The 55961-nt window shown below is 49.7% G+C and carries 56 protein-coding genes and 2 pseudogenes (1 of these 58 only partly in view); 42 read left to right on the forward strand and 16 right to left on the reverse strand.

Annotated elements, in window-relative coordinates; all coding sequences use genetic code 11:
* The first annotated feature begins 78 nt into the window (after positions 1-78).
* Positions 79-2118: an ATP-dependent DNA helicase RecG gene (recG, locus tag HMPREF2675_RS05940; RefSeq protein ID WP_070461511.1), complete on the forward strand. Its 2040-nt coding sequence runs from the start codon at positions 79-81 to the stop codon at positions 2116-2118.
* A gap of 68 nt (positions 2119-2186) precedes the next feature.
* Here the strand turns inward: recG and gdhA are convergent, their stop codons facing one another.
* A complete protein-coding gene (gene gdhA / locus HMPREF2675_RS05945; RefSeq protein WP_003745850.1) occupies positions 2187-3521 on the reverse strand; it encodes an NADP-specific glutamate dehydrogenase in 1335 nt (444 codons plus the stop codon).
* A gap of 414 nt (positions 3522-3935) precedes the next feature.
* Between gdhA and HMPREF2675_RS05950 the strand changes: the two genes are divergently transcribed.
* Positions 3936-4730 (forward strand): thymidylate synthase, encoded by a 795-nt coding sequence (locus HMPREF2675_RS05950; protein WP_070591013.1) that lies wholly within the window; start codon positions 3936-3938, stop codon positions 4728-4730.
* A gap of 59 nt (positions 4731-4789) precedes the next feature.
* Here HMPREF2675_RS05950 and HMPREF2675_RS05955 read toward each other — a convergent pair whose 3' ends face one another.
* Complete coding sequence (locus HMPREF2675_RS05955; RefSeq protein ID WP_070814386.1) at positions 4790-6229, reverse strand: transferrin-binding protein-like solute binding protein; 1440 nt, start codon at positions 6227-6229, stop codon at positions 4790-4792.
* A gap of 361 nt (positions 6230-6590) precedes the next feature.
* Here HMPREF2675_RS05955 and smc point away from each other — a divergent pair, with 361 nt between their 5' ends.
* A complete protein-coding gene (gene smc / locus HMPREF2675_RS05960; RefSeq protein ID WP_070814387.1) occupies positions 6591-10076 on the forward strand; it encodes a chromosome segregation protein SMC in 3486 nt (1161 codons plus the stop codon).
* A gap of 98 nt (positions 10077-10174) precedes the next feature.
* Here smc and HMPREF2675_RS05965 read toward each other — a convergent pair whose 3' ends face one another.
* The 3 genes from HMPREF2675_RS05965 to pmbA form a co-directional block, all read right to left on the reverse strand.
* Positions 10175-10684 (reverse strand): cold-shock protein, encoded by a 510-nt coding sequence (locus tag HMPREF2675_RS05965; RefSeq protein WP_070814388.1) that lies wholly within the window; start codon positions 10682-10684, stop codon positions 10175-10177.
* 153 nt (positions 10685-10837) lie between these two features.
* A complete protein-coding gene (locus HMPREF2675_RS05970; protein WP_070814389.1) occupies positions 10838-12007 on the reverse strand; it encodes a glycosyltransferase in 1170 nt (389 codons plus the stop codon).
* Positions 12008-12094: 87 nt separating this feature from the next.
* Positions 12095-13426 carry a metalloprotease PmbA gene (gene pmbA, locus HMPREF2675_RS05975; protein WP_070814390.1) on the reverse strand — a complete coding sequence of 444 codons (1332 nt, stop codon included), beginning with the start codon at positions 13424-13426 and terminating at the stop codon, positions 12095-12097.
* A 124-nt stretch (positions 13427-13550) separates the two neighbouring features.
* On the opposite strand from pmbA, the gene yjgA reads away from it, so the two are divergent.
* From yjgA to HMPREF2675_RS05995, 4 genes are all read left to right on the forward strand, one after another.
* Positions 13551-14084 (forward strand): ribosome biogenesis factor YjgA, encoded by a 534-nt coding sequence (gene yjgA, locus HMPREF2675_RS05980; RefSeq protein ID WP_070645101.1) that lies wholly within the window; start codon positions 13551-13553, stop codon positions 14082-14084.
* Between the two features lie 71 nt (positions 14085-14155).
* A complete protein-coding gene (locus HMPREF2675_RS05985; RefSeq protein ID WP_070814391.1) occupies positions 14156-14866 on the forward strand; it encodes a hypothetical protein in 711 nt (236 codons plus the stop codon).
* Positions 14867-14968: 102 nt separating this feature from the next.
* The gene (recJ, locus tag HMPREF2675_RS05990) at positions 14969-16669 is read left to right on the forward strand and encodes a single-stranded-DNA-specific exonuclease RecJ (protein WP_070814392.1); all 1701 of its coding nucleotides are present in this window, start codon (positions 14969-14971) and stop codon (positions 16667-16669) included.
* 17 nt (positions 16670-16686) lie between these two features.
* A complete protein-coding gene (locus tag HMPREF2675_RS05995; protein WP_070814393.1) occupies positions 16687-17622 on the forward strand; it encodes a DMT family transporter in 936 nt (311 codons plus the stop codon).
* A 94-nt stretch (positions 17623-17716) separates the two neighbouring features.
* Here HMPREF2675_RS05995 and HMPREF2675_RS06000 read toward each other — a convergent pair whose 3' ends face one another.
* Positions 17717-19198 (reverse strand): aldehyde dehydrogenase family protein, encoded by a 1482-nt coding sequence (locus HMPREF2675_RS06000; RefSeq protein WP_004519426.1) that lies wholly within the window; start codon positions 19196-19198, stop codon positions 17717-17719.
* 340 nt (positions 19199-19538) lie between these two features.
* Between HMPREF2675_RS06000 and adhP the strand changes: the two genes are divergently transcribed.
* The gene (gene adhP, locus HMPREF2675_RS06005) at positions 19539-20582 is read left to right on the forward strand and encodes an alcohol dehydrogenase AdhP (protein WP_083323887.1); all 1044 of its coding nucleotides are present in this window, start codon (positions 19539-19541) and stop codon (positions 20580-20582) included.
* 69 nt (positions 20583-20651) lie between these two features.
* On the opposite strand, the gene HMPREF2675_RS06010 is transcribed toward adhP, so the two are convergent.
* Positions 20652-21575 carry an RluA family pseudouridine synthase gene (locus tag HMPREF2675_RS06010; RefSeq protein ID WP_070814394.1) on the reverse strand — a complete coding sequence of 308 codons (924 nt, stop codon included), beginning with the start codon at positions 21573-21575 and terminating at the stop codon, positions 20652-20654.
* Positions 21576-21786: 211 nt separating this feature from the next.
* Here HMPREF2675_RS06010 and HMPREF2675_RS06015 point away from each other — a divergent pair, with 211 nt between their 5' ends.
* Complete coding sequence (locus HMPREF2675_RS06015) at positions 21787-22089, forward strand: hypothetical protein (RefSeq protein WP_070814395.1); 303 nt, start codon at positions 21787-21789, stop codon at positions 22087-22089.
* A gap of 55 nt (positions 22090-22144) precedes the next feature.
* Here the strand turns inward: HMPREF2675_RS06015 and HMPREF2675_RS06020 are convergent, their stop codons facing one another.
* Positions 22145-22588 carry a hypothetical protein gene (locus tag HMPREF2675_RS06020; RefSeq protein WP_283127804.1) on the reverse strand — a complete coding sequence of 148 codons (444 nt, stop codon included), beginning with the start codon at positions 22586-22588 and terminating at the stop codon, positions 22145-22147.
* Between the two features lie 38 nt (positions 22589-22626).
* Here HMPREF2675_RS06020 and HMPREF2675_RS06025 point away from each other — a divergent pair.
* The 25 genes and pseudogenes from HMPREF2675_RS06025 to HMPREF2675_RS06145 form a co-directional block, all read left to right on the forward strand.
* Positions 22627-22887: pseudogene (locus HMPREF2675_RS06025) on the forward strand (meta-pathway of phenol degradation family protein); the annotation flags it as partial.
* Positions 22888-22929: 42 nt separating this feature from the next.
* Entirely contained in the window at positions 22930-23421 is a 492-nt protein-coding gene (locus HMPREF2675_RS11395) for a hypothetical protein (RefSeq protein WP_168167156.1), read from the forward strand.
* A gap of 66 nt (positions 23422-23487) precedes the next feature.
* The gene (locus HMPREF2675_RS06035) at positions 23488-23946 is read left to right on the forward strand and encodes a hypothetical protein (RefSeq protein WP_070713041.1); all 459 of its coding nucleotides are present in this window, start codon (positions 23488-23490) and stop codon (positions 23944-23946) included.
* 57 nt (positions 23947-24003) lie between these two features.
* Positions 24004-24274 (forward strand): annotated as a pseudogene (locus HMPREF2675_RS06040) (hypothetical protein).
* A 138-nt stretch (positions 24275-24412) separates the two neighbouring features.
* Entirely contained in the window at positions 24413-25069 is a 657-nt protein-coding gene (locus HMPREF2675_RS06045) for a C39 family peptidase (RefSeq protein WP_070814397.1), read from the forward strand.
* A gap of 117 nt (positions 25070-25186) precedes the next feature.
* On the forward strand, positions 25187-26482 hold the full coding sequence (gene hisS / locus HMPREF2675_RS06050; RefSeq protein ID WP_070814490.1) for a histidine--tRNA ligase: 1296 nt from the start codon (positions 25187-25189) through the stop codon (positions 26480-26482).
* A complete protein-coding gene (locus tag HMPREF2675_RS06055) occupies positions 26483-27112 on the forward strand; it encodes a YfgM family protein (protein WP_070461416.1) in 630 nt (209 codons plus the stop codon).
* A 141-nt stretch (positions 27113-27253) separates the two neighbouring features.
* Entirely contained in the window at positions 27254-28711 is a 1458-nt protein-coding gene (gene der / locus HMPREF2675_RS06060) for a ribosome biogenesis GTPase Der (RefSeq protein ID WP_070814398.1), read from the forward strand.
* Between the two features lie 294 nt (positions 28712-29005).
* Positions 29006-29302 (forward strand): RNA chaperone Hfq, encoded by a 297-nt coding sequence (hfq, locus tag HMPREF2675_RS06065; protein WP_070814399.1) that lies wholly within the window; start codon positions 29006-29008, stop codon positions 29300-29302.
* Positions 29303-29380: 78 nt separating this feature from the next.
* Positions 29381-29950 (forward strand): tRNA 5-(aminomethyl)-2-thiouridylate-methyltransferase MnmM, encoded by a 570-nt coding sequence (locus HMPREF2675_RS06070; RefSeq protein ID WP_070814400.1) that lies wholly within the window; start codon positions 29381-29383, stop codon positions 29948-29950.
* Between the two features lie 52 nt (positions 29951-30002).
* On the forward strand, positions 30003-30377 hold the full coding sequence (locus HMPREF2675_RS06075; protein WP_003745905.1) for a SirB2 family protein: 375 nt from the start codon (positions 30003-30005) through the stop codon (positions 30375-30377).
* Between the two features lie 15 nt (positions 30378-30392).
* Positions 30393-30881 carry a 2-amino-4-hydroxy-6-hydroxymethyldihydropteridine diphosphokinase gene (gene folK / locus HMPREF2675_RS06080; protein WP_070814401.1) on the forward strand — a complete coding sequence of 163 codons (489 nt, stop codon included), beginning with the start codon at positions 30393-30395 and terminating at the stop codon, positions 30879-30881.
* Between the two features lie 97 nt (positions 30882-30978).
* Positions 30979-31614, forward strand: a complete 636-nt coding sequence (locus tag HMPREF2675_RS06085) for a deoxynucleoside kinase (RefSeq protein ID WP_070645075.1) — start codon at positions 30979-30981, stop codon at positions 31612-31614.
* A gap of 36 nt (positions 31615-31650) precedes the next feature.
* Entirely contained in the window at positions 31651-32094 is a 444-nt protein-coding gene (locus HMPREF2675_RS06090) for a peroxiredoxin (RefSeq protein WP_004519440.1), read from the forward strand.
* A gap of 80 nt (positions 32095-32174) precedes the next feature.
* Positions 32175-33047, forward strand: coding sequence for a site-specific tyrosine recombinase XerD (gene xerD, locus HMPREF2675_RS06095; protein WP_070814402.1), 873 nt, complete (start codon positions 32175-32177; stop codon positions 33045-33047).
* Positions 33048-33274: 227 nt separating this feature from the next.
* Positions 33275-33475 (forward strand): (2Fe-2S)-binding protein, encoded by a 201-nt coding sequence (locus tag HMPREF2675_RS06100; RefSeq protein ID WP_003681978.1) that lies wholly within the window; start codon positions 33275-33277, stop codon positions 33473-33475.
* A gap of 130 nt (positions 33476-33605) precedes the next feature.
* The gene (locus HMPREF2675_RS06105; RefSeq protein ID WP_070814403.1) at positions 33606-33839 is read left to right on the forward strand and encodes a glutaredoxin family protein; all 234 of its coding nucleotides are present in this window, start codon (positions 33606-33608) and stop codon (positions 33837-33839) included.
* Between the two features lie 69 nt (positions 33840-33908).
* Entirely contained in the window at positions 33909-34517 is a 609-nt protein-coding gene (locus HMPREF2675_RS06110; RefSeq protein ID WP_070814404.1) for an SMC-Scp complex subunit ScpB, read from the forward strand.
* 296 nt (positions 34518-34813) lie between these two features.
* Entirely contained in the window at positions 34814-36475 is a 1662-nt protein-coding gene (recN, locus tag HMPREF2675_RS06115; protein WP_070814405.1) for a DNA repair protein RecN, read from the forward strand.
* A 114-nt stretch (positions 36476-36589) separates the two neighbouring features.
* The gene (gshB, locus tag HMPREF2675_RS06120) at positions 36590-37546 is read left to right on the forward strand and encodes a glutathione synthase (protein WP_003745922.1); all 957 of its coding nucleotides are present in this window, start codon (positions 36590-36592) and stop codon (positions 37544-37546) included.
* 68 nt (positions 37547-37614) lie between these two features.
* Complete coding sequence (locus HMPREF2675_RS06125) at positions 37615-37998, forward strand: diacylglycerol kinase (RefSeq protein WP_070814406.1); 384 nt, start codon at positions 37615-37617, stop codon at positions 37996-37998.
* A 131-nt stretch (positions 37999-38129) separates the two neighbouring features.
* Positions 38130-38606: a copper chaperone PCu(A)C gene (locus HMPREF2675_RS06130; RefSeq protein WP_070814407.1), complete on the forward strand. Its 477-nt coding sequence runs from the start codon at positions 38130-38132 to the stop codon at positions 38604-38606.
* Between the two features lie 126 nt (positions 38607-38732).
* Positions 38733-39836, forward strand: coding sequence for a tRNA 2-thiouridine(34) synthase MnmA (gene mnmA, locus HMPREF2675_RS06135; RefSeq protein ID WP_070814408.1), 1104 nt, complete (start codon positions 38733-38735; stop codon positions 39834-39836).
* A gap of 92 nt (positions 39837-39928) precedes the next feature.
* Positions 39929-41584, forward strand: a complete 1656-nt coding sequence (locus tag HMPREF2675_RS06140) for an AMP-binding protein (protein WP_070814409.1) — start codon at positions 39929-39931, stop codon at positions 41582-41584.
* Positions 41585-41708: 124 nt separating this feature from the next.
* Complete coding sequence (locus HMPREF2675_RS06145) at positions 41709-43343, forward strand: CTP synthase (protein WP_070814410.1); 1635 nt, start codon at positions 41709-41711, stop codon at positions 43341-43343.
* Positions 43344-43406: 63 nt separating this feature from the next.
* On the opposite strand, the gene HMPREF2675_RS06150 is transcribed toward HMPREF2675_RS06145, so the two are convergent.
* Positions 43407-43982, reverse strand: coding sequence for a carbonic anhydrase (locus HMPREF2675_RS06150; RefSeq protein WP_283127807.1), 576 nt, complete (start codon positions 43980-43982; stop codon positions 43407-43409).
* Positions 43983-44162: 180 nt separating this feature from the next.
* Between HMPREF2675_RS06150 and HMPREF2675_RS06155 the strand changes: the two genes are divergently transcribed.
* Complete coding sequence (locus HMPREF2675_RS06155; RefSeq protein WP_070814411.1) at positions 44163-45278, forward strand: porin; 1116 nt, start codon at positions 44163-44165, stop codon at positions 45276-45278.
* A gap of 63 nt (positions 45279-45341) precedes the next feature.
* Here HMPREF2675_RS06155 and HMPREF2675_RS06160 read toward each other — a convergent pair whose 3' ends face one another.
* Positions 45342-45953, reverse strand: coding sequence for a CNP1-like family protein (locus tag HMPREF2675_RS06160; RefSeq protein ID WP_063067910.1), 612 nt, complete (start codon positions 45951-45953; stop codon positions 45342-45344).
* 109 nt (positions 45954-46062) lie between these two features.
* Here HMPREF2675_RS06160 and HMPREF2675_RS06165 point away from each other — a divergent pair, with 109 nt between their 5' ends.
* The 3 genes from HMPREF2675_RS06165 (at position 46063) to pyrC (ending at position 48027) form a co-directional block, all read left to right on the forward strand.
* The gene (locus HMPREF2675_RS06165) at positions 46063-46287 is read left to right on the forward strand and encodes a sulfurtransferase TusA family protein (RefSeq protein WP_003681929.1); all 225 of its coding nucleotides are present in this window, start codon (positions 46063-46065) and stop codon (positions 46285-46287) included.
* Between the two features lie 12 nt (positions 46288-46299).
* Entirely contained in the window at positions 46300-46893 is a 594-nt protein-coding gene (locus HMPREF2675_RS06170) for an NMCC_0638 family (lipo)protein (protein ID WP_070814412.1), read from the forward strand.
* Positions 46894-46992: 99 nt separating this feature from the next.
* The gene (pyrC, locus tag HMPREF2675_RS06175) at positions 46993-48027 is read left to right on the forward strand and encodes a dihydroorotase (RefSeq protein ID WP_070814413.1); all 1035 of its coding nucleotides are present in this window, start codon (positions 46993-46995) and stop codon (positions 48025-48027) included.
* 133 nt (positions 48028-48160) lie between these two features.
* Here the strand turns inward: pyrC and HMPREF2675_RS06180 are convergent, their stop codons facing one another.
* Entirely contained in the window at positions 48161-48724 is a 564-nt protein-coding gene (locus HMPREF2675_RS06180; protein ID WP_070814414.1) for an RBBP9/YdeN family alpha/beta hydrolase, read from the reverse strand.
* 232 nt (positions 48725-48956) lie between these two features.
* Positions 48957-49955 carry a sulfate adenylyltransferase subunit CysD gene (gene cysD / locus HMPREF2675_RS06185; RefSeq protein ID WP_283127805.1) on the reverse strand — a complete coding sequence of 333 codons (999 nt, stop codon included), beginning with the start codon at positions 49953-49955 and terminating at the stop codon, positions 48957-48959.
* A 132-nt stretch (positions 49956-50087) separates the two neighbouring features.
* Between cysD and HMPREF2675_RS06190 the strand changes: the two genes are divergently transcribed.
* The gene (locus tag HMPREF2675_RS06190; protein ID WP_070625855.1) at positions 50088-50714 is read left to right on the forward strand and encodes a PAQR family membrane homeostasis protein TrhA; all 627 of its coding nucleotides are present in this window, start codon (positions 50088-50090) and stop codon (positions 50712-50714) included.
* 58 nt (positions 50715-50772) lie between these two features.
* Here the strand turns inward: HMPREF2675_RS06190 and HMPREF2675_RS06195 are convergent, their stop codons facing one another.
* On the reverse strand, positions 50773-52203 hold the full coding sequence (locus HMPREF2675_RS06195) for an alanine/glycine:cation symporter family protein (RefSeq protein ID WP_070814416.1): 1431 nt from the start codon (positions 52201-52203) through the stop codon (positions 50773-50775).
* Between the two features lie 365 nt (positions 52204-52568).
* Here HMPREF2675_RS06195 and HMPREF2675_RS06200 point away from each other — a divergent pair, with 365 nt between their 5' ends.
* Positions 52569-53297 carry a YebC/PmpR family DNA-binding transcriptional regulator gene (locus HMPREF2675_RS06200; RefSeq protein WP_049331317.1) on the forward strand — a complete coding sequence of 243 codons (729 nt, stop codon included), beginning with the start codon at positions 52569-52571 and terminating at the stop codon, positions 53295-53297.
* 60 nt (positions 53298-53357) lie between these two features.
* Here HMPREF2675_RS06200 and HMPREF2675_RS06205 read toward each other — a convergent pair whose 3' ends face one another.
* Positions 53358-53849 (reverse strand): disulfide bond formation protein B, encoded by a 492-nt coding sequence (locus tag HMPREF2675_RS06205; protein WP_070814417.1) that lies wholly within the window; start codon positions 53847-53849, stop codon positions 53358-53360.
* A 144-nt stretch (positions 53850-53993) separates the two neighbouring features.
* Between HMPREF2675_RS06205 and HMPREF2675_RS10985 the strand changes: the two genes are divergently transcribed.
* Together HMPREF2675_RS10985 and HMPREF2675_RS06210 are read left to right on the forward strand one after the other, a co-directional pair.
* Positions 53994-54221, forward strand: a complete 228-nt coding sequence (locus tag HMPREF2675_RS10985) for a GH-E family nuclease (protein WP_083323890.1) — start codon at positions 53994-53996, stop codon at positions 54219-54221.
* Position 54222: 1 nt separating this feature from the next.
* Entirely contained in the window at positions 54223-54747 is a 525-nt protein-coding gene (locus tag HMPREF2675_RS06210) for an ankyrin repeat domain-containing protein (protein WP_070814418.1), read from the forward strand.
* Positions 54748-54801: 54 nt separating this feature from the next.
* On the opposite strand, the gene HMPREF2675_RS06215 is transcribed toward HMPREF2675_RS06210, so the two are convergent.
* Together HMPREF2675_RS06215 and hemH are read right to left on the reverse strand one after the other, a co-directional pair.
* Positions 54802-55200, reverse strand: coding sequence for a c-type cytochrome (locus HMPREF2675_RS06215; RefSeq protein ID WP_070814419.1), 399 nt, complete (start codon positions 55198-55200; stop codon positions 54802-54804).
* 120 nt (positions 55201-55320) lie between these two features.
* Positions 55321-55961, reverse strand: partial view of a ferrochelatase gene (gene hemH, locus HMPREF2675_RS06220; RefSeq protein ID WP_070814420.1) — the 3' portion only. The gene runs 370 nt beyond the window's last position; only the last 641 of its 1011 coding nucleotides appear in the window; the start codon falls outside the window, past its right edge — the gene reads right to left on this strand; it ends in the stop codon at positions 55321-55323.

The following is a 55961-nucleotide window of genomic DNA, read 5'->3' on the forward strand; positions in this document are numbered from 1 at the left end:
CGTCTGAAACATTGCGTTCAGACGGCCTTTTTGTTTTCGGATAAAATACAGCAAACTTTAAATCAGCTGCCTTTTAAGATGACGCCCGAAACCCAAAAACAGCTCAAAATTACCGATGTTTCCGCTAAGAAGCTCGAGAAACTCAACCTCCATACCGCATGGGATTTGGTGTTGCACCTGCCGTTGCGTTATGAGGATGAGACGCACATCATGCCGATTAAGGATGCACCAATCGGCGTGCCGTGTCAGGTTGAGGGCGAAGTCATTCATCAGGAAGTGACATTTAAGCCGCGCAAGCAGCTGATTGTCCAAATCGCCGACGGTTCCGGCAGCGTCCTTTTTCTGCGCTTTATCCACTTTTATGCCAGCAACCAGAAACAGATGGCGGTCGGCAAGCGCATCCGCGCCGTGGGCGAAATCAAGCACGGGTTTCACGGCGACGAGATGATTCATCCTAAAATCCGCGATGCCGAGAGCAGCGGTTTGGCAGAAAGCCTTACGCCGATTTATCCGACCGTAAACGGTTTAAATCAACCCACTTTGCGCCGTATTATTCAGACGGCCTTGGACGTTACGCCGTTGCACGACACCTTGCCTGATGCTTTATTAGGCCGTCTGAAATTGCCGCACCTTGCCGAAAGCCTGCGCCTTTTGCATTCGCCGCCGCCAAGCTTCACCATTCATCAACTTTCAGACGGCACGCTGCCTGCATGGCAACGGCTCAAATTTGACGAACTTTTGGCGCAACAGCTTTCTATGCGCTTGGCACGGCAGAAGCGCGTCAGCGGCTCGGCCACGGCATTGGGTGGCGACGGCACATTGACTCAAGCCCTGCGCCACGCTTTGCCGTTTGCCCTGACTGATGCGCAAGAAAGAGTTGTTTCCGAAATCTGCCACGATATGGCGCAAACCCACCCCATGCACCGCCTGCTGCAAGGCGATGTTGGCAGCGGCAAAACCATTGTGGCCGCCTTGTCTGCTTTGACTGCTATCGAATCCGGTGCGCAGGTGGCTGTAATGGCGCCGACCGAAATCCTTGCCGAACAGCACTTCATCAAGTTCAAACAATGGCTTGAGCCTTTAGGGCTTGAAGTCGTTTGGCTTTCCGGTAGCCAGCGCAAAAAAGCCAAAGACGAAGCCAAAGCCAAACTGGCTGACGGCACTGTCAAAATTGCCATCGGCACGCACGCCCTGTTTTCAGACGACGTCGAGTTTCAAAATCTCGGCTTGGTGATTGTGGACGAACAACACCGCTTCGGCGTCGCCCAACGCCTCGCCCTCAAAAACAAAGGGCGCGACGTCCACCAGCTGATGATGTCTGCCACCCCCATCCCGCGCACGCTTGCTATGAGTTTCTTCGCCGACTTAGACGTGTCCGTTATCGACGAATTGCCGCCCGGGCGTACCCCGATTAAAACCCGTCTCGTCAACAACGTCCGCCGCGCCGAAGTCGAAGGCTTCGTTCTCAACATCTGCCGCAAAGGGCAGCAGGCATACTGGGTCTGTCCGCTGATTGAAGAAAGCGAAACTCTGCAACTGCAAACCGCCACCGAAACCCTCGAGCAGCTTCAGGCAGCCTTGCCCGAACTCAACATCGGCTTGGTACACGGGCGCATGAAGGCCGCCGAAAAAGCTGAAGTCATGGCGGAGTTTGCCGCAGGCCGTCTGAACGTATTGGTCGCCACTACCGTCATCGAAGTCGGCGTAGATGTGCCCAACGCCGCCCTGATGGTCATCGAACACGCCGAGCGCATGGGCTTGGCGCAGCTGCACCAATTACGCGGTCGGGTAGGGCGCGGCGCGGCAGAAAGCGTGTGCGTCCTCCTGTTTGCTGAACCCTTGAGCGAACTCGCCAAAGCGCGGTTGAAAGTCATCTACGAACACACCGACGGCTTTGAAATCGCCCGCCAAGACCTCAACATCCGCGGCCCCGGCGAATTTCTCGGCGCGCGTCAAAGCGGCGTTCCCATGCTGCGTTTTGCCAATCTTGAAGAAGACTTACACCTTTTAGAACAAGCGCGCGAAATTGCCCCTTTGCTGATTGAACAAAACCCTGAAATCGTCGAAGCACATCTGGCAAGATGGCTTTCCAGCAGGGAAGGTTATTTGGGCGTATAAAATTTTCATGAAAAGAAAAAGGCCGTCTGAAATATTTCAGACGGCCTTTGATTTGGCTGGATAGGGGTTTAGAAACCTTGCGCCAACATGGCATCAGCAACTTTGACGAAACCGGCAATGTTCGCACCATTGACATAGTTCACTTTGTCGCCGACTTTGCCGTATTTCAGGCAGGATTCGTGGATGTTGTGCATGATGTCGAACAGGCGTTGGTCGACTTCTTCACGTGTCCAAGACAGGCGGATGGCGTTTTGACTCATTTCCAAACCTGAAGTTGCTACGCCGCCGGCGTTAGATGCTTTGCCCGGAGCGTAGAGGATGCCGGCTTTGATAAATTGTTCGACCGCACCCAAAGTTGACGGCATGTTCGCACCTTCGGCAACCACATAGCAACCGTTTGCCAGCAGGATTTTGGCGGCATCTGCGTCCAATTCGTTTTGGGTGGCGCAAGGCAGGGCGACTTCGGCTGCGATGTTCCACGGTTTTTGGTTTTCAAAGTATTGCAGGCCTTGTTCTTTGGCGTAAGTGGCCACACGTTCGCGGCGTACTTCTTTCAGCTCGATCAAAGCGGCAAGTTGCGCTTCGGTCATACCGCTGTCAGGGAAGAGGACAAAGCCGTTGGAGTCGGAAACGGTCAATACTTTTGCACCCAGTTGGATGGCTTTTTCGGCTGCATATTGTGCCACGTTGCCGGAGCCGGAAATCAACACGCGTTTGCCTTCGATGCTGTCGTTGCGGGTTTCCAACATGGCTTGGGCAAAATACACGCAGCCGTAGCCGGTGGCTTCAGGGCGAATCAGGCTGCCGCCCCATTCGAGGCCTTTGCCGGTCAGGACGGAAGCAAATTCGTTGCGGATTTTTTTGTATTGGCCGAACAGATAGCCGATTTCGCGGCCGCCTACGCCGATATCGCCGGCAGGAACGTCGGTGTCGGCGCCGATGTGGCGGTAGAGTTCAGTCATAAAGGCTTGGCAGAAGCGCATTACTTCGGCATCGGATTTGCCTTTAGGATCGAAGTCGGAACCGCCTTTGCCGCCGCCCATAGGCAGGGTGGTCAACGCATTTTTGAAGACTTGTTCAAAAGCGAGGAATTTCAACACGCCCAAGTCGACGGTAGGGTGGAAACGTAAACCGCCTTTGTAAGGGCCGATGGCGGAGCTCATTTGAATGCGGTAGCCGCGGTTGACTTGAACTTGGCCTTTGTCGTCCATCCAAGTGACGCGGAACATAATCACGCGCTCCGGTTCAACAATACGCTCAAGCAGGCTTTGTTGGGTGTATTTCGGGTTTTTCGCCAAAAACGGATCCAAACTCATGAACACTTCTTCAACAGCTTGATGGAAGGGTTCTTGGTTGGGGTTGCGTTGTTTGAGATTGGTAAACAGGGTGTTCAGGTCGGTCATTTTTCTACTCCTATTGAGTGAGATATTTCAATATTTATGTTTTGAAATATAGCTGTAAAAATTTTACTTGCCAAGAAAAATTTTGCCTAGATTGTTGACATTATTTTTTTACCAATTTGTAAAAATGGAATTATATTTCAAATTTAATCAAAAATATTTAAAAATATTTTATTAAATATATTTTAATAAAAATAAAATGCTGAGTAATTAAACTAGAAAATGTTGAAAATTTTTTTGTAAAAATTTAATTCAGCTCAAAAAATTGTGTAAATTAGCGCTGAATTGTCAACATTGTTAATGAGTGTACTACGCGAATATGGGGAAGGTTGCCCCATTGAAGACAGAGAGGCAGGCCGTCTGAAAATTCGGTACAATACACAAGAAATTCCCACAACACATACATTAAGGAAACCCATGAAAGCCTATCACGACCTTATGCGCCATGTCCTCGACAATGGCATCGACAAATCCGACCGTACCGGTACCGGCACGCGTTCTGTATTCGGTTACCAAATGCGTTTTGATTTGAGTGAAGGCTTTCCGCTGTTGACCACCAAAAAATTGCATCTGCGCTCGATTATTCATGAGCTGCTTTGGTTTCTCAAAGGCGATACCAACATCAAATACCTAAAAGACAACAATGTTTCCATTTGGGACGAATGGGCGGACGAAAACGGCGATTTGGGTCCGGTTTACGGCTACCAATGGCGCAGCTGGCCCGCACCCGACGGCCGCCATATCGACCAAATTGCCAATGTGGTGGAACAAATCAAAAAAAATCCCGACTCGCGCCGCCTGATTGTATCGGCATGGAATCCGGCATTGGTCGACGAAATGGCCTTGCCGCCTTGCCACGCGCTGTTTCAGTTTTACGTTGCCAACGGCAAACTGTCCTGCCAGCTTTACCAACGCAGCGCCGATATTTTCCTTGGCGTGCCGTTCAATATCGCCAGCTACGCATTGTTGACCATGATGATGGCGCAAGTATGCGGCTTGGAAGCAGGTGAATTTATCCATACGTTTGGCGACGCGCATTTGTACAGCAACCATATCGAGCAGGCCCAACTGCAATTAAGCCGCGATTTCCGAAACCTGCCGACCATGAAAATCAACCCTGAAGTCAAAGACTTGTTTGCCTTCAAATTTGAAGACTTCGAATTGGAAGGTTATGATCCGCATCCGCACATCAAAGCCGCCGTATCGGTGTAATCCAAGCTAAAAAACAAAAGGCCGTCTGAAAGTTCAGACGGCCTTTTGTTTAGGCAGGTTTATTGACGTTTCGCGCCATAGCCACCGATTAAGTGTTCGGTCGCATCTTTGTTTTTCAAGCCGTAAGTGCCGCCAATTTCTGCAGCATTGGGCCCGTAGAATTTGCCGTTCAGATTGCCGCTTAACTTGTCATCAGCCGTGCTGACTTTACCGGAGAAGAGGTTGCCGTCTTTCCAGCTTGCCGTACCTTTGAAATCGTAGTTTTTATCTGCTTTGGATACGCGTTTACCATTTTCCAAAGTATGGAAGTGTGAGTTTGATGTTTCAAAACGGACACCTTTGAGGCCGAAATCAACGATAGCTATGACATTGGAAGTCAACTGACGATTGTTCTTGTCGGTAACCACATAGGCAGTGGAAATACCTTTGTAGGTGGCTGTACCTTTAGCAGGCAGGGTAGTGAAGACAGTTTCATCGCCCAGGCTTTGGTAGCCTTGGTATACATGTCCTTTAGGGTCGGTGTAATGCGCGAAGGTTTGATATGTCCAGCCGGCCGCAGAAGGATCATGCAACACAATTTTGGTGCCGTCATCAAAATTGATGACATAGACACCGTCGAATTGTTTGTCGAAAACTAAGCCATCTTGGTCTGGACGGAAATAGGCTAGATTCTTGCTGGCTTTTTCATTAATTTCTGCTAGTTTAGCCCGAACTTCAAGATTTGTAGCGTATAAAGTATTTAATTCTTCAATCTTTGCTTTGATCTCAGTTACTTTTTTATTGTTAACTGGACCGGCTTCTGGATTTTCTTCTTTTTCAAGTTTTTCTTGTTCAGCTTTTAACTTTTTAGAAATTTCAACAATACTGTCATCCAAAGTTGATTTGCCGTATGCGAATTCAGTATTTTTCTCTTTACCTTGTTGTTCGCTGACATCAGTTTGAGTATTGCCTTTCGAATATACTTTGGCAATAACAGAAGCGGAACTTGTCCATGTAGGTTGGGTTGCGTTGCCATCAGTGGTCTTGTTAAATAACACAACGCCGTCCATTTTGACTTCATCATTGTTGTTAAAGTCAATAGAACTGATCAGGCCATTTTGGTTGCGGTCTTGATTGTCTGTTTGGAACATTTTGCCTGCGGCATCTTTGCGGATTTGTACGTTGGGGTTGGATTGCTGTGCACCTTTGGAGGAGATGAAATGTGTGTGCAAAGGCTGGCTAACGTTGGCCGGCTCGATTGGAGCTTCATCGGTCAGTTTGGCGAGGTTGTCGGCATTGTTGGTGAGCGTAGTAGAGGGCGCTTTCGGAGTGTTGGCATTGCTGTTATTGTTGGCAGGATTGCCATTATTGCCAGCAGTGTTGCCGGTATTATTGGTAGGAGTCGCGCCGGTGCTTAAAGCAGATGAACCGCCGCCTCCGCCACCACCGCATGCGGACAAGATGGCTGCGCTGATGGCTGTAAAAACGATGGTTTTAAGTTTGGTTTGGATGTTTGACATGAGATTCCCTGTATCGTTATTCGCTTGATGAAAAGGTCGGAGATATCGTTTATCTGATTTTTAAACCTTTAAAGCCCGATAATAACCATAAATCATAAAAAAATAAACAGATTGTTTGCATTTCTGTACAAAAATTAATCAAAGGGCAGGTGGTTGGGCAGGTGTTTTTTTAGTTAATTGTTTTATATGAATTTCTTTTAAATAGTTTAGTGAGTTCAATACTAGTCTGTTTCTTTTTAACAAACTTTTCAGACGGCCTTTTGAAGATAAAAAAGCAGTCGGACTTTATGGATGCTTTTCTCTCAACGGATCAGCGTATTTCCGTTAAAATACGCCTTCTTTTCAGATTCGAAACATTGCCATGCGCCTTACCCACATTAAACTCTCCGGCTTCAAATCTTTTACCGACCCGACCACGATTCATGTTCCGGGGCAGCTTGTTGCGGTTATCGGGCCGAACGGCTGCGGCAAGTCAAATGTAATTGATGCGGTGCGCTGGGTGTTGGGCGAGGCTTCGGCGAAGCAGCTTCGCGGCGAAAGTATGCAGGACGTGATTTTTAACGGTGCGGCAACGCGCCGTCCTGCGCCGAGGGCTTCGGTGGAGCTGGTGTTTGACAACAGCGACCACAGTTTGCAGGGTGCGTGGGGGCAGTATGCCGAGGTGAGCATCAAGCGGCAGCTGACGCGGCAGGGCGAATCGACTTATTTCATCAACAATCAGACCGTGCGCCGCCGCGACATTACCGATTTGTTTCTGGGTACGGGCGTGGGCGCGCGCGGTTATGCCGTTATCGAGCAGGGGATGATTTCGCGCATCATCGAAGCGCGGCCGGAGGAGTTGCGCGCCTATATCGAGGAGGCGGCGGGCGTGTCCAAATATAAGGAACGCCGCAAGGAGACGGAAGGCCGTCTGAAAGACACGCGCGAACATTTGCAGCGTTTGGGCGATTTGCAGAACGAATTGGCGCGTCAGGTGGAAAAGCTGGAGAAACAGGCGGAAACTGCCGAACGCTACAAATCCCTGACCGCGCAGTTGAATCAACAACAGGATTTGCTCGATTACGCCCAATGGCAGCAATCGCTTGCCGCCGCCGACAAGGCGACCGCGCAGCATCAGTCTTTGCAGGCGCAGCAGGACGAAACCGCCGCGCAGGTTCAGGCGTTAAATGACGAAGTACACGCCTTGCAGACTGCAGAGCAGTCGCAGCAGCAGGCAGTACACGAATTGAGCAACAAACGCGGCGTGTTGCGCGAGCAGATTGCCCGTTTGGAAGAACAAATCCGCCATCAGCAAAACCTACACCAACGCATCGAACGCGACAAGCAGGCGGCGCAGGCGCAGTTGCAACGCATCCATCAGGAGCAGCAGCAAATCCGCGTGCAGCTTGAAGAAAACGAGTTGCAGGCCGAAGAAAAGCAAACCGAATTGGCGGAATGGGCGATGCAGGTTGCCGAACACGAAGAGCGTCTGCCTGAATTGGAAGAAGCCCAAGCCACGCTCAACGCCGCCTTCCAAACCCAGCAGGACGAGGCAAACCGCATCCGCCGCGAACTGGCGTTGAAGCAGCAGCAGCTTGCCCATGCCGAACAAATCGTTGCCAAGCACGAAGAGCGCAAAGGTCGTCTGAAACAGGAAAACCAAGCCCTGAACCTGCCCGACGAAGCGGAAACCGCCGCCGCGCAGGAAGCCGCCGCCTTGTTGCAAAGCCAGCAAGAGCATTACGAAGAACAAATCATTGCCGCCGAAGAAGCCTTACACGCCGCCCGCGAAGTGTTTCAGACGGCCTCAAGCCGCTTCCAAAGCCTGAAGCAGCAACACATCACCTTGCAGGCGCAGCAGCAGGCGTTGTCGCAAATCCTGTCGCAACAGCAGGAAGCCGCCGACTTCTGGCAGGCAACCGACCACGCCGCCGCGCCGCAGCTGTGGCAACACATCACCGCCCCTGCCGAGTGGCAGCACGCCTTGTCCGTCATCCTTGCCGAACGTCTGCACGCCCGCGCCGTGCCTTCTGGCTTCGTTCCGCCCGAACCTTTGCCCCAAGGGCAGGCGGCATGGCTTTCAGACGGCCTCTCAGGCGGCATCAAAAAATCCCTGCCCGTACAGGCATTGTTGAACCAAATCCAAGCGCAGCCGCCGTTTCAGACGGCATTGCACCACTGGCTCGACGGCGTATTGTGCGCGCCCGATTTGAGCTACGCCCTCGCACATCAAAGCGATTTGGGCGCGCATCAAATCTGGCTCACGCCCGAAGGCCATCAGGTCGATAAAGTCAGCGTCCTGCTCTATGCCAAACCCGCGCAGGAAAGTCTGATTGCCCAAAAAGCCCGTCTCGACGGCATCGCGTCCGAACTGGAAAACCTCGCCCCCGAACTCTCCACCGCCGAAGCCGCGTTCAAACAGGCGGAAGCCGCCGTGCGCTCGTCCGAAGTGCAGCATAAAAACCTGATGCAGCAGCAACAGCAGCACACGCGCCAATACAGCCAGGCGCAGCAACGCGCCGCCGAACTCTTGGCGCGCACCAACCAAGGGCAAATCCGCCGCGAACACATCGAGCGCGAACTGGCGCAGTTGGTAGAAGAGCAGACTGTGTTGCAACACACGTCCGACGGGCTTTCAGACGACATCGTTACTTTGCAGGAAGCCGCCGCCGAACTCGAACACCAACAGCAAACCACCGCGCACAGCCGCCAAGAGCAGCAAGGCCGTCTGAAACAGGCGCAGCTTGCCCTGCTGGAAGCCAACCGCCAATACGGGCTGGCGGAAGTCGCCGTCCACAAGCTCAACCAGCAAAAACAAAACTACCAACAGCAAATCGCCCGGCTCGAACAGCAAACCCTGGACTGGCAGGAACGCCAGCAAGAGCTTGCCCTCGCCTATGAAACCGAGTTCCAAAACGACGAGCAGCACATAAAACTCGACGAGCTGACCGAAGCCGTACAAAATTTGGATGAAGAGTACATCGCCGTGCAGGAAAAACTCGCGCAGATTCAGGAGCAGGGCAGGGAACAATACGCCCGCGTACAAGCCCTGCAAACCAAGCTGCCGCAGCTTCAGGCAGCCACCCAAACCGCCCTGTTGCAGCAGCAGGAAGCCCTGATTAACGCCAAACGCTACCATCAAAACCTGACCGAACGCGCCGCCGATTTGGACGCGCTCGAAGCGTTGGCGAAAGAATCGCCGAAAGTATTGAACAGCAGCATCGGCAGCCTCACCCAGCAAATCGAAGCCCTCGGCGCCGTCAACCTCGCCGCCCTGCAAGAACTCGAAGAAGCGCGCGAACGCGACGGCTACTACCGCAGCCAGAGCGAAGACGTGCAGGCCGCCATCACCCTTTTGGAAGAAGCCATCGCCCAAATCGACGACAAAACCAAAGAGCGTTTCAAAGAAACCTTCGATGCCGTCAACGGCAAAGTCCAAACCTTCTTCCCGACCCTCTTCGGCGGCGGCGAAGCCACCCTCAAAATGATAGGCGACGACCTCCTGACCGCCGGCGTGTCCATCATGGCGCGCCCGCCCGGCAAGAAAAACAGCACCATCCACCTCCTCTCCGGCGGCGAAAAAGCCCTCACCGCGATGAGCCTCGTGTTCGCCCTGTTCAGCCTCAACCCCGCCCCTTTCTGCCTTCTGGACGAAGTCGACGCCCCGCTGGACGACGCCAATACCTCGCGTTTCTGCAACCTAGTCAAAGAAATGTCGGCGCAAACCCAGTTCCTCTACATCTCCCACAACCGCCTGACCATGGAAATGGCGGAGCAGCTGGTCGGCGTAACCATGCAGGAAAAAGGCGTATCGCGCGTCGTTGCCGTAGACATTAAACAGGCGTTGGAAATGGCTGAACCGAATTGAGGTAAGAATGAAGGCAAAGGCCGTCTGAAAGAATGAGGAAGAAATCTATGATTTCATCTTCCCATTTTTTCAGACGGCTTTTTTTATTGGATAAAGCGTTATTGTTTTGACGTATTATCTTGGGCGCGTTGAGGTTGCTTTGTGCGTTGGTTGCTGCGGTTGACGGCATCGCGCCATGCTTTGCGTTCGGCTTCGATTTTGGCGGCTACTTCGTGAACCATGGTTTCTTGTTTTTTGACGGCAGGTTCTTTTGGTGTGTTGTCGGAAAAGTGGAGGCCGTACCACAAGGCGGCGAAAATGCTGCAGACGAAGATAACGGCAATCAGGCCGACGATGGCTTGTTTGCCGGCGAGGGGTTTTTCGGGGGGAGGGACGAGGACATCAAAGCAGTCGGCGCAATCGAGTGCGAAGCAGACGTTTTCGGCTTCTTTGCGGCCGCGTCGGCCTTCTGTGATGTTGAAGGAGATGTGTTGCCCTTCGGCCGGAAGGCGGTTAAGGGTAGTGAATGCGGCAAGGGCAAGAAAGATTTCTTGGCCTGTGTCTTCTATGGTAGCGGCGCCGAAGCCGCGCTTGCTGTTCCAGCGAGTAATCGTTCCGTAATAGCGCATAATATATGTGGGATATTATTGTAGGTAACAATTTTTCCTTTGACTGATTTTAAATCAAAAAGTTTAGTTATTGTCTTAATTTTACACTAGATTTGTCTTGTTGGAAGCAGGCAGGCCGTCTGAAGGATTTCAGACGGCCTGTATGGTTTATGCCTACTTATTAAGCACTTTTTGGAAGGTGTCGATCAGGTGTTGTGCAATGGCACGGCTGCTGAATTGTTGCAGGCAATTTTGGCGCAAACGGACGGGATCGTAGTGTGCATGGTTTTCGTATAGGGTGAGCAATGCTTTGGTCAGTTCCGGTATGTTTTCGATTGGCACCAGCAGGCCGTTGTCGGAAGTAACGATGGATTGGGGGCCGCCGCAACGTGTGGCGATAACGGGCAAACCTTGCGACAGTGCTTCGATATAGACGACACCGAAGGTCTCGGTACGGCTGGCGAGGACGAATGCGTTGCTGTGGCGCATGAGGTCTAGGGTTTGGTCGGTGGTCAATGCGCCGGTAAAGGTAACGGCGTGGTTGATGCCCAAGTCGCTTGCCAGTTGTTTTAGACGGCCTTCTTCTGCGCCGCCGCCGCCGATTTTGAGTTTGAGCTGCGGATAGGTTTTGAGTGCTTCGGCAAAAGCAGGCAGGAGCAGGTCGTGGCCTTTGAGGTGGCGCAGGTGGGAGACGCTGCAGAAGGTGAAGTCTTGATGGTTTTTTTCGGGGAACTCGAAATCCTGTTCAAAATTGCCGCCCAGCATATTGGGCAGGTATTGCCAGTCTGTACCGGCGTAGGTTTTTTCGAGAATGCGGCAGAAATCACGGCTGACGGCGAACCGGGCCGCGCTGTGGCGCACGGCTTCGTGCATGGACGGCCATTGGTTTTTGCGGACAAGGCCGCGTGAAATGGCGCTGCTGTGTTCGGTAATCACATAGGGAATGCCGTATTTTTTGAAGATGGCGCAGGCCAAAATGGCGGCATAGTTGACGCAATGGGCGTGAATTACGTCGGGTTTGCCGTTGTCGGCGATATAGGCTTCAAAGGCTTTCATGCCTGCATTAACCCAGCGGATGCGGTCGATGTCGACAACAGGGCAGCGCGGGAAGAAATACATGCTGTCGTAGGCGTAAGTGTTGAGTCCGCCTTGCTGATGGCGGCGCAGGCCGTAGAAGCGTGAGAATATGGTTTTCGGCTGGCTTCTCAAGTAGCGGAACATGGGCACGACCATGCCGATTTTCATGCCTTCGCGTTGCAGGGCTTGGGCTTGGAGGCGGAAAAAGATTCCGTCCACGTCGGTTTCGGAAGAGGGGTACCAAGAGGGGATGACGACAATATGCATGATGTGTTTTTTATAGAAGTAGATAACGGCGAGGCCGTCTGAAAAGAAAAGATATCTTTCAGACGGCCTTTTGTATATTTAGTTCAATCAGTTGCCGGCAACCGTCATTTTGGAAACCAAGACGGAGCCGATTTGGTTGGACGAACGGCGTAATGCGTCGTCTGCCACGCCAATGATGTCGCGGTACATATCCTGCAAACGTCCGGCAATGGTGATTTCCTGAACCGGATAGGCAATGACGCCGTTTTCCACCCAAAATCCGGCCGCGCCGCGCGAGTAGTCGCCAGTAATGGTGTTGACGCCTTGTCCCATCAATTCGGTAACCAGCAAACCTGTCCCCATTTCTTTCAACAGGTCGGCCTGCGTGGCGTGGGTGTGGTTCAGATACAGATTGTGCGCGCCGCCGGCGTTGCCCGTTGTCTTCATGCCGAGTTTTTTCGCGCTGTAACTGCTGAGGAAATAGCCTTCGACTATGCCGTCTTTCACCACAAAACGCGGCTGCGTGGCCACGCCTTCGGCATCGAAATAAGTGCTGCGGAACGAGCGCAGGATATGCGGTTCTTCACGAAGGCTGAGAAACTCGGGCAGCACCTGTTTGCCGATGCTGTCAATCAGGAAGCTGCTTTGACGGTAGAGCGCGCCACCGCTGAGTGCGCCGATAAGGTGGCCGATTAAGCCGACTGCGACGGTGGTGTCAAACAGTACGGGATAGCTGCCGGTCGGTACGCTGCGGCTGTTCAGACGGCGTAAAGTCCGTTCGGCTGCGGTTTTACCGATGAGTTCGGGTGCGTCCATGTCTTCGTGACGACAGGAAGAATCATACCAATAGTCGCGCTGCATGCCGTGTTCGTCGCTGGCGACCACGCTGCAAGAAATGCTGTGGTGCGTGCTTTGCTGGTGTGCGGCAAAGCCGTGGGTGTTGCCGTAGACGTATTGGTAATGACCGGTATGAACCGATGCGCCTTCGGAATTTTCAATGCGGTTGTCCGTTGACAGCGCGGCCTGTTCGCATTGCTTGGCTAAATCGATGGCGGATTCGGTGCTCAAATCCCATTCATGGTAGCGGTCGAGGTCGCCGATATGGGTTGCCATCAAGGCAGCATCGGCAAGGCCGGCGCAATCGTCTTCGGCGGTATAGCGCGCAATATCGATGGCGGCCTTGACTGTATCTTGCAGGGCGCGTTCGGAGAAGTCGGCAGTGCTGGCGCGGCCTTTGCGTTGGCCGACATAGACCGTAATGTCTAAAGATTTGTCTTGTTGGAACTCGATTTGTTCGATTTCGCCCAAGCGCACGCTGACGCTTTGGCCGAGCGACTCGCTGAAATCGGCTTCGGCCGAGGTGGCGCCGGATTGTTTGGCCAAATCCAGCGTGTGTCCGCACAAGCGCAACAGCTCGTCCGGTGTGTGGTTAAACAGCATAAAAAGGTTTCCTGACAGGGTTTTGCGGCATTTTAACCGTTTCAGACGGCCTCTGCAAAAATCGCACGGAAAGGCCGTCTGAAAACTGATAAAATAGGCAGATTCAGAAAATCAGGGAAACACAATGTTTGAACAAGAAGACGAATGGGTCAGCAAAACCCAAATGAAAAAGCAGATGAACGATTTGCAGGCTTTGGGTATGGAATTGACCAAGCTCTCCAGCGATACGCTGAAAAAAATCGGCTTGGACGAAGAGCTGTTCGAGGCCATTGCCACCTATAAAAAAATCACGTCCAACAGCGCACTCAAACGCCAAGCCCAATTTATCGGCCGCCTGATGCGCGATACCGACCCTGCACCCATCGAAGCCTATTTGGCCAAACTGCGCGGCGACAATACGGCGCACAATGCCTTTTTGCAACGCGTCGAGCAGGCGCGTACCCGATTGTTGGCAGACGATGGCGCGATTACCCAATTTATGGCCGATTTTCCGCAAGCTGACGCCGGCAAATTGCGCACCTTGATCCGCAACACTAAAAAAGAGCAAGAACAAAACAAGCCGCCTAAAAACTTCCGCGCGCTGTTCCAAGAAATTAAAGCAGTGATGGAAGCCGGTCAATCCGATGCTTCAGAAGAAGGGCAGGATTGGGAGGAATAAACCTTAAGGCCGTCTGAAAACGGATTGCGGTTTTCAGACGGCCTGTATCGTAATACCGAAGGAGGATGACCATGAAATTTTGCCGCTTTGTACCCGCTTTGTTAATCAGTGCACTAACCATGAATGGTTGTACTGCTTTTCTTTGGGGAGGGAACAACCCGTTCCATAAAACCACAACCGAAAAAACCGTTGCCAAAGACAAGATTCACGCATTTGGCGTGGTTGCCAAAGACAATACGCAATTGGAAACAGGCAGCTTGGTCATGATGGGCAAAAAATATTGGTTTGTCGTTAATCCTAAAGATTCGGCCAAGTTGAAGGCAGTCTTGGATGTTAAATTGGACAAACAGTTTCAAATGGTTCAGCAAAACCCAAGATATGCGTATAAGGCTTTGCCGGTCGAATTGAAATCCCCTGAAGCGCAAACTTTCCGCTCAAAATTCTGCCTGCGTTACGATACTCAAAAAGCCACCGAGATTGCCAAGTTGAAACAGCTGGCATTCAAGCCGGTCGAACTCGATGACAAAACTGTCTACACGCGGTGTATTTCTACCGAAGGTCATTATTATGCAACGCCCAAAAATGTTGCCGAAGACCGCCGTTTTGATACTGCCGTCCCGGTCAGAATATATTATACGGAAACCAAAAAAAGCACTGACGTTCAGAAGTTGACGGAGAATATCCTGCAAACGCCATTTACATTGGCTTTGGACGCAGTCGGCGCAGTGATAGCAATCCCCTATGTCGTAGTCAGTGAAATTATCGATGCTTCACGCAAATAATATCCAAGGCCGTCTGAAAACGGATTGCAGGTTTCAGACGGCCTCCACCTTAAAATAAACGCTTCAAAAAGATTAATCTTCTTTCTTTAAACCCCACACACCATGTCCGTCAAAATCCAAACACGTTCCATTAATCCAACTGTTTTCAATGACTTGCTCACTGCCGGTACCGATCCTTTGATTGCAAGGCTGTGTGCTGCGCGTGATGTGCAAAGTCCGGCCGAGTTGGACGACAAGCTTGCTGCGCTTTTGCCGTATCAAACGCTGACAAACTGCGAAGCCGCCGCCGGCCGTTTGGCAGATGCGGTCGAGCGTCAGGAAAAAATCCTGATTGTCGCCGACTACGATGCCGACGGTGCGACGGCGTGTTCCGTCGGTATGAGCGGTTTGGCGGCGATGGGGGCGAAAGTGGATTTTCTTGTGCCCAACCGCTTTGAACACGGCTACGGCTTAACGCCCGAGCTGGCTGAAATCGCGGCAGAACAAGGCGTGGATTTATTGGTGACGGTGGATAACGGTATCGCCAGCATTGCAGGCGTGGCGCGGGCGCAGGAGTTGGGTTTGGATGTGATTGTGACCGACCACCATCTGCCTGCTGAGACCGTGCCCGACTGCATCATCGTCAATCCGAACCAAAAAGGCTGCGGCTTTCCCAGCAAAAGTCTGGCGGGCGTGGGCGTGATTTTTTATGTGTTGATGGCGTTGCGTGCCGAACTGCGCCGCCGCAATTATTTTTCAGACGGCCTAAAAGAGCCGAATCTGGGCGACCTTTTGGATTTGGTCGCACTCGGTACCGTCGCCGATGTCGTCTCCCTCGACCACAACAACCGTATCCTCGTGTCGCAAGGTTTGAAACGGATGCGTTCGGGCAAAATGCGCCCGGGCATCCGCGCCTTGTTTGAAGTGGCGCGACGGGATTGGCGCAAGGCTCAGCCGTTTGATATGGGCTTTGCGTTGGGACCGCGCATCAATGCGGCCGGACGGCTGGATGATATGTCGGTCGGCATTGCCTGTTTGTTGGCGCGAGATGATGCCGAAGCGCAGGAACTGGCGGCCCAGTTAAACAACCTCAATATCGAACGCCGCGAAATCGAGCAGTCTATGCTGCAAGACGCGCTGAATGATTTTCCCGAAACCCTGCCTCCAGGGCAGACGACTTTGGTGGCGTATCGCGACGACTTCCATCAAGGCGTGGTCGGCATTGTTGCCAGCCGCCTCAAAGACCGTTTTTATCGTCCGACCATCGTGTTTGCGCCTGCCGACAACGGCGAAGTGCGCGGTTCGGGACGCTCCATTCCCAACCTGCACCTGCGCGACGCTTTGGATTTGGTATCCAAACGCCACCCCGATTTGATTTTGAAATTCGGCGGACACGCAATGGCGGCGGGTTTGAGCATACTTGAACACAATATTCCCGCATTTCAGACGGCCTTTGAAGAAGCCGTGTGCGAGATGGTGTGCGAAGACGATTTGTCGCAAACCTATATTACCGACGGCAGCCTGCCTGCCCGCGATATTACGCTGGAACAGGCGCAGAACCTTGCCCGGCACGTTTGGGGGCAGGGCTTCGCGCCGCCGAGTTTTACCGACGAATTTCACGTTGTCCGCCAGCAGCCTCTAGGCGCGGAAGGCAAACATAAAAAAGTCTGGCTGCAAAAAGACGGCTACGAATTTGAAGCCATGTTTTGGCGTTGCAGCGAAGACATTCCCGAATACATCCGCACGGTGTACCGCCCCGTTGCCAACGAATGGCGGAATAATCTCGAATTGCAGCTTTATATCGACTACTGGGAAGCCGCGTAAATAAAGGCCGTCTGAAGATGAAGAAACAAAAAACTTGGCTCGGCTTTTCTTTGGCGCTGCTTGCCACCATGACTTGGGGTTCGCTGCCGGTAGCGGCGCAACAAGCTCTAAAAGCCATCGATGCGCCCACGCTGGTGTGGATACGCTTTTTAGTGGCTTCGCTGGTGTTGTTTGCGTTGTTGGGGCTGACCGGCAAGCTGCCGAGGCCGTCTGAATTTTCCAAGCAAACCTTATTTTTATTGGTACTGGGTATTATCGGCATTTCCGCCAACTTTGTGCTCGTTGCCATGGGTTTGCACTATATTTCGCCGACAACCACGCAGGTGTTATGGCAGCTCTCGCCCTTTACCATGATTTTGGTCGGCGTAGGCGTGTTTAAAGAAGCCTTTATGCGCTGGCAAAAAATCGGCTTGATGCTTTTGCTGACGGGTTTGGTCATGTTTTTCAACGACAAATTCGGCGAACTTCTCAGCTTGGGCAGCTACGCGGTCGGGGTAATCATGGCGGCTTCGGGCAGCATGATTTGGGTGTGCTACGGCGTGGCGCAAAAACTTCTGTCCAAACATTTCAATTCGCAACAAATCCTGCTCATGATTTATTTTTGCAGCAGCTTTGTTTTCCTGCCGTTTGCCGAACCGTCGCAAATCGCCCATATCGGCAATCCGTTTTTATGGGGCTGCTTTATCTATTGCTGCTTAAACACGCTGATCGGCTACGGTTCATTCGGCGAAGCGCTCAACCATTGGGACGCTTCAAAAGTCAGTATTGTTACCACGCTGATACCCGTATTTACCATGATATTTTCCACCATCGGTCATTACCTTGCCCCTGCTTATTTTGCCGCTTCGGATATGAATATCGTCAGCTATGTGGGTGCCATGGTGGTTGTGACAGGAGCCTTGCTGGCTGTGGCCGGAGAGAAAGTGATGGGGCTTTTTTTGAGAAAGATATGAAGCATTTATTGCGAAACAGAATAAAACAAGGCCGTCTGAAACAGGTTTCAGACGGCCTTTTATGTTCTAAATCAGATTAATGTGAATTGCCGAATCAATAGAAGCCTTCGCGTTCTTCACGGGTGCTGATGTAGATATTTTTCACTTGGGTGTAGGCGGCGAGCATCATTTTGTGGGTTTCGCGGCCGATACCTGAAGTTTTGTAGCCGCCAAACGGCGCGCCGGCGGGCAGGCGGTTGTAGCAGTTTACCCAAACACGGCCGGTTTCCAATGCGTTGGAAACGCGCAGGCAGCGGTTGATGTCGGTACTCCACACTGCGCCGCCCAAGCCGTATTCGCTGTCGTTGGCCATTTTGATGACTTCTTCTTCGGTTTTGAATTTAATCACGGTGGCAACCGGGCCGAAGATTTCTTCTTGGGCAACGCGGGCTTCGTTGCTGCTGGCTTCAATCAAAGTAGGCTCGACAAATTCGCCTTTGCCCAATTCGCCTTCGATTTTTTTACCGCCGGTAATGATGCGGCAACCTTCTTGTTCGCCGATTTTGACGTATTTCAAAATGGTCTCGAGTTGGCCGGCATTGACTTGCGAACCCATTTGGGTGTCGTCTTCCCAAGGCAGGCCGACTTTGATTTTTTTGAATTCTTCAGCCAAAGCATTGACGAATTTGTCGTAAATGCCTTCCTGAACGAAGATACGAGAACCGGCGCAGCACACTTGGCCTTGGTTGAACAAAATACCTTTTTGCGCGCCTTCGAGGGCTTTGTCGAAAGGCATATCGTCGAAGAAGATGTTGGCGGATTTGCCGCCCAATTCCAAAGTGGACGGAATCAGCAATTCGGCGGCGGCGATGCCGACACGGCGGCCGACTTCGGTTGAGCCGGTAAAGGCCAGTTTGTTGAAGCCTTTGTGGTGGAGCATGTATTCACCGGATTTGGAACCGCGGCCGGTAATCACGTTCAACACGCCTTTAGGCAGCAAGTGGTTGATTTTTTGAGCGAAGGACAACAGGCTCAATGAAGTGCTGGAAGAAGGGTGGATGACGATGGTACAACCCGCGGCCAATGCCGGAGCGATTTTCCATGCGGCCATCAAGAATGGGAAGTTCCAAGGAATAATTTGGCCGACAACGCCGATCGGTTCGCGCAAAACGATGGACAGGTCTTCGGCATCAAGCTGGGTTGCCGTGCCTTCTTCGCCGCGGATGACGCTGGCGAAATAGCGGAAATGGTCGGAAGCCAATGGCACGTCGGCGGCGCGGGTTTCGCGGATGGGTTTGCCGTTGTCCAAAGTTTCTTGCAGGGCGAACAATTCGGCGTTTTCGTCAATCACATCGGCGATTTTGTTCAAAATGGCCGCGCGTTCGGCAGTCGTGGTTTTACGCCATGTTTTGAATGCTTCTTGGGCAGCGGCCACGGCAGCATCGACATCGGCATCGGTTGCGTCTGTGAACTTGGCCAACTCATCGCCATTGGCAGGGTTGTAAGAGGATAAAAGTTTGCCTTCGCTACCTTTCGTCCATTCGCCGTTGATTAAAAGGCCGTATTCTTTATCAAACACATTTAAATCTTTTGCCATAATGCTGTCTCCTTAATGAATGGGAAGGCGTGTTTCTGCGCCATAAAAACAGCTTATGCTTTTTTCTTTTTAGGTTCAAGTACTAAAAATGAGAATGTTCTCAAAATTTACGTTTGCAATGTTGTTTCATGTAGCAGGCCGTCTGAAAAATAAAGGATTTGATTGAAATGAAAGTGTATTTGTTAATATATTTAAAGATTCAGACGGCCTGAATAGGATTTGTTATGGTATAACATCATAACTTATTGTTTTGAAAAAGATTATGGGTTGACGGTTTCGGACATGGGGAGTATTCTTATTTATAGCTAAACAGTTTTTTCGACACTCTAGGAGACGCTCCATGAAAATGCATGCTGTGGTAGTAAACAAAGATGTAGCAGGTGATGTAGAAGTTGTTGAACGCGAACTGCGTCCGCTGGAATACGGCGAGGCGTTGGTGGAAGTCGAGTATTGCGGCGTGTGCCACACCGACTTGCACGTTGCGGCAGGAGATTACGGCGACAAACCGGGTCGCGTGTTGGGACACGAAGGCATCGGTTTGGTTAAAGAAGTTGCCGACGGTGTGAAAAATCTGAAAGTCGGCGACCGTGTCAGCATCGCATGGCTGTTCCAAAGCTGCGGTTCTTGCGAATACTGCAATACCGGCCGCGAAACCTTGTGCCGCTCTGTATTGAACGCAGGCTATACTGCCGACGGCGGCATGGCGACCCACTGTATCGTGAGTGCCGATTACGCGGTCAAAGTCCCAGAAGGCTTGGATCCTGCGCAAGCTTCGAGCATTACTTGTGCCGGTGTGACCACTTATAAAGCGATTAAAGTTTCCGGCGTCCGTCCGGGCCAATGGATTGCGATTTACGGCGCAGGCGGTTTGGGCAACTTGGCGGTTCAATACGCGAAAAAAGTATTTGGCGCACACGTCGTCGCCATCGACATCAACGATGAAAAACTGGCATTCGCTAAAGAAAGTGGCGCAGATTTAGTCATCAACGCTGCCAAAGAAGATGCCGCCAAAGTGATTCAGGAAAAAACCGGCGGTGCACACGTAGCCGTTGTTACCGCCGTATCCGCCGCCGCATTCAACTCCGCTGTGGACTGCGTCCGCGCGGGCGGTCGCGTCGTCGCCATTGGCCTGCCGCCCGAATCTATGGACCTGTCCATCCCTCGTCTGGTCTTGGACGGCATCGAAGTGGTCGGCTCTCTGGTCGGTACCCGTAAAGATTTGGAAGAAGCATTCCAATTCGGCGCAGAAGGTTTGGTTGTGCCTAAAGTCGAATTGCGTGCTTTGGATGAAGCACCTGCCATCTTCCAAGAAATGCGCGAAGGTAAAATTACCGGTCGTATGGTGATTGATATGAACAAAGAGTGCAGCTGCATTCATCACTAATCAAATGATTCCGTGACAAAAAGGCCGTCTGAAACTTTTCAGACGGCCTTTTTTATTGGATTGGATAACTTAAAGCGTAAAGCCGCTTTCAAATGCGCGGATTTCTCCGCTGACAGGATCGGTAAACTCTATTCTTTTGGCCAGAAGTTTTAAAGGTTTATCATAGTCTTCATCACCGGCCGCCAATGGGGTAGGGTAAAGCGCATCGTTCATCAGCGGCATGTTCAAACTCATCATATGCACGCGGAGCTGGTGTTTCTTTCCGGTATGCGGCGTGAGGCGGTAGAGGCTGAACGCGCCGCGGTTTTCGATAAGTTCGATGGTTGTGTGGGCGTTGGGTTCGCCTTCCGTTTCACGCGTGAGAAAGAATTTTTCGCCGCGTTCCATTCGTGACGAAATATCCAGTGGATAGTCCAAGTCCGTCCGAGTCGGCGCAACCGCTTCATAGGTTTTTCGGACGGTTTTTTCTTGGAACATGGTCTGATAATCGCGACGCGTGGCAGGGTTGAGCGAAAGCAGCATAACGCCTGCCGTATCTTTATCCAAGCGATGAATCGGCGTAATGTCTTCAACATTCAAATGCTGCAATTCAGGCCGCAAACGCAGGCGCGTGAGCAAAGTTTCCCGCAAAAACCTGCCGCTGGGGATGACGGGCAGAAAATGCGGTTTGTCCACTACAATCAAATGCTCGTCAATATGCAAAATCTTTTCTTCAAACGGAATACGCGGCTCGCTCTCACGGCTGGTTTCACGGTAATAAAACATCGTCTTGCCGGGTTCGAACAAGGTATTTTCATCAAACGGCACGCCATCCGCGCCCACCACAAAACCGCTGTTCAGCCGCCGCCGCCAGTTTTCTTCGCCGACAAAGGGAAAATGAGCGCATAGAAAATGCAGCAGCGGCAAGCCGTAAAACTGCTTTTCGTGCGGCAAAACCAAATAACTGGGTTTGACACCGTCTAAAAGGGGTAGGGGATTGGTACGTTTTTTCATGCGGCGGATTGTACTCGGTTTTTAGGATTTTTTCAGACGGCCTTGTTTATATGGAAAATAAACTTCTAATAATAGATATGTATTGATGCAGGTTTTGTGTTTAAATAGCCTCTATAAATGGAACCAGATAAACTGGTTTTGTTTGAGCTTGCTTTTATGGCATAAATTACAGAAATGATAAAGAAGCAATTTTTGAGAAAAGGAGAATATTGTGCAGAAAAAAATCGGCATAATCATCATGTTATCTGTATTTTCCGTATCCGCTATGGCGGGAGGGGAAGTTCGGCTTGGCAAGAGTAAGGCATACGATAATGAGTATGAACTTGTGGTAGAGCATGAAGTCAATGAAGAAGGTTCACAATTAAATCAAGACGAGTATGCCGCACATCCAATACGCAACGATAGCGGCGTCATGCAGTCAGGGAAAGCGGCTTCAGGCAGACAAGCTGTTTCCCAATACGGAAAACCTAATTTGCCGCCTGTTCGCTTAAATCCGCATCCTTCACGACCTTGATTACAAAATCAAAGGGCTGCTCCATTTGTTTGGACAGCCCTTTTGTTTTGTTGGCTCACTCACATTTTCGTTTGCGCAAAACAAGTTTGTAATCAGTTTTGATACTGGTTTGATTGCCAATCATCTTAAAATCATCTATTAAACAACGGTTTTCCGTACATTTCAACGTGAAATCTGCACCGACCCTATGGCCGTCAAATTGTTTAAATGTTGCCCGGACGGTATGAGGAGAAGTGACCTTGACTTGCAAGGTTTTATGGAAGTTGTCAGGATGATCCTGACCAAAGCCCAAGTAGTAATGTATCGGCATATCACACACCATCTCCACATCGGGTTGCTTACGGATATTTGTGTCGGATTTATTGAATTTTCGGATGATTTTTTGTAGTTCAGACGTAGTAACACGATTGTGTTCAGAGCCTAAATCCACTTTGGTCAGATAAACCTTTTTGACTAAATCTATTTTCGTTTGATTATTTGTGGCCTTATTTGTAGCCATTGCTTGGGAGAAAAAGGGAGGGTAGTTTTTTCATATTGGGCAACTACTGGATGCTGAATCCCAATATCTCCTTCGCCGCCAACGACAGGATCAGCCTCACAGGCGGCATCCAATGGTTGGGTAGGCAGCCCGACCAGACGGACGGCAAACGGGAATCCTCCGGAAACACATCCACCTACGCCCATTTCGGCGCAGGCTTCGGCTTCTCCAAAGCCACGTCTTTAAACGCATCCGCACGCTTCAATATTTCAGGGCAGAGCAGCTCCGAACTGAAATTGGGCGTACAGCATACGTTTTAAGCAGGGCTTTGATTTTCCAACCTTATAAGCAAAGGGACTTTTATGAAAAAACAAATCACCGCAGCCATGATGATTCTGACGATGATTGCCGCTCCCACACTGGCAAACAGCTTCGACAATCAGACATTTGAAAACCAAGTGTTCCACACGCAGGCAGATACGCCTATGGAGTTGGCGGAGCTTTCTCAGGAGGAGATGAAAGAGACTGAGGGGGCGATGGCGCCGTTGGTGGCACTTGGGTATTTAACTAGGATAGGTACTTTTGTTGCTGCAAGATATGCAACCCCACGCGTTGCAGCCAGCCTGTTGCGTAATGGGTCATATCAAGCTGCTCATGTAGCACGTGCTAATCAAGCAAAAAATTTGGCAGCGCAAGTTCACGGAAGAAATAATATTCTTAGACATGGACCTAGTGGTCATGTAAATGGCACAGTAAATTACTCACATTATCAGGCTACGAAACCTAATCTTAACCTTAGTAGTTCGAGAGCTCATATTTTTTACGGACGCCAATTGGCTAAGACTCCAAAATAATTAGAATTTGTTGCGGGCTTGGGCAATAATTGCCCAAGCATATTGTGTATTTTAAGAGGGGTAGCGATGATAATTGAATTTGAAATTGATAGTACTAATAACGAGCAGGTTTCTTTTTTAAAAAATAGCCGTTGGTCAAGTTCTGAAATTATAAGAAAATTTCCAAATAATAAATTATTTTTTTCAAAAAATACGCTGCATTATAATAATGCGGACAAATTACTGTGCAGAACAGTCATTTTTCCGGAAGGGACGATTCTTTCCTACGAAGAGAATTCTAAAAAATTTAATTTACAGGTAAAAAATGCACAAAAAAATAATATTAAGTTGCAAGGTGGATATACACCTTCCACCGAACTGGTTCATGTAGTTCATAATCTTTGCTTGTTAGGAAATGTAGTTCTCCGTATCATAGGAGATAATACTGATCTGAATAATATGGAAAAAATAGAACTTAATTTTGAGAAGTTTGATAAGTATTTTTTTATATCGGAAGATATGGAAATAGTGTTTATAAATAAATAAACCAATTTCCAACCAAACCTGCTATCGGTTTGGTTGGAGGCAAGAGGAGGTAAGGTAGTGTTTCCTGTTATTTTCTTTTCGACATTGGGCTGTATTTTAGTATGGATAAAATATATGCCTAAAATAAAATCAAAAAAAATTTTGGGAAGATCCTTATATATTATAGGAATAATAAATGTAATAATCGGCTATGTATTAATTAAAAATATATTAGTTTCTGTTTCGGATGAAGTTGGAATAAAATATCTTGCAATATATTTATCAAATATTTTTTTTTTGGACAATCCTGATGATGGTATTCGTAAAAAGACTGTCTAAGAAGCGGTAAGGGCAGTAGGTCATGGTGCAACATGGTTTGCCCCTAATACCTGTTATATTCCTTACTATTTATACTATTAAGAATAATTATGTAAGAGGTCGTCTGAAAGCTTTTTCAGACGACCTCTTACATATATCTTTAGAAGGTATGATGATGTTAAAACGTATTTGTCTGTCAGTGCCGATTGCCGTTTCTTTATCCGGTCTTCTGAATGCTGCACCTATGTTTAACGATAATCCTGTTGTTTACGGAAAAATCAAAGTGCAAAGTTGGAAAGAGAGGCGCGATTTCAATATTGTAAAACAGGATTTGGATTTTTCCTGCGGGGCGGCTTCGGTGGCGACGCTTTTGAACAATTTTTACGGGCAAAAGCTGACGGAGGAAGAAGTGTTGAAAAAACTGGATAAGGAGCAGATGCGCGCGTCGTTTGAGGATATGCAGCGCATTATGCCTGATTTGGGTTTTGAAGCGAAAGGCTATGCCCTGTCTTTCGAGCAGCTCGCGCAGTTGAAAATCCCCGTCATCGTGTATTTGAAATACCGCAAGGATGATCATTTCTCGGTATTGCGCGGCATAGACGGCAATACGGTTTTGCTTGCCGACCCGTCGCTGGGTCATGTTTCCATGAGCAGGGCGCAGTTTTTGGATGCTTGGAAAACCCGTGAGGGAAATTTGGCAGGTAAAATTTTGGCTGTCGTACCGAAAAAAGCGGAGACGATTTCAAATAAATTGTTTTTTACACATCATCCCAAGCGGCAGACGGAATTTGCAGTCAAACAAATCAGGCTACGGCGTGTAGACTGAGTCAAAGGCCGTCTGAAAACTGTTTCAGACGGCCTTTTGATTTGTTCCCAACCTCACAAACCCTTAAAAATCAGCTATAATGCCCAACTATTTGATTTTCGCTTATCCCATATTGAAATGGCACAAAAAATTCAATCTGTAAAAGGTATGAATGACCTTTTACCTGTCGAACAAAAAGATTTCAAACTGACGGCTGCGTTTTGGCAGGCGTTTGAAGATACGGTCGGCCGTTGGACACGTGCTTACGGCTATCAGCAAATCCGTACGCCGATTGTTGAGCAAACCGGTTTGTTTGTCCGCTCCATCGGTGAGGAAACCGATGTGGTTGGCAAGGAAATGTACACCTTCTCCGATTCAAACGATTCTTTGAGTTTGAGCCTGCGCCCTGAAGGTACGGCTTCTTGTCTGCGTGCGGTGGTCGAACACAACCTTCTGTACAACAGCCCGCAAAAGCTGTGGTATATGGGGCCGATGTTCCGCCGTGAGCGTCCGCAAAAAGGCCGTTATCGTCAGTTCCATCAGGTCGGTATCGAGGCTTTAGGTTTTGAAGGGCCGGATATTGATGCGGAAATCATCGCGATGTCTGCCGACTTGTGGGAAAAATTAGGTATTCGCGAATACCTGACTTTGGAAATCAACAGCTTGGGCAACCGTGAGGAACGCGCGGCACACCGTGCGGCATTGGTTGAATATTTGACCCGCTATGAGGCGCAACTGGATGAAGACAGCAAACGCCGTCTGAAAACCAATCCTTTGCGCGTTTTGGATACGAAAAACCCTGATTTGCAGGAAATCTGCAACGCGGCGCCGCGTTTGGTGGATTACTTGGGCGAGGCTTCGCAAAACCACTATGTACGCTTCAAGGCGATGTTGGACGGTTTGGGTATTCAATATATTGAAAATCCGCGCTTGGTACGCGGTTTGGATTACTACAATCAGACGGTTTTTGAGTGGACGACCGACAAACTCGGCGCGCAGGCGACTGTGTGCGGTGGCGGCCGTTACGATGGTTTGATTGAAGAACTTGGCGGCAAACCTGCGCCGTCTATCGGCTTTGCAATGGGTATTGAGCGCCTGCTGCTTTTGGTGAGCGCGTACGGCTCGCTGGAAGTGAACGCCGCGCCTGATGTCTATGCAATGCACCAAGGCGAAGGCGCGGACTTGCAGGTGATGAAATACGCGCAAGCCTTGCGCGCTCAAGGCTTCAATGTGATGCAGCATTCCGGCTATCAGAGTCTGAAAGCGCAAATGAAAAAAGCAGACAACAGTGGCGCACGCTTTGCCCTGATTGTGGCTCAGGATGAGCTGGCAAACGGTACGGTTACCCTGAAAGATATGCAGGGCAAACACGAACAACAAACCGTTGCCGCCGCTGATTTGACAGACACTTTACAACAATGGAAGAACGCATAAATGGCAGCCCATTTGGAAGAACAACAAGAGTTAGACAACTTTAAATATTTTTGGAAAAAAACCGGCCGTTGGATCTTTGCCTTGCTGATCGTGGCGGCTTTGGGGTATTTGGGTTACACCATTTACCAAGGCCAAAAAGCGTCAAAAGATCAGGAAGCCGCCGCCGTATTGGCGCAAATGGTGGAAAAGGCGCAGCAAAAAACCGACCAAAAAGCCATCAATGCCGATTTGGCCGAATTGCAAAAAAACTATCCTGATTCTATTTCGACAGCCCAAGCCACTTTGATGGTAGCGGCAACCGAGTTTGATGCCGGCCGTTATGATGTGGCGGAAGGTCATTTGAATTGGGTGCTGAAAAACCAAAACGCACCGCTGGTTCAAGCTTTGGCGGCGCAACGTTTGGGCGTTGTCCTGTTGCAGCAGAAAAAATACGATGCCGCCATCAATGCCCTGAATACTCAGGTTGAGGCTGACTTCGAGCCTTTGATGCTGGAAACTAAAGGCGATGTTTACGTTGCCCAAAATAAAACCAAAGAAGCCGTACAAAGTTACGAAGCTGCTTTGAGCAAAATGCCGCAAACCGCAGTAGGCCGCGAATTGCTGCAAATGAAAATCGACAGCTTGAAATAAGTTTGTTTGAAATCAAGGCCGTCTGAAGTTGCAATGACTTTTCAGACGGCCTACACTTATCCTTATCAACTGTGTTTTTAAAACACCTGCTTGTGTTCCGCTCCCGTTTTTAGGCGGCACTTGACACAGAAAGACTCAATCATGAAACCAACCATCGCGCTTGTCGGCCGTCCCAATGTCGGCAAATCTACTTTATTCAACCGTTTGACGCGCACCAAAGACGCGCTCGTGCATGACTTGCCAGGCTTAACGCGTGACCGCCATTACGGTCATGGCAAAGTCGGCAGCAAACCTTATTTGGTCATCGATACCGGCGGTTTTGAGCCGGTTGTGGACAGCGGCATTTTGCACGAAATGGCAAAACAAACCTTGCAGGCTGTCGATGAAGCCGATGCGGTTGTGTTTTTGGTGGATGGTCGCACCGGTTTGACACCGCAAGATAAAATCATTGCCGACCGTTTGCGCCAAAGCCCGCGTCCCGTTTATTTGGCCGTGAATAAAGGCGAGGGCGGCAATAGGGCCGTGCTTGCCGCCGAGTTCTACGAACTTGCTTTGGGCGACCCTTATGTGATTTCAGGTGCGCACGGCGATGGTGTGTATTATTTGATTGAAGATATTTTGGAAACCTTCCCTGAGCCTGAAAAGGAAGAGGAAGAAGCGAAACATCCTGTTTTTGCTGTAATCGGCCGTCCAAATGTCGGTAAATCAACCTTGGTAAACGCCATTCTCGGCGAAGAGCGCGTGATTGCCTTCGATATGGCAGGCACGACGCGCGACAGTATCCATATTGATTTTGAACGTGAAGGCAAACCGTTTACCATCATCGATACCGCAGGTGTGCGCCGTCGCGGCAAAGTGGATGAAACAGTGGAAAAGTTCTCCGTTATCAAAGCCATGCAGGCGGTTGAGGCGGCAAACGTTGCTGTTTTGGTGTTGGACGCTCAACAAGATATCGCCGACCAAGATGCGACGATTGCAGGTTTTGCTTTGGAAGCAGGCCGTGCCTTGGTGGTGGCGGTCAACAAATGGGACGGTATCAGCGAAGAGCGCCGCGAGCAAGTGAAACGTGATATTAACCGCAAACTGTATTTCCTTGATTTTGCTAAGTTCCACTTTATTTCTGCATTGAAAGAGCGCGGTATAGACGGTTTGTTTGAAAGCATTCAGGCTGCCTACAATGCGGCGATGATTAAGATGCCGACGCCGAAAATCACGCGCGTATTGCAAAGTGCTATCGAGCGTCAACAGCCGCCGCGCGCAGGCTTGGTGCGTCCGAAAATGCGTTATGCCCACCAAGGCGGCATGAATCCGCCGGTGATTGTGGTACACGGCAATTCGCTGCACGCGATTTCAGACAGCTACACACGCTATCTGACCCAAACATTCCGCAAAGCCTTTAATCTTCAAGGCACGCCGCTCAGAATTCAATACAATGTTTCGGAAAACCCGTATGAAAATGCGGAAGACAAACCGAAGAAAAAACCGCTGCGCCGCGTCAGCCTGAGCAACCGTATCGAGAAGCGCGAAGGCCGCAAGGAAGAGAAAAACCGCTTCAAGAAGAAAAACAAAGTCAGCGTGAAAAAACAATTCAGCAAATAAGCATAAAGGCCGTCTGAACGATTTCAGACGGCCTTTTATGATGGAATGTAAGTTATTTATTTTTCATGATATTTATCTATTGGATTTTCCGGAATCAAAATACATAAAATCGGGATTGGGAAGGGGCGTGAAGATGAAAATGAAACAGTCGGTTTGTCGGGAATTTCCCTTATTGCTGGATTCCTAAACGGTGTGATAGAAAAAAATAGTTGGTAATTTATTCTATTCGGGGCTACAATCCCATCAAACGTCGATTTTGGCGTCTTTACAATCATAATAATGGAGCTCAAGAATATGACAGCTAAAGGACAAATGTTACAAGATCCTTTTTTGAATGCGTTGCGTAAAGAGCACGTTCCGGTTTCAATCTACTTGGTAAACGGCATCAAGCTGCAAGGCCAAGTGGAATCATTCGACCAGTACGTTGTTCTGCTGCGTAATACTTCCGTCACTCAAATGGTTTACAAACACGCTATCTCAACAATCGTTCCTGCACGCGCAGTCAGCCTGCAACACGAAAACAAACAACCTCAAGCCGCTGCCGCAGCTACTCCGGTTCAAGTTGAGACTGTGCAACAACCTGCCGAATAAATGATGTAACGCATTCCTGTTTTTCAATACCTTACCGCTTTTGCGGTAGGGTATTTTTATTTTCAGACGACCTTTATCATGCTGCTTGAAAACATTCTTCCCTTTGCACATTCCCTGTTACGACAAGCCTTAAAAGCAGGCGGCCGTGCTTTGGATGCGACGGCCGGAAACGGACATGATACTTTGCTGTTGGCGCAATTGGTTGGCGAAACGGGTAAGGTGTGGGCTTTTGATGTGCAATCTAAAGCACTGGCGCAGACTCAAGGCCGTCTGAAAGAAAACGGCGTAGATGGCCGAGTAGCCCTGATACATGACGGCCATGAAAACGTTTTATCTTATATCGACGAGCCTTTAGATGCCGCAGTATTTAATTTCGGTTGGCTGCCGGGCGGCGATAAAAGCTGTACGACTGAAGCGGCAAGCAGCATCCGTGCGCTGACGGATACTTTGGGTTTGCTGAAAGAGGGCAGGCTTGCCGTGGCGGTATTGTATCCGGGGCATGAAGCCGGCCGAATAGAGGCTGAGGCGATTATGCAATGGGCGGAGGCTTTGCCGCAGGAAGCCTTTGCCGTGTTGCGCTATGGCTTTGTCAACCGCCGCAATGCGCCGCCCTATCTGCTGGCGGTTGAAAAGTTGCGTCAGAAATAGATGTTTGCGGTAAAATAGCCGCTTTAATTCCTTCTATCGACAAGAAACTGTTATGCAATACCTGTTCGTCAAATACAGCCACCAGATTTTTGTAACCATTACCATTTTGCTGTTTAACATCCGCTTTTTCATGCTTTGGCGTCATCCTGAAAAACCGTTGGCAGGCATTTGGAAAGCCATGCCGCATTTGAACGACACCATGTTGCTGTTTACCGGCTTGTGGCTAATGAAGATTACCCATTTTTCGCCGTTCAATGCACCGTGGCTCGGCATGAAAATCCTGCTGTTGCTGGTTTATATTGTGTTGGGCATGATTATGATGCGTTCGCGTCCGCGTTCGCCGAAATTTTATATCGTCTATGTTTTGGCCATGTCGTGTGTTGCCACGATTGTTTTTCTTGCCAAAACCAAAACACTGCCGTTTTAAAAGAGGCCGTCTGAAATGTATCCGCATTTTGCCGTTGTCGCTTTGGGCAGTAATCTTGCCAATCCTGCCGAACAGGTTCGCGCCGCTTTGGCCGAATTGGACGCGCATCCGCATATCCGGCTCGAAAAGGCTTCTTCCCTGTATCTGACTGCGCCGGTCGGCTATGACAATCAGCCCGATTTTGTGAACGCCGTGTGTGCCGTGAAAACTTCATTGGACGGCGTGGCGCTGTTGGCAGAGTTAAACCGCATCGAGGCGGAATTTGGGCGAGAGCGTAGCTTCCGTAATGCGCCGCGCACCTTGGATTTGGACATCATCGATTTTGACGGTATCCGCAGCGATGATCCGCATCTGACCTTGCCGCATCCGCGCGCGCATGAGCGCAGTTTTGTGATGTTGCCGCTGGCAGAAATCCTTCCGGATTTCGAGTTGGGCGAGCATGGCCGTGCGGCTGATTTGGCTCAGGCTTTGGGCGGGCAGGGTATTCGCCTGTTGAAAGAATAAAGGCCGTCTGAAAAACAGGCTGAAACAAGAAAGGGCGTGTTGGACACGCCTTTTTTGCTATAAAATATTGTTGGGAAACACATTACAAAGAGTTACTATGAATCCTCGTTATATTGTTGTCGAAGGCGCCATCGGTAGCGGCAAGACTGCTTTGAGCCGCCGCTTGGCAGAGCATTTCAGTGCGTTGCTGTTGTCGGAAAATCCGGATCATAATCCGTTTCTTATGAAGTTTTACAGTAATGTTTCCAATAATGGTTTGGCTGCCGAGCTTTTCTTCCTGACGCGCCGCGCTGAAAGCGTGAATATTATTGAAGACCAATGTGCGCAAGGCGGAATGGTTGTGGCTGACTTTTTATTGGAAAAAGACCGTATTTTTACGCCTATCGTTTTGAATAATGACGAGCAGCAGCTTTTTGCCGATATGAAGCAACGTATTTTGCCGCAATACGCGGAACCCGATGTGGTAATTTATCTGCAAACCGCCGTCGAAAACAACCGCAAACGCCTGCAAAAACGTCACGAAGGCATTATCAGCTTGTTTCCTGAAGGCTATTTGGGACGGGTGCATGACGAATACAGTCATTTCTTCCATTTGTATCAAAGCGCGCCTTTGCTGACCGTCAATGCTGATGAGTTGGATTTGGCCGGCAATGACGACCACTTCCAGCTTTTGTTGCGCGCATTGGAAGATTTTCAAGGTACGCGCAGTTATTTGAATTTAAGCGAAAAATAAACGAAGGCTAGGTTTAGGCCGTCTGAAAGGAATAATATGTCAAAATATCAATTCACACTCCCATCTTCTTCCGGCAGCGATTTTAACTCCGCCGAACATTTGCCGTTGGTTGTCTATTTTTATCCTAAAGACAGTACTCCCGGCTGTACCACCGAAGGCTTGGATTTCAATGCCCGATTGGAGCAATTCAAAGCATTGGGCTATACCGTTGTCGGCATTTCGCGCGACGGTGTCAAATCGCATCAGAATTTCTGCACTAAACAAGGCTTCCAGTTTGAATTGTTGAGCGACAAAGAAGAAACCGTCTGCAAGCTGTTTGACGTGATCAAGCTGAAAAAGCTTTACGGCAAAGAATCCCTCGGCATCGAGCGCAGCACCTTTGTGCTGGACGAAAACGGCGAAATCGCTCATGAATGGCGCAAAGTCAAAGTGGCCGGACACGCGCAGGAAGTTTTGGATACAATCTCTCAAGCCTCTTAATAGGGCTTTGAAAACCTAAGGCCGTCTGAACGGATGTAAAGTCATGCCGTTCAGACGGCCTTTCAATCAGTTTGATGAATATGGACGATTTAATAGACAAGTTGCTTGAATCCCTTTGGCTGCAAGACCGGCTCAGCCACAATACGCTGCAAAGTTACCGCCGTGATTTGGTCAAAATCGCTGCGCGTTTGGCTGAGGTTGGACAGGATTGGTTGAGTGCCGATGAGTTTGCCCTGTCTGATGCCGTGTATGCGGAGGGGGAAAAAAACACGTCCCAAGCGCGGGCATTGTCGGCTTGCAAGCGCATGTACGGCTGGTTGGAAGAAACGGGACAAAGGGCAGACAATCCCACCCGTTTTCTCAAAGCACCGAAATCGGAACGCAAACTGCCCACGCTGATTACCGAAGCCCAAATCGACGCGCTGCTGGCTGCGCCGGATGTGGAAACGCCGCATGGACTGCGCGACAAAGCCTTGCTTGAAGTCATGTATGCAACAGGTTTGCGTGTAACCGAAGCCGTCAAATTGACGCTCAGCGATATCGATTTGCATCGCGGCAGTATCCGCACCATAGGCAAGGGCGACAAATTGCGTCTGGTTCCACTGGGGCAGGAAGCGGTATATTGGGTGGAACGCTATTGCAACGAATCGCGCCCGGTGTTGCTGAAAAACAAAATTTGCGACGAAGTGTTTGTCAGCCAGAAACGCAGCGGCATCAGCCGTCAGCTTGCATGGATGATAGTCAAAGAATATGCCGAAGCGGCCGGTATTGCTTCGCTCAGCCCGCACGGTTTGCGCCATGCTTTTGCCACACATTTGGTCAATCACGGCGTTGATTTGCGCTCGGTCCAGATGATGTTGGGACATTCCGACATCAATACCACGCAGATTTATACCCATGTGGCCAATATCCGTTTGAAAAACATGGTTGATGAACATCATTCCCGTTCATAAATAAAGGCGGCATTTCGAAGATGCCACTTTTTGTTCTTGAGGCCATCTGAACGGTTATAAAGTTTACTATTTATAAAATAACAATCAAAATACAAATTTACATAGAAAAATTTCAAAACAAAAGGACAGCGCCAATATTGCAATGCAAACCGTTTTTATTTATATTTACGTTCAAGAATAAATCCTACTCTCAATTACAGAGGGTAACAAAATTATTGGAGCACATCATGTTTGTCTGCATCTGCAACGCCATTACTGACCACGACATCAAAGAGACCATCGCCGCCGGTGCAACCACCATGAGCGATTTGCAGGCTCAATTGGGCGTGGCGACTTGTTGCGGTTGCTGCGGTGAATTGGCTGCATCGTTTCTGACTGCGAGCAGTGCCCAAAATACCGTGACTGCCGGTATCAACGTTCAGTCTTAATTCAGAATACACATAAAGGCCGTCTGAAGGCGTTATCTCGCGCCTATTCAGACGGCCTTTGTCATGCCTGTATGGTTTGGCGGCATTTTGCTATACAATGGTCGCTTTTGTCCCTCCGAGAGTAACCGCTATGAAACTGACCTTGATGTTTCGGGAGTATTGCAGCCTGTGCCACAAAATGCGCGAACAATTAAAGCCTTATCAGGATCAGTTTGGATTTGAGCTGGATATTGTCGATGTTGATGAAGATCCGGTTTTAGAAGAAAAGTACAATGAGCTGGTGCCTGTTTTGTTGGATGGCGATACCGAAATCTGCCATTGGTTTTTGGACGAAGAAAAACTGAAAGCGCATTTGAGCGCGTAACAAACCGTTGACCATATTATCTTTCAGACGGCCTTTGGCTGTTTATGCCGTCTGAACATTGATTTTATTATGACTGAAAAACTTTCTCCCGATGCGCTGATTGAAGCGGCGCTGTTGACGCAAATCGAACCCTTAAACGAAAAAGCCATGCGCGAATTGTGCGTGCCGCCGTTGTCGCAAGACAAGCTGATTGATGTGTTGGCGCAACTGAAGGCCCGCTGGCAGGGCAGGGCTTTGCAATTGGTGCATACCCATGAGGGCTGGCGCTTCCAAATCGCCCAAGCTGCGTTTGAACGACTGGGCAGCCTGCAAGAGCAGCGTGCGCCGCGTTATTCCCGCGCCGTAATGGAAACGCTGGCGATTATTGCCTATCAGCAACCAGTAACGCGTGGCGATATCGAAGGCATACGCGGCGTGGCGGTGTCGCAAAATGTCATGCAAACCTTGCAGGATAGAGGCTGGATTGAAGTCATCGGCCACCGTGATTCTGTCGGCCGTCCGGCTTTGTGGGCGACAACGGCAACATTCTTAAGCGATTTGCGTTTGGAAAGTTTGGAAGAATTGCCGCCGCTGACTGAATTGGGCGAGCTGGTGTTGCCTGATTTGATGGAAACGCCGCCGACAGGCGATGAGGAGGCTGAAGAAGCAGTAGAGCCTGGAAGCAGGCTGATTAATTGATTTAAATGTAAAGGCCGTCTGAAGCAATTGTGTTTCAGACGGCCTTTGTGTTGGTTATTCTAGCGTTTTATGGCATTAAATGAACGCTCTATATCTCTATATCATTGAATACGTCAGCCGGGGTAACAATATAGCGTGGTGTATTGGGCAGTTTCTTAAAAAATAATTTGTTTAAAATAAATATCTTAGATAAAACATAAGAAAAATCTGATTCAAACTATAAAAAATCTTAGTTATAATCAGCATATCTAAAGCTATTCCGCATAAGCGCGGGTGATTTACTAAGGAATACTGCAATGCTGTTGGCACTTTCTTTGCGTGATTTTGTCATTGTTGAAAACCTGAATCTTGATTTTCAAAACGGCTTTACCGTTTTAACGGGCGAAACCGGCGCAGGCAAATCGATTACCCTGGATGCAATCGGCCTGTTGTTGGGCGACAAAGCCGATTACAGCCAAGTGCGCAACGGCGCCAAAGAGGCGCAGTTGTCGGCTTTGTTCGACATCAGCAGTTTGCCCGAATTGAAAGCGCAGCTGCAGGAGCAAGGTCTTTTGGAAGAAGATGCGGAAGAGCTCAGCATCCGCCGTATTATCGATGTCAAGGGCAAAAGCCGCAGTTATATCAATAACCAAGCGGCAACGCTGGCGCAGTTGAAAGCCATCGGCGAGCAGTTAATCGATATTCACGGCCAAAACGCCCATCATTCGTTGAATCAAGAGTCTGCGCAACGCGAGTTGTTGGACGCATTTGCCGGCAGCAAAGAGCAGGCGGAAACAGTCAAGCAGCTTTATCAAAATTGGGTCAATGCGAAAAAAGCCCTGCAAGAAGCACAAGAGCAGGCAGAAACCATGGCCATCGAACGCGAGCGTTTGGAATGGCAGTTTAATGAATTAAACCAATTGGAGCTCAAACCCAACGAATGGGAAACCTTAAGCCAAAGCCACGACAGCCTGGCGCATTCGGCCGAGTTGCTGCAAACCGCCGAGCAGGTGGGCGAAAGCATAGACGGCGACAACGGCATCCAACGTCAAATCTACCAATGCCAAAAACTGCTGGGCAATCTGCAAAACATTGAGCCGCGCTTTGCCGAAAGCCTGAATATGTTGGCGAGTATTGAAGCCGAGTTGGGGGAAATCAGTGCCAATATGCGCGATGTGGCCGGCCGCAGCGATATCGATCCGAATGAATTGGCCGCACAAGAAAGCCGTATGGGCGAATTGATGAGCATGGCGCGCAAATACCGCATTGAGCCGGAAGAGTTGCCGCAAAAGTTGGCAGAAATTGACGAGCGCCTGCAAAACCTGCAAGCGGCTGCCGATTTGGAAGCCTTGGAAAATACAGTCGCACGCAATCTTGCCGAATACCACGAAGCCGCTCACGTTCTCTCCGCCATGCGCCATCAGGCGGCCGGCCGTTTGGGCGAAGAGACCACCGAGCATATGCAACATTTGGCCATGAAGGGCGCACGTTTTGACATCGTCTTGTTGCCGTCTTCGCCGACCGCGCATGGTCTGGAGCAGGTGCAATTCCAAGTGGCGGCAAATAAAGGCAATCCGTCCCGTCCTTTGAACAAAGTGGCTTCCGGCGGCGAATTGGCGCGTATCAGCTTGGCTTTGCAAGTGGTTGCCAGCCAATACACGCAAGTGCCGACATTGATTTTTGATGAAGTAGATACCGGTATCGGTGGCGGCGTCGCCGAAATGGTCGGTAAAGCTTTGCGTGCCTTGGGTAAAAAACATCAAGTTTTGGCGGTAACCCATCTTCCCCAAGTCGCCTCTTGCGGTGAAAACCATTGGCAGGTGCGCAAACATAGCGAAGGCGAACAAACCGTCAGCGAAATCAGCGTATTGGATCATCATCAGCGCATTGAGGAAATCGCGCGTATGTTGGGCGGCGAAATCATTACCGACACTACACGCAGCCATGCTGCCGAACTCTTGCATCTGGCCGCCGCCTAAAAGCCTTAAGGCCGTCTGAAAATGAAATTCAGACGGCCTTTTCCGTATTTTGCGCCCTTTCAGACAAGCAGAATACAAGGTATGATTATAGCGTCTGTTTACAAGGAAATTTTGATGAAAGTCCTGTTTATCGCCGATCCGATGGCAAGTTTTAAAACCTATAAAGACACTACTTACGCCATGATGCGTGAAATGGCAAAACGCGGTTGGCAGCTTTTTCATACCTTGAGCGGAGAATTATCCGTCCGTGAAGGCTGGGTAGTGGCTCAGGCAGCGGCATTTGAGTTTGTCGGTGCGAAGAACGATGACGATCACGAATGGTTTAAAGCAGAGGCAAAAGTTCAGACGGCCTTAAAAGATTTTGATGCGGTCATTATGCGCACTGATCCGCCGTTTGATATGCAATATCTGTATGCGACCCAGTTTTTGACGTTGGCACAGCAGCAGGGCGCAAAAGTATTTAACAGCGGACAAGCAATGCGCGATTTCAATGAGAAATTGGCGATTTTGAACTTCAGCCAGTTTACCGCGCCCACTTTGGTTACAACACGTTCCGCCGATGTCCGTGCCTTTTTGAAAGAACACGGCGACATCATCATCAAACCTTTGGACGGCATGGGCGGTATGGGCATTTTCCGCCTGACCGAATCCGACCCCAATATCGGCAGTATTTTGGAAACCCTGATGCAGCTTGATTCACGTACCATCATGGCGCAACGTTATATTCCTGAAATCGTACATGGTGACAAGCGCATTCTGATTATTGGTGGGGAAGTTGTTCCGTATGCTTTGGCGCGTATTCCGCAAAACGGAGAAACGCGCGGCAACTTGGCTGCCGGCGGTCGCGGCGTGGCACAGGAATTGAGCGAGCGCGACCGTGAAATTGCAGAAACCCTGGCGCCTGAATTGAAACGCCGCGGTATTTTGCTTGCCGGTTTGGATGTCATCGGCAGCAACCTGACTGAAGTCAACGTAACCAGCCCGACCGGCTTCCAAGAAATCATGAAGCAAAAAGATTTCGACGTTGCCGCCATGTTCGCAGATGCCGTGGCATCTTGGGCAAAACAATAAACCCAAAGGCCGTCTGAAAATTGACCTGACTGTTTCTTTTCAGACGGCATTCTAATATTGAGTATATGATGGAACCATCTTCCTACGCATCTGAAAAAAAAGGAAAAAACGGTATCAAGCGCATCATTAATGCATTTGGTTATTCCAAAGACGGACTGGCTGCCGCGTATCGTTATGAAAGCGCATTTCGCCAAGTTTTTTGGTTGAACTTGATTTTAATTGTCTTGGCGTTGTTTCTTGATTTCGGCTCGGTTACCAAAATGGTGCTTGTTGTCGCATCGTTTATTTCACTGATTACCGAATTGTTTAATACAGCCATCGAAGCAGCCGTTGACCATACCTCTACTGAAAAACACGAGCTGGCCAAGCGTGCCAAAGATGCCGGTTCGGCCGCGCAACTGATGGCTTTGTTAATGTTATTTATTGTTTGGATTGTTGCATTAACTGCTTAGAAATGTGGTAATATGGTAATTCATTAGGATTAGATAGTATTAGTTAATCTATATCAAAGTTTTCAGACGGCCTTCGGTTGTAAGATGAAGGCCGTATATTCCAGCCATGTGGCAAACATAAGGAGCAAAACATGAAAAAATTAATGGCAACCCTGATTCTGGCAGGCTTGGCAACTTCCGTATCTGCAGCCGGTATCCATATTGAAGACGGTTGGGCACGTGCTACCGTTGAAGGTATGAAAATGGGTGGCGCATTCATGAAAATCCAAAACGATGAAGCCAAACAAGACTTCTTGGTAGGCGGCAGCAGTCCTGTTGCCGAACGTGTTGAAGTACACACTCACGTGAACGACAACGGCGTTATGCGTATGCGCGAAGTTAAAGGCGGCGTGCCTTTGGCTGCAAAAGGCGTAACCGAGCTGAAACCAGGCAGCTACCACGTTATGTTCATGGGTCTGAAAAAACAATTGAAAGAAGGCGAAAAAGTGCCTGTAACCCTGAAATTCAAAAATGCGAAACCTCAAACTGTCGAGCTGGAAGTGAAAACCGCACCTAAAGCCGACATGCACCAAGACCACGGTGCACACGGTGGTGCACATCAGCACTAATTGCTTGAATTTGCATATAAAGGCCGTCTGAAAGTCATTGGGCTTTCAGACGGCCTTTTCTGTCGTTAAATCAAAATGTGCTAAAATCACGCTTTAAAAAATGTATTTGAAACCCACATTCCACTCATGAATACTACCAACACACCAACAAACATCATCGTCGGCCTCTCCGGCGGCGTCGATTCATCCGTTACCGCAGCCCTGCTCAAACAGCAAGGCCATCAAATCAGCGGCGTGTTCATGCAGAACTGGGAAGATGACGACAACGACGAATATTGCAGCATCAAACAAGACTCCTTTGATGCCATTGCCGTTGCCGATATCATCGGAATCGATATCGACATCGTCAATTTTGCCGCGCAATATAAAGACAACGTATTTGCCTATTTCCTCAAAGAATACAGCGCAGGCCGCACGCCAAATCCGGATGTCTTGTGCAATGCCGAAATCAAATTCAAATGCTTTTTGGACTATGCCATAGAGCAGGGCGCCGATACCATTGCCACCGGACACTATGCCCGCAAAGAAGTTCGCAACGGCGTGCATTACCTGCTCAAAGGCTTGGATCAAAATAAAGACCAAAGCTATTTCCTGTACCGCCTCAAGCCTTTCCAACTTGAGCGCGCGATTTTCCCATTGGGCGAGTTGGAAAAGCCTGAAGTCCGCCGTCTTGCCGAAGAATTCAAATTACCGACTGCAACCAAAAAAGACAGTACCGGTATTTGCTTTATCGGCGAACGCCCGTTCCGCGAATTTCTGCAAAAATACCTTCCGACCAATAATGGCAAAATGGTTACCCCTGAGGGCAAAGTAGTTGGCGAACACGTCGGCTTGATGTTTTACACGCTGGGCCAACGCAAAGGCTTGGGTATCGGCGGCGCAGGCGAACCATGGTTTGTCGCGGCCAAGGATTTGACCAAAAACGAACTGATTGTCGTCCAAGGCCATGACCATCCTTTGCTTTATACGCAAAGCCTGGTGATGAACGATTTGAGTTTCACATTGCCCGAACGCCCGAAAGAAGGACGCTATACCTGCAAAACGCGCTACCGCATGGCCGACGCACCTTGTACGTTGCGCTACTTGGATGATGAAACCATCGAGCTTGTCTTTGACGAGCCGCAATGGGCGGTAACGCCCGGACAATCTGCGGTACTGTATGACGGCGATGTGTGCTTGGGCGGCGGTATCATCATGTCCACCGACAAGCCTGTCATTATTACTGCTTAATAAAAGGGCCGTCTGAAAACGAAGCGGCGGATTGAATAAAGCCTTCAGACGGCCTCGATTCCAAAAAACGACTCAATAAAAGACTGATTAATATGGAAAAACTCTGGCTCAAAAGCTATGAACAAGGCGTAAGCCCTGAAATCGATATCTCTCAATACAGCTCCATCAGCGACGTATTCCGTCAAAGTGTCGAAAAATTTGCGGATAAACCTGCTTTTCAAAACATGGGTAAAACGCTGACTTATGCCGAAGTAGGCAAGTTGGCGACCAATTTTGCGTCTTACCTGCAAAACGTATTGAAACTGCCGCGCGGTGAGCGCGTGGCGATTATGATGCCGAACGTTTTGCAATATCCGATTGCGCTTTTCGGTATTCTGCAGGCCGGTTTGGTGGCAGTGAATACCAATCCGCTTTATACGCCGCGCGAGTTGGAACATCAGTTGAAAGACAGCGGCGCGACAACGATTGTCGTGTTGGAGAACTTTGCCAATACGCTGGAGTTGGTGTTGCCGCGTACGCAAATCAAACATGTGATTGTCGCGTCGGTCGGCGAGATGTTCGGCATGATTAAAGGCGCGTTGATGAACTTTGTCATCCGCAAAGTGAAAAAAATGGTGCCGGAATACCGCATTCCCAATACCGTGACTTTTCAGACGGCCTTGAAACAAGGTGCAGCAAATACGTTCAAGCCTGTCGAATTGACGCGCGACGATACTGCCTTGCTGCAATATACAGGCGGTACAACCGGTTTGGCGAAAGGCGCCGTCCTCAGTCACGGCAATATCTGCGCCAATATGTTGCAGGCAAAAGAATGGATTAAAAACAGCCTGCACGAAGGCAAAGAAACGGTTATTGCCGCGTTGCCGCTTTATCATATCTTTGCCTTGACGGTAAACCTGATGATCTTTGCGAATACCGGTTCTAAAATCATCCTGATTACCAATCCGCGCGATATGAAGGGGTTTATCGGTGAATTGAAAAAAGAGCCGATTAGCGTGTTTATTGGTGTGAATACTCTGTTTAATGCGATGGTCAACCGTCCGGATTTTGCCGAAGTTGATTTTTCCCGTTTGAAGCTGACTTTGGGCGGCGGTATGGCAACGCAAAAAGCCGTGGCGGAAAAATGGAAACAAATTACCGGTACGCCGATTGTGGAAGCTTACGGTTTGACCGAGGCCAGTCCGGGTGTGTGCTGTAATCCTTTGAATATCGAAGCATATAGCGGCGGTATTGGTCTGCCTGTTTCTTCAACCGAGGTCGAATTGCGTGATGCGGACGGTAAGGAAGTACCGATCGGACAACCGGGTGAATTGTGGGTGCGCGGCCCGCAAGTGATGAAAGGCTATTGGAACCGTCCGGAAGAAACCGCCAAAGCAATCGATGCGCGCGGCTTTTTGGAGACCGGCGACATTGCTGTAATGGATGAAAAAGGCTGGTTGAAGCTGGTTGACCGCAAAAAAGATTTGATTGTGGTATCTGGTTTCAATGTGTATCCGAACGAAATCGAAGAAGTGGTGGCCGGCAATGACAAAGTCTTGGAAGTCGCCTGTATCGGCGTGAAAAGTGAGAAAACAGGCGAAGCGATTAAAGTCTTCGTTGTACGCAAAGACCCATCTTTAACTAAGGAAGAGCTAATCGATTTCTGCCGCAAAGAACTGACGGCTTATAAAGTGCCGAAAGACATCGAATTCCGTGACGAGTTGCCAAAATCCAACGTTGGCAAAATCCTGCGCCGCGAGCTGCGCTGATATATAGAATCAGTATGATAAGGCCGTCTGAAAACGCTATTTTCAGACGGCCTGAAGCTTTTGCCGTTTGCCAGAATATGTTGCTTCAAGTTAAAATCACACATTCCAACATGGGTATCACATCATGACTAAATTTATTTTCGTAACCGGCGGCGTTGTATCTTCTTTGGGTAAAGGTATCGCCGCCGCTTCTATTGCTACTATTCTCGAGTCGCGTGGCTTGAACGTGACCATGCTTAAGCTCGACCCGTATATCAACGTTGACCCAGGTACCATGAGCCCGTTTCAACACGGCGAAGTATTCGTGACCGATGACGGCGCAGAAACCGACCTCGACTTGGGGCACTATGAGCGTTTCATCAACGCCATCATGACCCGCCGCAACAGCTTCAGTACCGGCCAAGTCTATGAAAACGTGATTGCCAAAGAGCGCCGCGGCGACTATCTGGGCGGTACCGTACAAGTGATTCCGCACATTACCGATGAAATCAAACGCCGTATCCATGAGGGTGCGGCAGGTTATGATGTGGCGATTGTCGAAATCGGCGGTACAGTCGGCGATATCGAATCGTTGCCATTCTTGGAAGCCATCCGCCAAATGCGCAGCCAGCTCGGCCGCAACAATACATTGTTTGCCCATCTGAGCTATGTTCCTTACATTGCCGCTGCAGGCGAAATCAAAACCAAACCGACCCAGCATACCGTTAAAGAAATGTTGAGCATCGGTTTGCAACCGGACATCCTGATCTGCCGTATGGACAGAGAAATGCCTGCGGACGAGCGCCGTAAGATTGCATTGTTCTGTAACGTTGAAGAACGTGCCATCGTGGGCAGCTACGACGTGGACAGTATTTACGAATGCCCTGAAATGCTGCATAACCAAGGCATCGACAGCATTATCACCGAGCAGCTCCAACTGAATGTCAAACAAGCTGATTTGACCGAATGGAAGAAAATCGTTCATGCGATTCAAAATCCGAAACATACCGTCAAAATCGCGATGGTCGGCAAATACGTTGATTTGACCGAGTCCTACAAATCATTGATCGAAGCCCTGAAACATGCGGGTATTCACACTGAAACCGACGTACAAATTACCTTCGTCGACAGCGAAAGCATCGAGAAGGGCAATGGCGACGTTTCCATGCTCAAAGACATGGATGCGATTTTGGTGCCGGGCGGCTTCGGTTCACGCGGCGTAGAAGGCAAAATTGCCGCCGTACGTTATGCACGTGAAAACAACGTACCATACTTGGGCATCTGCTTGGGTATGCAAATTGCCCTGATTGAGTACGCCCGCGACGTCGCAGGCTTGAAGGGTGCGAACTCTACCGAGTTTGACTTGAAATGCGCCGCGCCTGTCGTTGCACTGATTGACGAATGGCAAACTGCCGACGGCAGCGTAGAAACCCGTGACGAATCTGCCGATTTGGGCGGTACCATGCGTTTGGGTGCGCAAGAAGTTGACCTCAAACCGGGCAGCCTTGCCGCAAAAATCTACGGCAGCGAACACATCCGCGAACGCCATCGCCACCGCTACGAGGTCAACAACAATTATGTTCCTCAGTTGGAAAAAGCCGGTTTGGTCATCGGCGGCGTATCCTCAGGCCGCGAGCGTTTGGTTGAAACCATCGAATTGCCGAATCATCCTTGGTTCTTCGCGTGTCAGTTCCATCCGGAATTTACTTCCAATCCGCGCAAAGGCCATCCTTTGTTCAGTGCGTTTGTGAAAGCCGCGTTGGGTAACAAAAAAGCCTGATTGATGTGATTGAAAAAGCACCCGTTATCCGGGTGCTTTTTTGTTTTCAGACGGCCTTAGAAGTTATTTGTCTTCATTGACTTCGCGGTCGTTTAAAGGTTGTACGGGACGGTTGTTTTCGCCGCCGATAATGTCGCGCATGGCTTTAAACTGCGCCGCATCTGCCTGAACCGGAGTTTTTAAGACAACCCAAGTCACGTTTTCGCTGCAAGGCGGCGTTGTCAGCGAGCCTTTCAGCTGGAAGGACTTGCTATCTTTAGGCAGCAGAGCTTGGATATTCAAGTTTTTCAACGTTACGGATTCGCCTGCTTTCAGTTTTTTTGCAGTGAGTGCGGACAAGGCAGGGTTGTTTTTGCCCGGTTTAAATACAGAGCCGATGACTGCCAAAGTACCGTCTTCGGCTTGATGGACGAAATGCGCTTCCATCGGGAAATGTTTGCCTTTGAAAGCATGTTCGCTCGGCGTATGGAAGTGGAATTGTTTGAAGGTATAGGTTTTACCGTTAATCACGATGGTTTGAGCCTTGCCTTGCGGCGTGGCTTGAAGGGTATGGCCGTTATTTTCTACTTTTATCAAGCAATCATTTTTGATTAAATGATTGCAATAAGAGGGTTGATTGTCTTTGTTGTCACTTTGAATATGAGAGGCCGTCTGAAATTTCTTTCAGACGGCCTGTTTTATTTGATTATGTTGTAAAAAGTCTAAACTCTAATGAATAAAAGTGTTTCTCAAGATGAAAGTAGTTGTTTGTAGCGTTGGAAAACATTAATATTGCTAAACGTGTTTTCACGAGATTTTAACTTTGTTTTGGAGAGAATAATGAAAAAATCGATTATCGCTTTGGTTATTGCCGGTTTGCCGCTGGCTGCATCTGCAGAAGTGATTCTGTATGGTCAAATCAAAAGCAGCGTGACCGTCGGTCAGGTCAAAATCAAAGGTGATGCAGGTTCTGAAACCAGCTCCACCGCAACCAGCATCAATGACAATACCTCCCGCATCGGTTTCAAAGGCAGCGAGAACTTGGGCGGCGATTTGAAAGCCATCTGGCAAGTTGAACAAAAAACAGCCATTACCGGCGGTTCTCAAGGTTTTGCCACTCGTGATTCCTTCATCGGCCTGCAAGGTAACTTCGGTAAGATTCGCGCCGGTAAACTCAGCAATATGCTGAATGAAATGGACACCATCGATCCATGGATGTACAAAACCAATGCCGCAGGCTTGGGCATCTTTACCCGTACCGGTAACCGTAACGCCGCTGTACGCTACGACAGTCCGGATTTCGGCGGGTTCAAATTCAACGTGTCTTACGCACCGCGCGACAACCGTAATCCTTCAGACAAATACACGCACACCAAACCGGCCAAAGACCAATACACCGGCGGCGTGAGCTTCTCTAAAAACGGCTTTACCGCCAATGCAGCTTACGGCCACTACAACGGCGCGTACACCGACAAGTCAGGCAAAGTCAAAGCGGCACAAATCGCCAAAGTCGAAACTTATTACGATAAAGACAATCTCTTTGTCGGCGGCGGCGTACACTATGCCAAGGGCCATGAGACAGGCAACGAATATTTAGGCTATTTCACCGATGGTTTTAATGAGTACAAGGGTAGTGACATTACTGTCGATACAGGCAAATCTGAAGCCGTAAAAGTAGTTGATGCAGCGGTAACTGTCGGCTACAAATTCGGCAACGTGACCCCACGCATTACTTACGCACACGGCTGGCCTGCCAAGGGCGTGAACAGCGGCGAGAAATTGGTGGATAAATTCGACCAAGTCGTTGTCGGCGGTCAATACACCTTCAGCAAACGCACCGGCATCAATGCCCAACTGGCGTATCTGAAAGTCGGCAACAAAACCCGTCTGACTGCGGCCAACAAAGGCGGCGTTGAACAAAAAGCCGCTTCTGTGGGCCTGTATCACAAATTCTAAGCTGTCTCTAAAGACAAGGCCGTCTGAAAAATTTCAGACGGCCTTTTAGTTGATTAAAGTGGTTTATTTGTCGTGGTTGGTCAGCGTTGTACCGTGACGGCCGCCGCGTTCTTTCAAACGTTGTACCAAGCCTTCGACCGTTGTCGGCATGCCGTCGATACAGAATGCCTGATACAGGGCGGTGTGCAGGGCATCGTTGCGGCTGAACGCATTGCCGATCAGCTTCCAATCGCCTTTACGCGGCTCAATCCAGCGGTGGTTTACTGTGTCGCCGTAAGCGAATACTTTGTAAGACGAACGCTTGTCGTTGCTGTAAGTAAAGGACGTGCGGGCGCAATAGAGGCCTTCGACGGAGAGGTTGTCGTAGCCTTTGTCGGAGCGCACATTCAAGACGTAGCGGATGCTGTTGTCAGGCGCAGGCATGATTTGCAGGCTGCTGAGCAGGATTTTGGGCTGCTTGCCGTAGGTTTCGTTGACATAGAGGTCGAACCAATCACCCGATTGGGTATCGGGCAGGGGCGGCAACTCGGCTTTGTGTTCTTTAAATTCGCGTGCGGCAACTTCTTCAGGGCTTTCCTGATAACGCGTGTTGGTCAGCGTATCCTTTTGGCTGAAACCCAAAGCAAATGCTTGAGTCGCGGCAAGGCTGAGAGCGAGAAGGGCAAAACGGCGCATAGACAGCTCCAAAGTGAAAAATGGCTTTATTTTATGGGCTTGCAGGGTGGGGTGCAAGTAAGTGCGGTATAATTGACGTTAATTCTGATTAATATGACGAGTTTTCATCATGAATACACAAACTCTGGATGTCATCGGTTTAAAATGCCCGCTGCCGATTTTGCGTGCTAAAAAAGCTTTGGCGCAAATGCAGGAGGGCGAAGTGCTGACCGTATTGGCTACCGATGGCGGCGCGCCCGGCGATTTTGAAGCGTTTTGCCGTCAGACCGGACATGTTTTGTTGGAATCGAGCGAGGCCGACGGCGTGTTCAAGCTGGTGTTGAAACACAAATAAAGGCCGTCTGAAATGTCTAAAGCCGTCGCGTTGTCTGCCGCCGTATTGGCCGTCTGCCTGAGTGCATGCGGTAATGAAGGCGTTTTGCCACAGAACGCTGCCGATTATGCCCAAAATGTAACCGACTTGTTCCGCCAAAGCTGCGTGGCCGCAGACGGCTATGCCGCCCTTGTCGGCGAGTTTGCCAATGCCAACAAACTGGTTTTATTGTCGAAAAAAGATATTGCCGATTTGCCTGCTGGAATGATGGATTTGGAGGCATTAAGCATTTGGAAGAAAACGGAAAACGGCGCAGATTATTATTTGAGCCTGACTGAAGACAGTTGTAGCGTGCGCACGGCTAAAGCCGACGACCATCTGATTTTCAAACAATTTTTGGCTTTGGCAGAAAATCCGCCGCAAGGTTTGAACGCTGAGTTGCGTGCCGATAATTTGGCGGAAACCCCATTGCCTATGCGTCAGATTTCCTACGCATGGCGCGCGTCCGGCAGTTCGAAAGAAACCTTGCTGACCGTTAAAACAACGTCGTCCGAGCATTTTCCGGTACAGGCTGTTTTTTATTTGACCCATCATTCTTACGACAATAAGGCCGCTGTTTTGCCTTAGGCCGGTTGACGGTTGAAAAACATCAAATTGCTAGAAACCGTTACCGCCGAATAAAGGCCGTCTGAAACATTATCAAACCAAACCACTCGAAAGTAAGCTATGCAAACCCTGACCATCATCCGCCCCGACGATATGCACTTACACCTGCGCGACGGCGACGCGCTTAAAGCCGTTGCCCCGTACACCGCCCGACAAATGGGCCGCGCGGTTATCATGCCCAACCTGAAGCCGCCCGTCGTCAGCGTTGTCGATGCCCAAGCATACAAAGCGCGCATTATGGACGCCCTGCCAGAAGGCAGCACCTTCCAGCCGTTGATGACGCTTTATTTGACCGACAACGCCACTCCCGAACTCGTGCGTGAAGCCAAGGCTGCCGGTATTGTGGCTTTCAAACTCTATCCAGCAGGCGCAACCACCAATTCCGATTCCGGCGTAACCGACTTGTTCAAACTGATTCCCGTGTTGGAAGAAATGGCGAAACAGGGCATTTTGTTCTTGGTTCACGGCGAAGTGACCGATCCTGAAATCGATATTTTCGACCGTGAGGCCGCCTTTATCGAACGCGTGATGAAGCCGGTTTTGGCGCAAGTGCCAAACCTTAAGGTCGTGTTTGAACACATCACTACTGCCGAAGCAGCACGACTGGTATTGGAAGCTGGCGATAATGTGGCCGCGTCCGTGACGCCGCAACACTTGCTGCTCAACCGCAACGACCTTTTGGTTGGCGGCGTGCGCCCTCATCATTTCTGCCTACCTGTACTCAAACGTGAAACCCACCGTCAGGCTTTGGTTGCCGCCGTTACCGGCGATAAGGCGCACAAATTTTTCCTCGGCACGGACTCTGCGCCACATGCCAAAACTGCCAAAGAAAATGCTTGCGGTTGCGCCGGTATGTTCAGCGCGATGACCGCCATCGAGCTTTATGCCGAAGTGTTTGAGAAAGCAGGCGCATTGGACAAACTGGAAGCCTTTGCTTCTAAAAACGGCCCGCGTTTCTACGGTCTGCCTGAAAATTCTGATACCATCACACTGGTCAAACAAACGCAAACCGTACCTGCTAGTGTACCTTACGGCGATGGCGAGCTTGTACCGATGAGGGCTGGCGGCGAGATTGAATGGACGGTGCAATATTAAATTTGCCGTCAATGAGACATAAAAAGAAACAACCTGCTTGAAAGGGCAGGTTGTTTTTTATTGTCGTTCAGACGACCTGTCATGGGGAGAGGAGGCAGACAAGGCCGTCTGAAAACCGGATTAGAGTGTGTGTTTATTCGGTCAACATGGGTTTCAGCGCTTCCCAAGCCTGCGGCAGTTGGGTAAAGCCGTCCGAAGCCATCAAATGGCCGCCTTCGGGAATATGGGTAACAGGGCTTTTGAGCTTGGCCGCCATGTCCAAAGTCAGTTCGGGCGGAACATGGGTGTCGTTGTCGGAAACCAGACAGTGTTTGGGCATGTCGATTTTGCGCAGGATGTCGAAATCGGGCGACGCTGCTTTAATGTAGGCATCGAGTACAGGCAGGGGCGGCAGTGTATCGGCAAAACCGGCGGCAAGCAACAGACCGCCGATTTTTTGCGGCTGTTGGCGGCTGAGGAAGTGAAGGAGGGTAATGCAGCCTAGGCTGTGGCCGACTAGGAAGGTATGGGCATCGGGCTTGCCGATGTGTTGGTCAAGGGTAAACTGCCACGCTGTCGTGCTTGGTTTGTCGGGATTGGGCATGGCGAGGGAGATTGCTTGTGCGCCGGTGCTTTTGACTTGGGCGCAAAGCCAGTCAAACCAGTTGCCGTGCGGGTTGCCTTCAAAGCCATGTACGATATAAACGCGTCGATTCATGTTTTTCCTCCTTCAGACGGCCTGAGACTTTTGTCTAAATCTCTGCCTGTAAGCGTTCATTATACCATGTTTGTTTATGTTTTATTGTTTGTCGCTTGGTAAGGATTTTTGATTAAGCTTTTGTTGTTAAATGATATTTGCAAGAATAATAAAGCAAACAACACGGCAGGGGCGGATGGCTTTGCCGTGTTGTTCGGGTTTGAAATATATAGGGGCCGTCTGAAAAAACGGTTTAGAAATAGCCTTGTTTTTTGCGTTCTTCCATTGCCGCTTCCGATACGCGGTCGTCCATGCGTGTGGCACTTCGTTCGGAAATGGTCGCGGCGGCGGTTTCGGCAATGATGTCTTCGGGCGTGGCGGCGGTGCTGGCAACCGGGCAGGTGCAGGAAATATCGCCGACAGTACGGAAACGGACGTCGCGGATTTGGGCAACTTCGCCTTCGCGCTTCGGCGTCAATGGTGTAACGGGAACGAGCAGGCCGTTTCGTTCGACAACTTCGCGTTTGTGGGTGTAATAAATCGGCGGCAGAGCGAGTTTTTCGCGTGTGATGTATTGCCAGATGTCTAATTCCGTCCAGTTAGAAATCGGGAACACGCGCATGTTTTCGCCTTGGAACAGGCGTGTATTGTAGAGCGACCATAATTCAGGACGTTGGTTTTTAGGATCCCATTGGCCGAACTCATCGCGGAAAGAGAAGAGGCGTTCTTTGGCGCGCGCTTTTTCTTCATCGCGGCGTGCGCCACCCATCAGCGCATCAAAGCCTTGTTCTTCGATGGTTTCAACCAGTGTAATGGCTTGCGCGGCGTTGCGTGAATCGGTTTCGCGGCGTAAGACGACGCTGCCTTTGCGGATGGATTCTTCTACGCTGCCGACCACAAGTTGTACGCCGGTGCGTGCGACCGTGTCGTCGCGGAACTGGATGACTTCGGGGTAATTGTGGCCGGTATCGACGTGCAGGAGTTTGAACGGCAGCTTCAGCGGACGGCCTTCGATTTGGAAGGCTTTGACGGCAAGCGCCAGCAAGACGACGGAGTCTTTGCCGCCGGAAAACAGCAGAGCCGGGTTTTGGGCATTGGCAATCACTTCGCGGATAATGTAGATGGATTCGGCCTCGAGCCAGTCGAGGTGGTGGTTTTGGATGGACATTTTTTCTCTCTTTGCAACCTTGGCAACAGTCGATACTTTAGTGAGGCTGTCTGAAAAAGGGAAAGAATGGTTTGTTTGTTGCAAAGATGTTTTTGTTATATTGCAAGGCCGTGTTTTTCAGACGGCCTTTGCGCTTTAACTTATTTTTAAACCGATTTTTCTGACGAAGCCTCTGTCTTCGCGTACACTTTGGTTTTTTAGAAATGAGAATGGTTTATGTATCACGGCGAGAGATTTAATGCGTACAGCCATTTGGCCGGTTTCTTGTTGGCAGTGGCGGCCTTGGTGCTGATGCTGGTGAAAGCGGTGGAATCGGCGGACGGCTATCGGATTGCCGGTGCACTGACTTACGGAGTCTGCCTGCTGCTTCTGTATTTGGGCTCAACCTTATACCACAGTATTCCGCAGCCGAAGGCCAAGGCGATTTTGCAAAAGGTCGATCATTGCATGATTTATCTTTTGATTGCAGGCAGCTATACGCCGTTTACGCTGATTACCCTTCACGGCGGTTGGGGCTGGTCGCTTTTCGGTGTGTCATGGGGGCTGGCTTTGCTGGGCATTGTTCAGGAGCTGACGATTGGGCGCAAGAGCGAGAAGCGGCTGTTGTCGATGGTGATTTATGTGTTGATGGGCTGGCTGATTGTGGTGGCGGTATGGCCGCTGATACAGTCGCTTTCGGCCGGCGGATTATTTTGGCTGGTGTTGGGCGGTGTGTTGTATAGCGCGGGGATTTATTGGTTTATCAACGATACGAAAATCCGCCACGGCCACGGTATCTGGCACTTGTTTGTCTTGGCAGGCAGTTTGACGCAATTTATCAGCATTTATTTTTATGTGTTGTAGTTTCAGACGGCCTGAAATAAAAAACCTCTCAGTTTGGCTGAGAGGTTTTTGTTTGTCGTTAATCTGGGTTTTTGTCGTGGAATTCGTGGAATTCGTAGTTGTAGGTCAACTCTTTGCCGGCTTTGGTTTGCGCCAGATAATCGTCGTAAACCGCACGGATTTCCTTACGCAGCAGGAAGAGGGCGATTAAGTTCGGCAAGACCATAAAGCCGTTGAACATATCGGACATGCTCCAAACCAAATCCACTTTGCCCAAGGTACCCAATACGATGGCCACCAAAACCAGTGCGCGGTAGATGCCCAAGTGTTTGCCGCGGAACAGGAAGCGGATATTGGATTCGCCGAAGTAGTACCAGCCGATGATGGTGGTAAAGGCGAAGAAGGTCAGACAGACGGCGAGCAGTTGCGAACCGAAACCCGGAAAGGCCTTGTTAAAAGCCAGTTGGGTAACCGCAGCGCCGGTTTCGCCGGACAAGTTGGCGTCGGTCAGCAGGATAATCAGCGCGGTTGCCGTGCAGACCATCAGCGTATCGATAAAGATACCGATAAACGCGGCCATACCTTGTTGCACAGGGTGTTTGACGTTGGCAGTCGCATGAGCGTGCGGGGTCGAACCCATACCGGCTTCATTGGAAAACAGGCCGCGTGCCACGCCGAAGCGGACTGCCTCACGCATACCGATACCGGCCGCACCGCCCAATACTGCTTCAGGATTGAAGGCGGCGACAAAGATACTGTGGAACATCGGAATGATGTGGTCGGAGAATTTGAACAAAATAATCACCGCACACAAGATGTAAATCACCGCCATAAACGGCACGACAAATTGCGCGATACCGGCAATGCGGTTGATGCCGCCGATGATGATCAGGCCGGCGAATACCGCCAAAGCAATGCCGACAGCCATAGGGGGAATATCGAAAGCCAAATTCATGGCAGAGGCGATAGAGTTGGATTGGGTCGCGTTACCGATGAAACCCAGAGCGATAATCAAGGCGATGGAGAAAAAGCCGGACAGGAAACGCGCCGCGCCCCGGCCGATTTTCGGGGTCAGGCCGTGCGTGATGTAAAACGCAGGGCCGCCGATGTATTTGCCGTGGCTGACCACGCGGTATTTTTGCGCCAAAACGGCTTCTGCAAAAATGGTAGACATGCCCAAAATGGCAGACAACCACATCCAAAAAATGGCACCCGGGCCACCGGCAGTAATCGCAGTGGCGACACCGGCAACGTTACCGGTACCGATTTGCGCGGAAATCGCCACAGCAAGAGCTTGAAATTGAGACAGGGATTTGCCTTCGTGGTCTTTGTCTTTTTTGCTGAACAAGCCGCCGAAAACGGCTTTAAAACCCGTCCCCAATTTGGTCACTTGCGGCGCGCCCAAGTACAGGGTAAAAAACAGGCCGATGCCGATTAAGGCATAAATCAGCAGGTAGTCCCAAAGAACCTGATTGACTGCACCCACCAGAGCAGACAATATTTCTTCCATAATAAAACCTTTAATAAAAACAATAAAAATAAAATGATACGGGTAACTACTCCCACTCATTTTTCGCAGTTGGCAATATCGGCGAGCAGGCCGTTTTGCTATTCGATACCGGTTAAGTTGTTAACAATTTTGACCGATTTTGTCATCATACCGTAAACCTTCGTGAATTAAAACGAAAAACTGACAAAGGTTTGCCGCAAATGTGCTTCTTTATTTAAAAAAGGTTTTTTTGTTTTCAGACGGCCTGTTTTTGCAAATGTTTGGGCCGTCTGAATATTTTGGCTAAAGGCAACTTATGATAAAATGCACGCCTTACAAATGAAGCAAATTCCGCCTCAACGCGTGAAAAAACGAAAGGAATCAATATGGCAGGCCATAGTAAGTGGGCAAATATCCAACACAAAAAAGCCCGACAAGATGCCAAACGTGGCAAAATCTTCACCCGTCTGATTAAAGAAATTACCGTTGCTGCCCGCATGGGCGGCGGCGACCCCGGCGCAAACCCGCGCCTGCGCCTGGCTTTGGAAAAAGCCGCTGAAAACAATATGCCTAAAGACAACGTGCAACGTGCCATCGATAAAGGTACGGGCAATCTGGAAGGCGTGGAATACATCGAGTTGCGTTATGAAGGCTACGGCATCGGCGGCGCGGCTTTGATGGTGGACTGTCTGACCGACAACAAAACCCGTACCGTTGCCGATGTGCGCCATGCGTTCACTAAAAACGGCGGTAACTTGGGTACCGACGGCTGCGTAGCGTTCAACTTCGTTCATCAAGGCTATTTGGTGTTTGAACCGGGCGTTGACGAAGATGCGCTGATGGAAGCGGCTTTGGAAGCCGGAGCGGAAGATGTCATCACCAACGACGACGGTTCCATCGAAGTGGTTACCGCGCCGAATGACTGGGCGGGCGTGAAAGCAGCATTGGAAGCCGCAGGCTACAAATCTGTTGACGGCGACGTTACCATGCGCGCCCAAAACGAAACCGAGTTGAGCGGCGAAGATGCGGTTAAGATGCAAAAACTGATTGATGCATTGGAAGATTTGGACGACGTACAAGACGTTTACACTTCTGCCGTGTTGAATCTGGACTAAACAGTTTAAATAACAAAAGGCCGTCTGAAATTTCAGACGGCCTTTTTATATCGAAACCAATCAGATTTTTCTGGTTTTCAACCAAGCCCAAAGTAGCAGCAATACCACGAAGCTGAAATACAAAATACTCCACACCGGCAGGGCAACGCCGAATAGATAATCCGGATCGGCGCAGTTGCCAAAGCCGCGGACGATGGGTTCAAACCAATCGAACAAAGGCCAGTCACGCAGGCGGAAAGTCCAAGGTGCGCCACAAGAAGGGGCGGTGCCGGGTGGCAGGCTTTGCAACCAAATTTGATAGGCGGCGACACCTGCGCCGTAAACGGCCGGAGCGGCAATCAACAATGCCGAGAGCGAGCGGGCAAATTTGGAAGATTGAGAACTAAATGCCGTAACAATGGACAACAATCCGACAGCCAATACGCACAAGCGTTGCAGGATGCACAATACGCACGGGTTCATGCCCAAAACGTATTGGGAAATAAAGGAGCCGCAGGCGGCAAATATGGAGAGGACGACTAGAAATAAAACAGTCTTGCGGAAAAAGTTCATGACATAAAACCTTTCAGACGGCCTGGACGCAAAACAGCAGCTAAATAATGTTTACTTTAACACAAAACGCATATGCTTTTTTTGGTTTGACGGTTTTTTGCGTATGTTTGTTGATGTTGCGTAACCATAAATATGGAAACAAAAATGTGTTCCGTATCGAAAAGGCCGTCTGAACATTTCAGACGGCCTTTAGCTGCCGATGAATTGGGTATGACGCAACAACAATTGAACGATTATGTTAATGCGCGGCCGAGTATCTTTAAGCTGGAAAATGCTAAGGATAATTTGAGTCATCGCTATGAGAAACCAGGCATTGATGACTTAGAAGATATTAGAGATGATATGGAAAAATTTTTAACGACAGGAAAATAAAATGAGACTAGATCCTTATAAAAATGATATCGGCATGCAGGTTGTTCGAGCGAACAGACTAGGCGATATCAAATTTCTGCAAAAAACGGCAGACAGCGGCCAGTTTGATCCTTTGAAAATCACGCCGTCTGAAAAATGGAGCTATCTGCACCGCATTAATATGAATCCTCACAGTCCTTCACCGCTAGAAACCGTCCGGTTCTATCTGGACAAAGGCGTAGCAGTCAATGCCCAAGATATATACGGCATGACTCCACTACATTACGCCATGCGTGCCAGAAACGGCGATGCAGCATTAGCGTTGCTGGAGGCAGGAGCAAATCCGAATATAGCCGATGAAGACAATATGATTCCTCTAGCAATGATAGGCTATATGCCCGAACGATTAGATGTTTTGAAAGCTATGCTTGATAGTGGTGCTAATGTTCATTTTTTTAATGGAAACGAAACAGTTATAGACAGCTATCGCTCAGATTCAGAACCGGAGCTAATGCCTATCGTGGCATTAATGGAGCAATATGCGTAAGAGACAAAAAGAAGCAAGGCGAAGGCGGCTACCACATCACAGAGGAGAGACGTTTTATTTTTTCCCGTGAGATTTTTTGACATCTGCTTCAGTAATCGTACCGCCGCCATTGTTGAAGGCGTTCATGATGTAAGTGGCAACGGCGGCAACATCGGCATCATTGATGGCGGTAGCAGGCATAAAGCCGTTGTAGGATTTGCCGTTTACTTTAATTGGGCCGTTGATGCCTTTGGTCATGCTTTGCAACAGCACTTGCGGTTTTTTATTGATATAGTCGGACTGGAATAAAGGCGGGAACATGGCACCCCGGCCTTCGCCTTTTTTACCGTGGCAGGCGGCGCAGTTGGTTTCGTAAATTTTTTGTCCTTTGTTCATCAGCGCGGCATCAGCGGCAAAAGCGGTTGGGATGCTGAGTGCGGTCAGAAGGAGCAGGATAGGGCGGAGTGCAGTCATGATGTGTTCCTTTTTGAGTAGTGTTTTTGATGGCCACACGCTTGGTTTGCGTTTTAATAGCTTGATGATAACGCTAAAGGCCGTCTGAAAGTGAATTTTTCAGACGGCCTTTGGTTTAGGTCAAATCCAGCCTTGCAGATTGGCCCGACTTAATTGTGCAAGTGCGGCAATCCAGTCAGCGGAATCGTTGAGGCATGGGATGTAACGGTATTCTTTGCCTCCTGCGGCGTAGAATTGTTCGCGTCCCATAATGGCGATTTCTTCCATGGTTTCGAGGCAGTCGGCCAAGAAGCCGGGGCAGAATACGTCGAGTTTGGTCGTGCCTTGTTTTGGCAGCTGATCAAACAGGGCTTGCGTGCTGGGCTTGACCCATTGGGATTTGCCAAACTGGCTTTGGAAAGAAACGATGTATTCTTGTTCGGACAAGCCCAATGCCTGCGCCAACAGCTTGGCAGTATGGTGGCACTCGTCAGGATAGGGGTCGCCGTCATCGTGATGCTTTTGCGGAATGCCGTGGAAACTCAACATCAGTTTTTCGCCGCGTCCGTTTTGGGCCCAATAGGCTTCAATATGCTGCTTCATGGCTTGAATATAGGCGGCATCGTCGTAATAACGGGAGACGGTGCGGACGCTCATTTGGTTGCGTTGCAGCAATAACTCTTGGAACACTTTGTCCAAAGCCGCGCCGGTAGAAGAGCCGGCATATTGCGGATAGAGCGGTATGACCAGCAATTTGCCCACGCCTTGGGCTTTGAGTTCCG

The sequence above is a fragment of the Neisseria sp. HMSC061H08 genome (genome assembly GCF_001836795.1).
Classification (GTDB): Bacteria; Pseudomonadota; Gammaproteobacteria; order Burkholderiales; family Neisseriaceae; genus Neisseria; species Neisseria subflava_A.

Excerpts from the sequence above, each read along its gene's own strand:
- folK (WP_070814401.1), top strand. The coding sequence starts at position 30,393 with ATGTATCCGCATTTTGCCGTTGTCGCTTTGGGCAGTAATCTTGCCAAT.
- HMPREF2675_RS05965 (WP_070814388.1), bottom strand. The coding sequence starts at position 10,684 with ATGCGCTATTACGGAACGATTACTCGCTGGAACAGCAAGCGCGGCTTC.
- HMPREF2675_RS06000 (WP_004519426.1), bottom strand. The coding sequence starts at position 19,198 with ATGGCAAAAGATTTAAATGTGTTTGATAAAGAATACGGCCTTTTAATC.
- HMPREF2675_RS06020 (WP_283127804.1), bottom strand. The coding sequence starts at position 22,588 with ATGGCTACAAATAAGGCCACAAATAATCAAACGAAAATAGATTTAGTC.
- HMPREF2675_RS11395 (WP_168167156.1), top strand. The coding sequence starts at position 22,930 with ATGAAAAAACAAATCACCGCAGCCATGATGATTCTGACGATGATTGCC.
- recJ (WP_070814392.1), top strand. The coding sequence starts at position 14,969 with ATGTCCGTCAAAATCCAAACACGTTCCATTAATCCAACTGTTTTCAAT.
- HMPREF2675_RS06110 (WP_070814404.1), top strand. The coding sequence starts at position 33,909 with ATGACTGAAAAACTTTCTCCCGATGCGCTGATTGAAGCGGCGCTGTTG.
- HMPREF2675_RS06210 (WP_070814418.1), top strand. The coding sequence starts at position 54,223 with ATGAGACTAGATCCTTATAAAAATGATATCGGCATGCAGGTTGTTCGA.
- HMPREF2675_RS06090 (WP_004519440.1), top strand. The coding sequence starts at position 31,651 with ATGTCAAAATATCAATTCACACTCCCATCTTCTTCCGGCAGCGATTTT.
- HMPREF2675_RS06010 (WP_070814394.1), bottom strand. The coding sequence starts at position 21,575 with ATGAAAAAACGTACCAATCCCCTACCCCTTTTAGACGGTGTCAAACCC.
- HMPREF2675_RS05950 (WP_070591013.1), top strand. The coding sequence starts at position 3,936 with ATGAAAGCCTATCACGACCTTATGCGCCATGTCCTCGACAATGGCATC.
- HMPREF2675_RS05955 (WP_070814386.1), bottom strand. The coding sequence starts at position 6,229 with ATGTCAAACATCCAAACCAAACTTAAAACCATCGTTTTTACAGCCATC.
- HMPREF2675_RS06155 (WP_070814411.1), top strand. The coding sequence starts at position 44,163 with ATGAAAAAATCGATTATCGCTTTGGTTATTGCCGGTTTGCCGCTGGCT.
- HMPREF2675_RS05985 (WP_070814391.1), top strand. The coding sequence starts at position 14,156 with ATGAAATTTTGCCGCTTTGTACCCGCTTTGTTAATCAGTGCACTAACC.
- recG (WP_070461511.1), top strand. The coding sequence starts at position 79 with ATGACGCCCGAAACCCAAAAACAGCTCAAAATTACCGATGTTTCCGCT.
- HMPREF2675_RS05995 (WP_070814393.1), top strand. The coding sequence starts at position 16,687 with ATGAAGAAACAAAAAACTTGGCTCGGCTTTTCTTTGGCGCTGCTTGCC.
- HMPREF2675_RS06160 (WP_063067910.1), bottom strand. The coding sequence starts at position 45,953 with ATGCGCCGTTTTGCCCTTCTCGCTCTCAGCCTTGCCGCGACTCAAGCA.
- HMPREF2675_RS05970 (WP_070814389.1), bottom strand. The coding sequence starts at position 12,007 with ATGCATATTGTCGTCATCCCCTCTTGGTACCCCTCTTCCGAAACCGAC.
- HMPREF2675_RS06130 (WP_070814407.1), top strand. The coding sequence starts at position 38,130 with ATGAAAAAATTAATGGCAACCCTGATTCTGGCAGGCTTGGCAACTTCC.
- HMPREF2675_RS06125 (WP_070814406.1), top strand. The coding sequence starts at position 37,615 with ATGGAACCATCTTCCTACGCATCTGAAAAAAAAGGAAAAAACGGTATC.
- adhP (WP_083323887.1), top strand. The coding sequence starts at position 19,539 with ATGAAAATGCATGCTGTGGTAGTAAACAAAGATGTAGCAGGTGATGTA.
- xerD (WP_070814402.1), top strand. The coding sequence starts at position 32,175 with ATGGACGATTTAATAGACAAGTTGCTTGAATCCCTTTGGCTGCAAGAC.
- HMPREF2675_RS06170 (WP_070814412.1), top strand. The coding sequence starts at position 46,300 with ATGTCTAAAGCCGTCGCGTTGTCTGCCGCCGTATTGGCCGTCTGCCTG.
- HMPREF2675_RS06205 (WP_070814417.1), bottom strand. The coding sequence starts at position 53,849 with ATGAACTTTTTCCGCAAGACTGTTTTATTTCTAGTCGTCCTCTCCATA.
- HMPREF2675_RS06085 (WP_070645075.1), top strand. The coding sequence starts at position 30,979 with ATGAATCCTCGTTATATTGTTGTCGAAGGCGCCATCGGTAGCGGCAAG.
- hisS (WP_070814490.1), top strand. The coding sequence starts at position 25,187 with ATGGCACAAAAAATTCAATCTGTAAAAGGTATGAATGACCTTTTACCT.
- hfq (WP_070814399.1), top strand. The coding sequence starts at position 29,006 with ATGACAGCTAAAGGACAAATGTTACAAGATCCTTTTTTGAATGCGTTG.
- HMPREF2675_RS06200 (WP_049331317.1), top strand. The coding sequence starts at position 52,569 with ATGGCAGGCCATAGTAAGTGGGCAAATATCCAACACAAAAAAGCCCGA.
- der (WP_070814398.1), top strand. The coding sequence starts at position 27,254 with ATGAAACCAACCATCGCGCTTGTCGGCCGTCCCAATGTCGGCAAATCT.
- smc (WP_070814387.1), top strand. The coding sequence starts at position 6,591 with ATGCGCCTTACCCACATTAAACTCTCCGGCTTCAAATCTTTTACCGAC.
- HMPREF2675_RS10985 (WP_083323890.1), top strand. The coding sequence starts at position 53,994 with ATGTGTTCCGTATCGAAAAGGCCGTCTGAACATTTCAGACGGCCTTTA.
- recN (WP_070814405.1), top strand. The coding sequence starts at position 34,814 with ATGCTGTTGGCACTTTCTTTGCGTGATTTTGTCATTGTTGAAAACCTG.
- HMPREF2675_RS06195 (WP_070814416.1), bottom strand. The coding sequence starts at position 52,203 with ATGGAAGAAATATTGTCTGCTCTGGTGGGTGCAGTCAATCAGGTTCTT.
- pyrC (WP_070814413.1), top strand. The coding sequence starts at position 46,993 with ATGCAAACCCTGACCATCATCCGCCCCGACGATATGCACTTACACCTG.
- mnmA (WP_070814408.1), top strand. The coding sequence starts at position 38,733 with ATGAATACTACCAACACACCAACAAACATCATCGTCGGCCTCTCCGGC.
- HMPREF2675_RS06100 (WP_003681978.1), top strand. The coding sequence starts at position 33,275 with ATGTTTGTCTGCATCTGCAACGCCATTACTGACCACGACATCAAAGAG.
- HMPREF2675_RS06105 (WP_070814403.1), top strand. The coding sequence starts at position 33,606 with ATGAAACTGACCTTGATGTTTCGGGAGTATTGCAGCCTGTGCCACAAA.
- HMPREF2675_RS06165 (WP_003681929.1), top strand. The coding sequence starts at position 46,063 with ATGAATACACAAACTCTGGATGTCATCGGTTTAAAATGCCCGCTGCCG.
- HMPREF2675_RS06180 (WP_070814414.1), bottom strand. The coding sequence starts at position 48,724 with ATGAATCGACGCGTTTATATCGTACATGGCTTTGAAGGCAACCCGCAC.
- HMPREF2675_RS06190 (WP_070625855.1), top strand. The coding sequence starts at position 50,088 with ATGTATCACGGCGAGAGATTTAATGCGTACAGCCATTTGGCCGGTTTC.
- yjgA (WP_070645101.1), top strand. The coding sequence starts at position 13,551 with ATGTTTGAACAAGAAGACGAATGGGTCAGCAAAACCCAAATGAAAAAG.
- HMPREF2675_RS06055 (WP_070461416.1), top strand. The coding sequence starts at position 26,483 with ATGGCAGCCCATTTGGAAGAACAACAAGAGTTAGACAACTTTAAATAT.
- HMPREF2675_RS06075 (WP_003745905.1), top strand. The coding sequence starts at position 30,003 with ATGCAATACCTGTTCGTCAAATACAGCCACCAGATTTTTGTAACCATT.
- HMPREF2675_RS06140 (WP_070814409.1), top strand. The coding sequence starts at position 39,929 with ATGGAAAAACTCTGGCTCAAAAGCTATGAACAAGGCGTAAGCCCTGAA.
- HMPREF2675_RS06070 (WP_070814400.1), top strand. The coding sequence starts at position 29,381 with ATGCTGCTTGAAAACATTCTTCCCTTTGCACATTCCCTGTTACGACAA.
- pmbA (WP_070814390.1), bottom strand. The coding sequence starts at position 13,426 with ATGCTGTTTAACCACACACCGGACGAGCTGTTGCGCTTGTGCGGACAC.
- HMPREF2675_RS06215 (WP_070814419.1), bottom strand. The coding sequence starts at position 55,200 with ATGACTGCACTCCGCCCTATCCTGCTCCTTCTGACCGCACTCAGCATC.
- HMPREF2675_RS06035 (WP_070713041.1), top strand. The coding sequence starts at position 23,488 with ATGATAATTGAATTTGAAATTGATAGTACTAATAACGAGCAGGTTTCT.
- HMPREF2675_RS06145 (WP_070814410.1), top strand. The coding sequence starts at position 41,709 with ATGACTAAATTTATTTTCGTAACCGGCGGCGTTGTATCTTCTTTGGGT.
- gshB (WP_003745922.1), top strand. The coding sequence starts at position 36,590 with ATGAAAGTCCTGTTTATCGCCGATCCGATGGCAAGTTTTAAAACCTAT.
- gdhA (WP_003745850.1), bottom strand. The coding sequence starts at position 3,521 with ATGACCGACCTGAACACCCTGTTTACCAATCTCAAACAACGCAACCCC.
- HMPREF2675_RS06045 (WP_070814397.1), top strand. The coding sequence starts at position 24,413 with ATGATGATGTTAAAACGTATTTGTCTGTCAGTGCCGATTGCCGTTTCT.